Origin of the sequence: Butyrivibrio sp. FCS006 (assembly GCF_000424525.1) — a bacterium.
Taxonomy (GTDB): domain Bacteria; phylum Bacillota; class Clostridia; order Lachnospirales; family Lachnospiraceae; genus Butyrivibrio.
This window is the reverse complement of the sequence record NZ_KE384204.1, coordinates 693,730-751,400: the sequence shown is the minus strand read 5'-3', so window position 1 is coordinate 751,400 and position 57,671 is coordinate 693,730. Positions and strand designations below refer to the sequence as shown.

43 protein-coding genes (1 of these 43 running past the window's edge) are annotated in these 57,671 nt (G+C 44.5%); 4 read left to right on the top strand and 39 right to left on the bottom strand.

Features of this window, described 5'->3' with window-relative positions:
• The 12 genes from G633_RS0114600 to G633_RS0114545 form a co-directional block, all read right to left on the bottom strand.
• Positions 1-1,197, bottom strand: partial view of a hypothetical protein gene (locus G633_RS0114600; RefSeq protein WP_155828911.1) — the 5' portion only. The gene continues 612 nt to the left of window position 1, outside the view; the window shows 1,197 of its 1,809 coding nt (coding positions 1-1,197); the start codon lies at positions 1,195-1,197; its stop codon lies off the left edge, out of view.
• Positions 1,198-1,205: 8 nt separating this feature from the next.
• Positions 1,206-3,857 carry an alanine--tRNA ligase gene (gene alaS / locus G633_RS0114595; RefSeq protein WP_022770459.1) on the bottom strand — a complete coding sequence of 884 codons (2,652 nt, stop codon included), beginning with the start codon at positions 3,855-3,857 and terminating at the stop codon, positions 1,206-1,208.
• Positions 3,858-3,867: 10 nt separating this feature from the next.
• On the bottom strand, positions 3,868-5,277 hold the full coding sequence (locus G633_RS0114590) for a glycine--tRNA ligase (RefSeq protein WP_022766909.1): 1,410 nt from the start codon (positions 5,275-5,277) through the stop codon (positions 3,868-3,870).
• Between the two features lie 29 nt (positions 5,278-5,306).
• Positions 5,307-5,909, bottom strand: coding sequence for a hypothetical protein (locus G633_RS0114585; protein WP_022770457.1), 603 nt, complete (start codon positions 5,907-5,909; stop codon positions 5,307-5,309).
• Positions 5,910-5,972: 63 nt separating this feature from the next.
• Positions 5,973-6,632 carry a DNA repair protein RecO gene (gene recO / locus G633_RS0114580; protein WP_022770456.1) on the bottom strand — a complete coding sequence of 220 codons (660 nt, stop codon included), beginning with the start codon at positions 6,630-6,632 and terminating at the stop codon, positions 5,973-5,975.
• 9 nt (positions 6,633-6,641) lie between these two features.
• Positions 6,642-7,709, bottom strand: coding sequence for a GTPase Era (gene era, locus G633_RS20325; RefSeq protein ID WP_026520363.1), 1,068 nt, complete (start codon positions 7,707-7,709; stop codon positions 6,642-6,644).
• A complete protein-coding gene (locus G633_RS18650; RefSeq protein WP_051200253.1) occupies positions 7,696-8,724 on the bottom strand; it encodes a DUF4349 domain-containing protein in 1,029 nt (342 codons plus the stop codon). Before G633_RS18650 ends, era begins: the two co-directional genes overlap by 14 nt.
• A 43-nt stretch (positions 8,725-8,767) precedes the next feature.
• Complete coding sequence (locus tag G633_RS0114565) at positions 8,768-11,698, bottom strand: insulinase family protein (RefSeq protein WP_026520362.1); 2,931 nt, start codon at positions 11,696-11,698, stop codon at positions 8,768-8,770.
• An 18-nt stretch (positions 11,699-11,716) separates the two neighbouring features.
• The gene (locus tag G633_RS0114560) at positions 11,717-13,420 is read right to left on the bottom strand and encodes a hypothetical protein (protein WP_026520361.1); all 1,704 of its coding nucleotides are present in this window, start codon (positions 13,418-13,420) and stop codon (positions 11,717-11,719) included.
• A 29-nt stretch (positions 13,421-13,449) separates the two neighbouring features.
• Positions 13,450-14,187, bottom strand: coding sequence for a YebC/PmpR family DNA-binding transcriptional regulator (locus G633_RS0114555; protein ID WP_022770449.1), 738 nt, complete (start codon positions 14,185-14,187; stop codon positions 13,450-13,452).
• Between the two features lie 29 nt (positions 14,188-14,216).
• On the bottom strand, positions 14,217-15,578 hold the full coding sequence (locus G633_RS0114550; protein WP_035771453.1) for a hemolysin family protein: 1,362 nt from the start codon (positions 15,576-15,578) through the stop codon (positions 14,217-14,219).
• A 66-nt stretch (positions 15,579-15,644) separates the two neighbouring features.
• The gene (locus G633_RS0114545; RefSeq protein WP_051200251.1) at positions 15,645-16,739 is read right to left on the bottom strand and encodes a ribose-phosphate pyrophosphokinase; all 1,095 of its coding nucleotides are present in this window, start codon (positions 16,737-16,739) and stop codon (positions 15,645-15,647) included.
• A 202-nt stretch (positions 16,740-16,941) separates the two neighbouring features.
• Here G633_RS0114545 and G633_RS19505 point away from each other — a divergent pair, with 202 nt between their 5' ends.
• Positions 16,942-17,991: a hypothetical protein gene (locus G633_RS19505; protein ID WP_051200249.1), complete on the top strand. Its 1,050-nt coding sequence runs from the start codon at positions 16,942-16,944 to the stop codon at positions 17,989-17,991.
• 23 nt (positions 17,992-18,014) lie between these two features.
• On the opposite strand, the gene alr is transcribed toward G633_RS19505, so the two are convergent.
• The 5 genes from alr to G633_RS0114515 form a co-directional block, all read right to left on the bottom strand.
• On the bottom strand, positions 18,015-19,184 hold the full coding sequence (alr, locus tag G633_RS0114535; protein ID WP_026520358.1) for an alanine racemase: 1,170 nt from the start codon (positions 19,182-19,184) through the stop codon (positions 18,015-18,017).
• Positions 19,185-19,215: 31 nt separating this feature from the next.
• Positions 19,216-20,784, bottom strand: a complete 1,569-nt coding sequence (locus tag G633_RS0114530; protein ID WP_081664796.1) for an NAD(P)H-hydrate dehydratase — start codon at positions 20,782-20,784, stop codon at positions 19,216-19,218.
• Between the two features lie 65 nt (positions 20,785-20,849).
• On the bottom strand, positions 20,850-21,515 hold the full coding sequence (locus tag G633_RS0114525) for a hypothetical protein (protein ID WP_022770438.1): 666 nt from the start codon (positions 21,513-21,515) through the stop codon (positions 20,850-20,852).
• 12 nt (positions 21,516-21,527) lie between these two features.
• Complete coding sequence (locus tag G633_RS0114520) at positions 21,528-22,172, bottom strand: redox-sensing transcriptional repressor Rex (protein WP_022770437.1); 645 nt, start codon at positions 22,170-22,172, stop codon at positions 21,528-21,530.
• A 150-nt stretch (positions 22,173-22,322) separates the two neighbouring features.
• Entirely contained in the window at positions 22,323-24,044 is a 1,722-nt protein-coding gene (locus G633_RS0114515) for a methyl-accepting chemotaxis protein (RefSeq protein WP_035771451.1), read from the bottom strand.
• Between the two features lie 225 nt (positions 24,045-24,269).
• Between G633_RS0114515 and G633_RS0114510 the strand changes: the two genes are divergently transcribed.
• On the top strand, positions 24,270-24,917 hold the full coding sequence (locus G633_RS0114510) for a trimeric intracellular cation channel family protein (RefSeq protein WP_026520355.1): 648 nt from the start codon (positions 24,270-24,272) through the stop codon (positions 24,915-24,917).
• 878 nt (positions 24,918-25,795) lie between these two features.
• On the opposite strand, the gene hslO is transcribed toward G633_RS0114510, so the two are convergent.
• From hslO to G633_RS0114445, 11 genes are all read right to left on the bottom strand, one after another.
• Positions 25,796-26,677 (bottom strand): Hsp33 family molecular chaperone HslO, encoded by an 882-nt coding sequence (hslO, locus tag G633_RS0114495; RefSeq protein WP_035771617.1) that lies wholly within the window; start codon positions 26,675-26,677, stop codon positions 25,796-25,798.
• Positions 26,678-26,712: 35 nt separating this feature from the next.
• On the bottom strand, positions 26,713-27,612 hold the full coding sequence (gene aguB / locus G633_RS0114490; RefSeq protein WP_026520352.1) for an N-carbamoylputrescine amidase: 900 nt from the start codon (positions 27,610-27,612) through the stop codon (positions 26,713-26,715).
• Positions 27,609-28,781, bottom strand: a complete 1,173-nt coding sequence (gene aguA, locus G633_RS0114485; protein WP_026520351.1) for an agmatine deiminase — start codon at positions 28,779-28,781, stop codon at positions 27,609-27,611. The genes aguB and aguA overlap by 4 nt, the downstream gene beginning before the upstream one ends.
• A gap of 30 nt (positions 28,782-28,811) precedes the next feature.
• Positions 28,812-30,170, bottom strand: coding sequence for a carboxynorspermidine decarboxylase (locus tag G633_RS20170; RefSeq protein ID WP_026520350.1), 1,359 nt, complete (start codon positions 30,168-30,170; stop codon positions 28,812-28,814).
• 35 nt (positions 30,171-30,205) lie between these two features.
• Positions 30,206-31,468, bottom strand: coding sequence for a saccharopine dehydrogenase family protein (locus G633_RS0114475; protein WP_026520349.1), 1,263 nt, complete (start codon positions 31,466-31,468; stop codon positions 30,206-30,208).
• Positions 31,465-32,328 (bottom strand): polyamine aminopropyltransferase, encoded by an 864-nt coding sequence (gene speE, locus G633_RS0114470; RefSeq protein ID WP_026520348.1) that lies wholly within the window; start codon positions 32,326-32,328, stop codon positions 31,465-31,467. The genes G633_RS0114475 and speE overlap by 4 nt, the downstream gene beginning before the upstream one ends.
• 24 nt (positions 32,329-32,352) lie before the next feature.
• The gene (locus tag G633_RS0114465; RefSeq protein WP_022770910.1) at positions 32,353-33,801 is read right to left on the bottom strand and encodes an aminotransferase class I/II-fold pyridoxal phosphate-dependent enzyme; all 1,449 of its coding nucleotides are present in this window, start codon (positions 33,799-33,801) and stop codon (positions 32,353-32,355) included.
• Positions 33,802-33,959: 158 nt separating this feature from the next.
• Positions 33,960-35,264 (bottom strand): GGDEF domain-containing protein, encoded by a 1,305-nt coding sequence (locus G633_RS0114460; protein WP_022770909.1) that lies wholly within the window; start codon positions 35,262-35,264, stop codon positions 33,960-33,962.
• A gap of 388 nt (positions 35,265-35,652) precedes the next feature.
• Complete coding sequence (groL, locus tag G633_RS0114455) at positions 35,653-37,278, bottom strand: chaperonin GroEL (RefSeq protein ID WP_026520347.1); 1,626 nt, start codon at positions 37,276-37,278, stop codon at positions 35,653-35,655.
• A gap of 42 nt (positions 37,279-37,320) precedes the next feature.
• Positions 37,321-37,605 carry a co-chaperone GroES gene (locus tag G633_RS0114450; RefSeq protein ID WP_022766927.1) on the bottom strand — a complete coding sequence of 95 codons (285 nt, stop codon included), beginning with the start codon at positions 37,603-37,605 and terminating at the stop codon, positions 37,321-37,323.
• Positions 37,606-37,727: 122 nt separating this feature from the next.
• Positions 37,728-39,050 (bottom strand): MATE family efflux transporter, encoded by a 1,323-nt coding sequence (locus G633_RS0114445; protein ID WP_026520346.1) that lies wholly within the window; start codon positions 39,048-39,050, stop codon positions 37,728-37,730.
• Positions 39,051-39,275: 225 nt separating this feature from the next.
• Here G633_RS0114445 and G633_RS0114440 point away from each other — a divergent pair, with 225 nt between their 5' ends.
• Complete coding sequence (locus G633_RS0114440; protein WP_022769072.1) at positions 39,276-39,674, top strand: hypothetical protein; 399 nt, start codon at positions 39,276-39,278, stop codon at positions 39,672-39,674.
• Between the two features lie 22 nt (positions 39,675-39,696).
• Here the strand turns inward: G633_RS0114440 and G633_RS18640 are convergent, their stop codons facing one another.
• Genes G633_RS18640 through G633_RS0114425 form a run of 3 tightly spaced genes read right to left on the bottom strand, consistent with a single transcriptional unit; the run spans position 39,697 to position 41,959 of the window.
• On the bottom strand, positions 39,697-40,599 hold the full coding sequence (locus tag G633_RS18640) for a metallophosphoesterase family protein (RefSeq protein WP_022769071.1): 903 nt from the start codon (positions 40,597-40,599) through the stop codon (positions 39,697-39,699).
• On the bottom strand, positions 40,599-41,516 hold the full coding sequence (locus G633_RS0114430; RefSeq protein ID WP_022769069.1) for an SPFH domain-containing protein: 918 nt from the start codon (positions 41,514-41,516) through the stop codon (positions 40,599-40,601). The genes G633_RS18640 and G633_RS0114430 overlap by 1 nt, the downstream gene beginning before the upstream one ends.
• Positions 41,516-41,959 (bottom strand): NfeD family protein, encoded by a 444-nt coding sequence (locus G633_RS0114425; RefSeq protein ID WP_022769068.1) that lies wholly within the window; start codon positions 41,957-41,959, stop codon positions 41,516-41,518. The genes G633_RS0114430 and G633_RS0114425 overlap by 1 nt, the downstream gene beginning before the upstream one ends.
• 172 nt (positions 41,960-42,131) lie before the next feature.
• Here G633_RS0114425 and G633_RS0114420 point away from each other — a divergent pair, with 172 nt between their 5' ends.
• Positions 42,132-43,589 carry a GGDEF domain-containing protein gene (locus G633_RS0114420; protein WP_026520345.1) on the top strand — a complete coding sequence of 486 codons (1,458 nt, stop codon included), beginning with the start codon at positions 42,132-42,134 and terminating at the stop codon, positions 43,587-43,589.
• Positions 43,590-43,649: 60 nt separating this feature from the next.
• Here the strand turns inward: G633_RS0114420 and G633_RS0114415 are convergent, their stop codons facing one another.
• The 8 genes from G633_RS0114415 to G633_RS0114380 form a co-directional block, all read right to left on the bottom strand.
• Positions 43,650-44,669 (bottom strand): GGGtGRT protein, encoded by a 1,020-nt coding sequence (locus G633_RS0114415; protein ID WP_022765394.1) that lies wholly within the window; start codon positions 44,667-44,669, stop codon positions 43,650-43,652.
• A gap of 22 nt (positions 44,670-44,691) precedes the next feature.
• Positions 44,692-45,384 (bottom strand): iron-sulfur cluster assembly scaffold protein, encoded by a 693-nt coding sequence (locus G633_RS0114410; RefSeq protein WP_022765395.1) that lies wholly within the window; start codon positions 45,382-45,384, stop codon positions 44,692-44,694.
• Positions 45,385-45,527: 143 nt separating this feature from the next.
• The gene (locus tag G633_RS19500) at positions 45,528-49,019 is read right to left on the bottom strand and encodes an ATP-binding protein (RefSeq protein WP_051200246.1); all 3,492 of its coding nucleotides are present in this window, start codon (positions 49,017-49,019) and stop codon (positions 45,528-45,530) included.
• The gene (locus G633_RS0114400; RefSeq protein WP_026520344.1) at positions 48,997-51,078 is read right to left on the bottom strand and encodes a DNA topoisomerase; all 2,082 of its coding nucleotides are present in this window, start codon (positions 51,076-51,078) and stop codon (positions 48,997-48,999) included. The genes G633_RS19500 and G633_RS0114400 overlap by 23 nt, the downstream gene beginning before the upstream one ends.
• The gene (locus G633_RS0114395; protein ID WP_022769063.1) at positions 51,071-52,447 is read right to left on the bottom strand and encodes an ATP-binding protein; all 1,377 of its coding nucleotides are present in this window, start codon (positions 52,445-52,447) and stop codon (positions 51,071-51,073) included. The genes G633_RS0114400 and G633_RS0114395 overlap by 8 nt, the downstream gene beginning before the upstream one ends.
• Positions 52,448-52,466: 19 nt before the next feature.
• Positions 52,467-53,552, bottom strand: a complete 1,086-nt coding sequence (gene asd, locus G633_RS0114390; RefSeq protein ID WP_026520343.1) for an aspartate-semialdehyde dehydrogenase — start codon at positions 53,550-53,552, stop codon at positions 52,467-52,469.
• A gap of 33 nt (positions 53,553-53,585) precedes the next feature.
• Positions 53,586-54,974 (bottom strand): argininosuccinate lyase, encoded by a 1,389-nt coding sequence (gene argH, locus G633_RS0114385; RefSeq protein WP_026520342.1) that lies wholly within the window; start codon positions 54,972-54,974, stop codon positions 53,586-53,588.
• A gap of 143 nt (positions 54,975-55,117) precedes the next feature.
• Entirely contained in the window at positions 55,118-57,637 is a 2,520-nt protein-coding gene (locus G633_RS0114380) for a FapA family protein (protein ID WP_026520341.1), read from the bottom strand.
• Positions 57,638-57,671 lie beyond the last annotated feature (34 nt).

Sequence of the window (57,671 nt, the reverse complement as noted above, 5' to 3'; positions counted from 1 at the left end):
TCCAACCGGTACAACATACTCCATACCCTGCTGGTCATAGAGGTCTCTGGAGGTAACCATGTTATCCATGATTCCCCAGAAGATATCCTTCTGCTGCTGAGTAGGCTGGAAGTTTGTATAGTTTCCGTCAACAAACTCATCAAAGCTCTCAAGCTTATCAGCTTCTGCCCCGCTAAATCCGCAAAGGTTATACAGAACATAGGAATAATATGCCTTCTGCTTATCCTCTTCCTCGTCAACAGGTCTTGGATAGGTCAGCTTCATCTGATATATTTTTTCGTTTTCTATCCTGCAAAGATCATAAACGCGTTCAGCCTCAGCTCCGCCATCGGCGTAAGCCGTAATGATCACAATGGCATTATCCTTTTCCTTTGAGATCTGACTCTTTTCCACAACAGGTGAAAAGAGCTTGTCTTTCTCGGAACTTATGACCTTCTCCATCATGGCGTCCATGTCTTTTTTGTAATTAAGTCCGTTTTCATAGACGCTAAAAACAGCTGTTGAACCATCCGATCCGGAGAACGTGATGCTTCTTATGATCTTGCCAAAGTCACCATCTTCCTGATTATTCACCATCTTCACATCATTGTAGATATCTGATGGATAGTTAAAAGAAAATCCGGTGATCTCCGAGTCATATCTCTTGTACTTGGTATAGTCAAGCACCTGAGAGTTTTCATAATTGGCACGGTTAGATTTGTACAGGCCAAATTCTTCCATGAGTTGCTGTGGTGAAACCACAGTGCTCTCTTCTGTTGCTGCATCAGGCCCTTCTACTATAACTGCCTGAGACGGTTCATCATTTCCAAGGTCAACTTTGGGCTGTCTGTACAAAAGAGCCAGTCCTATGCCAAGGCACACGACAACGAACAGCACTGTTCCGGAGATAACAAGCCGCAACTGGAGTTTCCTGCTTGATGCTCCTTCATACTGCCCTTCGTTTTCTTCGCCTTTCAGGACATTGTCTATGGGGCCTTCATCAAGGAGTCTGTCCATTTCACCCTCAACTTTCGAAAGCTTATGAAACAGCTCCTCGTACTGTGTCCCCGACATGTCATTGTAGCGATTCTCAGAAGCAAACTTCTCACCGATTTTTTCGATGATGTGCTTTTTCTGAGTCTCGAGCTCTTTTAATTCTTCTTCAAAGGCGTCTTCATTTTGAGTCTTAATTTGTAGTAAATCGAATAGCCCCATCATTTTCCTTTTTATCCTATCTGCTCACCAAGGATCTTTTCTGCCTCAGCTATGGCATCTGCGATACCTGCAGGGTTCTTGCCGCCGGCCTGAGCCATGTTCGGACGACCACCGCCGCCTCCGCCTACCTTAGGCGCAATTGCCTTAACGAGGTTACCTGCATGAGCACCCTTTGCCATTGCTCCGTCAGTAGCCATGGTTACAAGGTTTACCTTGCCATCAAGCTCAGAGATAAGAACTACTACGCCCTCACCGAGCTTAGTCTTCATCTGGTCTCCCAAGTCTCTAAGGCCGTTCATGTCAACACCCTTAACAGATGTAGCAAGGAGCTTAACTCCCTTTACTTCCTTGACCTGGTCGCCCACATCTCCGAGAGCTGCCTGAGCTTCCTTACTCTTTAAGGACTCGTTCTCGCTCTTAAGAGCCTTGAGCTCCTCCTGGAGCTTCTTTATATGGTCATTTATATCGGCAGGTGTTGTCTTAAGTGCCTTAGCTGCCTCTTCAAGCTTATTCTCAACATCTCTGTAGTAATTTCTTGCATTGCTTCCTGTGAGAGCTTCGATACGACGAACTCCTGCTGCAACGCCGCTCTCTGAAACAATCTTGAAGATACCTACATGACTTGTATTTGATACGTGAGTACCACCGCAGAGCTCTATGGAGAAATCTCCCATCTTGACTACGCGGACTCTCTCGCCGTACTTCTCACCAAACAAAGCCATAGCTCCTGTCTTCTTGGCTTCTTCCATTGTCATTTCTTCTGTGACAACAGGAAGAGCTGCTGCGATCTTCTCGTTTACAAGATCCTCAACCTTTTTGATCTCCTCAGCCGTCATAGCCTGATGGTGTGAGAAGTCGAATCTTGTCTTGTCAGGATCCTGGTAAGAACCGGCCTGCTCAACGTGATCACCGAGTACTTCCTGAAGTGCCTTCTGAAGAAGGTGAGTAGCACTGTGGTTTCTGCAGGTCTTAGCTCTGTTCTCTGCATCTACGCAGAGCTTAACAGCATCGCCAACCTTAAAGGAGCCTTCTGTAACCTCTCCTACGTGAGCTGTCCTTCCGCCTGCTACATGAATGGTGTCTGTTACTGTGAACTTAGCGCCGTTTGCGCCCTCGATCACACCGATATCTCCAACCTGTCCACCCATTGTTCCGTAGAAAGGTGTAACGTCTGTAATGATGCTGCCCTTTGATCCGGCTGTGAGCTCATCTGAAAGCTCCTCATCAGCCATGGCAACGATCTTGCCGTCAGCTGTAATAGATGTATATCCAACAAACTCGCTCTTAACTGACTCATTAAGAGAATCGAATACTCCGGCGCCGGTAGTGAGGTTAGCTGAGAAGTTCTGATTATCTCTTGCCTTCTGCTTCTGCTCTTCCATAGCCTTAGCAAAGCCGTCCTCATCTACAGTAAAGCCCTCTTCTTCAGCAAGCTCTACAGTGAGCTCTACAGGGAATCCGAAGGTATCATAGAGGAAGAATGCATCTTTTCCGTCTACTGTCTTCTTTCCTTCTGATGAAGTCTTATCAAGGATCTTCTTAAACTCTTTCATTCCGTTCTCAAGAGTTGACTCGAAACGATCAATTTCTCTTCCGAGCTCTCTTAATACGAACTCTCTGTATTTAACAAGGTTAGGATAGCTCTCTGAGTACTCATCAAGGTAAATTGTTGCTACTCCGAGGATCTGCTCCTTCTTAAGTCCCAGGGCTCTTGCGTGTCTTACAGCACGACGGATAAGTCTTCTTAAGATGTAGCCTGCTCCTGTGTTTGAAGGAAGAAGCTTAGCCTCATCACCGATGAGCATTACTGCTGTTCTTGTGTGATCAGCAAGGATTCTCATGGATCTTGTTGACTTCTCGTCAGCTTCATAAGCGATTCCGCTCTCTTTTGCAATGTATGCGATAACAGGAGCGTGAAGATCGATCTTATAAACATCATCAACACCGTTGAGGAATGCAAGGATTCTCTCAAGTCCCCATCCTGTATCTACGTTCTTCTGTGAAAGAGGTGTAAGGGAACCGTCGTGATGCTTCTCATACTGCATAAATACGTCGTTACCGATCTCTGTGTACTTACCGCAGTGGCATCCGGGTCCGCAATCAGGTCCGCAATCCGGGATGTCTTTTACATAGAACATCTCAGAGTCGGGGCCACATGGACCGTATTCAAGTCCCCACCAGTTATCCTCAGCGGGAAGATAGAATATATTCTCAGGCTTAAATCCTGATTCGATACGGTATTTAGCACCCTCTTCATCTCTTGGAGCATTCTCATCGCCTGCAAATACTGTTGCAGCAAGGTGATCTCTGTCGAATCCAAAGAGCTCTGTAAGAAGCTCATAGCTCCACTGGCAACGTTCTTTCTTGAAGTAGTCACCAAGTGACCAGCTTCCCATCATCTCGAAGAAGGTTCCGTGGCTCTTATCACCAACGGAATCAATATCATTGGTACGAACACATCCCTGAACGTTGCAAAGTCTTGTTCCCATGGGATGCTTCTTACCTAAAAGATAAGGCATAAGTGGCTGCATTCCTGCAACGTTGAACATAACACCTGTGGAACCGTCTGATACCAGTGATACGGCTCCGCAATCAACGTGGCCCCTCTTGATGTAGAAGTCCTTCCAAGCCTTTCTAAGCTCATTAGCAGTAAACTGTTTCATAAATCCTCCATTAAAAATCAAACTTATCAGCAAAGAAGCTCTCAAGCTCATCAATGGCAATACGCTCCTGCTCCATTGAATCCCTGAATCTTACTGTTACCTTGCCGTCTGTCTCTGAATCAAAATCATATGTAATGCAGAAAGGTGTTCCGATCTCATCCTGTCTGCGATATCTCTTACCGATGTTTCCTCTGTCGTCAAACTCGCAGTTGTACTTCTTTGAAAGCTGAGCATAGATCTTCTCTGCGCCCTCGTTAAGCTTCTTGGAAAGTGGAAGGATACCGATCTTAACAGGTGCGATCGCAGGATGGAAACGAAGAACTGTTCTCATATCAGGCTTATCTTCTGTTCCGAGGTTCTCCTCATCGTATGCTTCGCAAAGGAATGCAAGAGCTACACGGTCTGCACCAAGTGAAGGCTCAACAACATAAGGGATGTACTTCTCATTTGTCTCATCATCGAAGTAATCCATAGACTGGCCTGATGTCTCCTGGTGACGTGTAAGGTCGTAATCTGTTCTTGAAGCAATGCCCCAGAGCTCGCCCCACTCTGTGAATGGGAATGCATACTCGATATCTGTTGTGTGATCTGAGTAGAATGAAAGCTCCTCAGGATCATGGTCACGAAGACGAAGGTTCTCTTTCTTGATTCCGAGAGAAAGAAGCCACTCATAGCAGAACTTTCTCCAGTACTCAAACCACTCTGTCTGTGTTCCGGGCTTGCAGAAGAACTCAAGCTCCATCTGCTCGAACTCTCTTGTACGGAAAGTGAAGTTACCGGGAGTGATCTCGTTACGGAAACTCTTACCTACCTGGCAGATTCCGAAAGGTACCTTCTTACGTGATGAACGCTGTACGTTCTTGAAGTTTACAAAAATTCCCTGGGCAGTCTCGGGACGAAGATACACTGTATCCTTGGCATCCTCTGTTACACCCTGGAATGTCTTGAACATAAGGTTGAACTCTCTGATGCTGGTGAAGTCATGCTTGCCACATGATGGGCATGGAACGTTGTGATCGTTTATGAACTTCTCCATCTCCTCGTGAGACCATCCGTCTACTGATGTCTCAAGAGTAATATTATTCTCTGCAGCAAAGTCCTCAATGATCTTATCTGCTCTGAATCTCTCGTGGCACTCCTTACAATCCATAAGAGGATCTGAGAAACCGCCAAGATGTCCTGAAGCAACCCATGTCTGAGGGTTCATAAGGATCGCACAGTCTACGCCTACGTTGTATGGGCTCTCCTGTACGAACTTCTGCCACCATGCCTTCTTAACGTTGTTCTTGAACTCTACGCCGAGATTACCGTAGTCCCAAGTGTTCGCCAGTCCGCCATAGATCTCAGATCCGGGATAAATAAAGCCTCTTCCCTTTGCCAGAGCAACAATCTTGTCCATTGTCTTTGCTGATTTTTCCATGTTTAAATATTCCTCTCTGTAAATGTTTCTTATTTTGAAAGAAGGAGCTGTGCGTACTCTGCAGTTACCGCATGAAGCTCTGCTTCCTTTTTACCAAGGCTGTTGACTCCCTTTGACATGTATTCGATGTTATAAGGGGTCTTAATGTTTGTCTTGTCACTGGTTATTATTATGTGTCTGTCAGGATTCTGATCGATTATAGAAGGATCTATCTTGTCACCCTTATCATCCACAAGGTTTAAATTAAGCTCATACCCTGCGCTTCTGGCATCTGCCACAGTGCCGTAGAACATATCCACCTGATTATAATAGGAATAGTCCTGGGCGCTCTCAAACTGCATTGTAAGCTTAACAACGCCTTCCTCCTCAAGCACCTGAGCATCTGAAAGCGTGATCCTTGGGTTTTCATACTCTGAATTGTAATCTGAAATTTCTTCTTCTGCCATATTTTTAAGTTCTTCAAGGCTGTAGTAATCCTTGTCGAAGGTATCGTATAAAACGCTCTCTACCTTACCTTCCTTGTCCACCGATACTGTGGATACCCCCGCAGTCTCTTTTCCGCAGGCGCATAGTCCCAATATGGTAAAAGATATTACGGCAGCTGCCGTAAGTTTTTTCTTTATAATAACCACCTTTTCACCTCACAAACAAAGTAATTATATCCAAATCATTTTTCTTTTTCAATAGCGCCTTCATTACAGGGCATCGTCAAAGGTGGCGAGCATTTCCATGCTTTTTAGTGTCCTGTCGATAAACTTACTTCTGTAAAGGGATGTTACCCTGCAAAGTTCATAGAGTACTTCGTCGCTTACATTAAAGGTATAGAGCTTCTCAAGCTGCGAAGACTCTATATGTGAAAGAGCATATCTCGTGGATTCCTGTATCTCCATATTTGCCGGAACTCCGGGATACTCACCTTCTATCTGAAGGCTCTTTAGCTCATAAATGCACCTTACCAGCTTATTGGGAATTGAGTCCTTTTGCAGAGCTTTCAGGGAAATGTACAAAAGATTTAGCAGTTCCCTGTCCTCAATATTCTCTTTTGAATAGTACGAAGCCAGTTCAAGGAAAAAGGTGCCGTAACAGGCACCTTCAAGATCCCCCCTAAATCCTTCAAAGTAGTTCTCTATATCCGCCTCTACAATATTGTAGGAACTTTTGCCCACAAAGAGCTTGAAAGTTCCGAAACAAAATGGCTCAACTGTGCCTGAGAGCCGCCCGTTTGGCTTTCTTGCGCTTCTTGCAAAGGCTGTGATCTTGCCCCTCTCGGCGGTGAATATAGTTGCTACCCAGTCATAATCCCCACTGGGACTATGCTTTAGTACTATTCCTCTGACGGTAATGATATCTTCCATCAAAAGCTCCTATTTAAAATCCTTTGGATTGTAACCAAAATTCTTCATCTGCTGCGTATCATCGCGCCAGTCTCTTCTTACCTTAACAAAGAGCTGGAGATTAACCTGACATCCAACCAGTTCCTCGATATCTTTTCTGGCTGCGCTGCCGATTCTTTTTAGCATAGCGCCGCCCTTTCCGATGACGATTCCCTTGTGGGAGTCTCTCTCGCAGATGACCGTTGCCTCAATGTCCATGATACCCTCAGGATCATAAACCTCTTCCTCGGCATTCATATCATCCAGGGAAAAGACAACCTGGCCATCCGGAAGGTCTTCATCCATAGCTGCCTGCATCTGTTTCTCAAGAGCGCTCTTTTTTGGCGGATGCTGATGTCTCTTTTTCTTAGGTTTCTCTGCCTTTTTCTCCCTCATCCTCATGGTCTCAATTGTTACAGCAATTCCGTGAGGTACCTCGTCCTGAAGAAGACGAAGAGCCTTTTCTCTTATGATCTCCGCTACGATCTGTCTCTCAGGCTGATCTGTAATGGTGTCCTCATCATAAAGAGCAGGTCCGTAGGGAAGGAATTCCTTGATTGTAGCAAGCACGCCATCTACATTCTGGCCCTTAAGGGCTGCAACCTTCACCACTCTGGCAAAGTCCATTTCCTTGGTATAAGCATCTTCGAACTTCTGAAGGTTCTCCGCCGATACGGTATCAATCTTGTTGATGACCAGTATTATGGGCTTTTTGGACTTCTTAAGCTCCTCGATAATGGACTTCTCCACTTCACCTATATAGGTGCTGGGCTCAACGAGCCAGAGAATAAGGTCCACCTCTTCCAGCGTACTCTTTGCCACCTTAGTCATGTACTCGCCAAGTTTATTCTTGGTGTCGTGGATTCCCGGGGTGTCAAGGAATATCATCTGTGCCTCGTCATCTGTAAAAACAGTCATGATCCTGTTTCTGGTGGTCTGAGGCTTGTTGGAGGTTATGGCGATCTTCTGCCCGATGAGGTGGTTCATCAGTGTCGACTTACCTACATTGGGACGCCCTATTAAAGTTACAAAACCTGTTTTAAAATTACTTATTTCCATCGTTTCCTTTTTCGGGCTCTTTAGCCTGCTGAGGTGCCTGGTTACTTGCTACCGGAGCTGCGTTCTGCGCAGCTGCCTGATACATCATCTGCATCTTCTTAGCCTTTTTCTTCTTGCTTCCCACAACAATTGCTCTGATAATGAGCACAATAATTACTACAACTATGACAAATACTATAAGTCCGGGGATGTGTGATACAAACCATACAAGGAAGTCAACAATGGCTTCGCCCACATCAGAGAGATTCTCCATAAAGCCCTTGCCCATTCTGCTGAAGGCACTCTCTTTCTCCACAGGAGTGAACTTAACAACCTCTTCAATGTTAAGGTATACCGTGCTGTAATCAACAAGATTGTCGTAGCTTCTGATCTGAGATTCTATGCTCTCAAGTTCATATCTTACATCAGCAAGCTTATCCTCTACTGTTATGAGGTCTTCAACTGTCTCAGCAGATTCCAGAATCTCTAAAAGTCTCTTCTCCTCTGTTCTTAAGGAGTTTCTCTTACTCTCGATATCAACATAAGTAAGAGTAATGTCATCTACATTGACAGATTTTCTTGTGATGTTTGTGTTTCCTTCTACAGAATCCACAAAGGAGTCAAGATTTACAGCAGGAACTCTTGCAGTAATGCTGGCACTTCTGGATGAACGTCCGGAATAGGTGGTTCCGTTGTAGATATTGCTGGACTCGATATATCCGCCAAGTCCGGTAACTTTCTGTTCTATAAGGGATACTGTCTGATCAAGGTCCTCAGTCTCGGTATCGAGATTAACGGTCTTAATCAGCTTTCTGCTGGTGTCATTGACCTGCGTCTGGCCATCTGTTCCTGCAGAAGTATCTGCCATTTCCATAGCTGCAGCAGGCTCTTCATATACGCCATAGTCAGCAGCTGTCTCAGTCGCTGCATACTTGGCATATCCTGATGAGTCGCTTGATGATCCGCAGGCTGTGAGCATAACTCCCATGAAAAGAGCCACGGCCGTTCCAAATACTCTGACACTTCTCTTTTTCATAATCTCCTCCTTTTGGCGCCATGGGCGTCCTGATACGATAGATTTACTTTCCAACCAGCTGCTGAACTGAGTTAAATAGCTCTTTACTCTCCTCGATCTTCTCAGCTGATCCGATAACACACAGGCACTCGTCGGACATGAATGCATCAACATACTCCGCAAGGCCTCTGATGCTCTCCTTAGTAGTTCCAAGAAGCTCATCTCTGTTCTTCTGGATGTTCTCCATCTTGGCATTGCAAAGGTACGCTGTAAGACCATATGCTCCCTTTGCTGAAGGTGTCTTGGGTGTATCAAGGTCTGATATTGCACCGATTATATACTGAAGGATTGTTCTATCATCAGACTCAAAGCTTCTTAAGTACTCAGAAGCCCCTTCAAATACGTCTATACTGTTCTGAAGGTTAGGGTCTCTGTAGGTAACAAAAGCACAATCGCCGTTCTTGGCAAAACTGCTCATGCATCCGTAAGCTCCGCCCAGAATTCTTATATTCTTCCAGAGGTAATCGTAGCCCATCATTACCTTGAGAACACGAAGGGATCCGTTGTACTTAAGGCCGCTCTTTGCAAAGTTACCGGCTCTGCATACGTACTGAACCTGTCCGGCAGTCTTAAAGCCCTCGTTCTTCTTCTCGGGTACAAGCTTGAGTTCACCCTTTGTAACGTCATCTGTATAAAGAGCTTTCGCAAACTCTTTTGCCTGCTCCTCTATACCCTCGTATTCCTTCTCAGTACCTGTTATATCCACCAGAAGATTCTCAGGTCTGAATATCAGGCGGCAGAGATGCTGGAATTTCTCAATGATCTCTTTTGCCCCATCCTCGGTCTCAAGAGCCTTGTTCATCCTCTCAAGATGTCTGAAATAACCGATTCCGCTGACATTGTCAGAAACCATTGCAGCAGGCGATACATAGCTCATAGCTCTGAGCGCTGCACTCTGGTGGCCTGCAGATGCAAGGTCGGTCTGGAGCCTTGCATACTGCTCTCCAAAGATCTCGCGAAGTCTCTTTACGTCATCAAATTTGGTGGCAGTCATGATCTCTTTTACCAGATCAAAGGCATAACTAAGATTATCGTGAAGAACCTTGACGCTGATTTCAAACTCTGTCCTGAACTTCTTAACATCATCAGAATCCGTGTAAGTGCTGATGGATCCGCTGATTCCACCGGTCCTGATGTTGATCTCATTGTAGAGATCTCCGTATGCATAGTGTTCGGTATTCAGCATTCCAAGCGCTTTCTTAAGAGATGAAGCGTAAGGAAGGAGCTCTTTATCAACAGTGCTCATGTCGAACACAAAGTTTATGTATGCAATGCCACTTGTGAACACGTTATGGAAAAGAACCTTTGTATCCCCTGCACTTCTGAGCTCATATATGAACTTGTCGGCTTCCTTCTTCATGTCAGCCAGAGTAAGAAGCGGAATCTTAGCGAGGTCCTCAGGATCATCGGGTGTATCCTGATATTCCTTAAGCTCTTTGGTCTCCTGAACGATCTTCTTTATCTCATCCTCGGAGAGAGAATCCTTGTACTTCTGAAGCTTGTTCTTAAGCTCCTCGTCTTTTTTCTCAGTAAGGCCTTTTTCGGGGCGCAGAACTACTACGCTCTTGTGATTGTTATTAAGGAAATACTTCTCAACAAGCTCCTCAAAGTATCTGCCATCCACTTCCTTCTTAAGCTCAGCGAAGGTTTCTCCGGCCTCTACATTTATCCAGGGTTTCTCATCGTCGTAGAGCCAGCTGTCCATAACCTGAAGGCCGTACAAAAGACCCTTTGGAAATCTTCCGAAATCTGCCTCGCGGTACTTAAACTCATCGTAGGAAAGACCTGCAAGAAGAGACTTCTTGTCAATTCCCTTCTCTACCTGCTCTTTAAGTAGTGACTGAATGGTATCCACAAAGTCATCCAGCTGTGATTCATCAGCATTCTTGGCAACGATAGAGAAAATTGGCTGCCTTATGCCGTTGTCGTACTCGCTGTAGACATCCTGTCCGATGCCCTTTTCAATAAGAGCTTTCTTGATTGGAGCTCCGGGAGCTGAACAAAGCGCATAGTCAAGAATATCAAAAGCAACGTAGAGCTTTTTATCCAGTGGTGATCCAACGCTGAAGTTATAGGAAAGATAAGTGTTCTTTGCTATTTCATCATCAGGAAGGATTGGATAAGGCTTAACTACCTTAACCGGCTTATCAAACGCCTTCTGAACGCCAACCTCAGAGTCGACCTCTATGCGGTCAAACTTGGAGAGGTAGTTCTTGTCGATATAATCAAGCTTCTCAGCCATATCCATGTTTCCAAACATATAAATATAGCTGTTTGAAGGATGATAGTATTTCCTGTGAAAGTCCAGATACTCCTCGTAGGTAAGCTCAGGAATAACGTCCGGATCTCCACCTGACTCTATACCGTAGGTAGTATCAGGGTAAAGAGAGTTCTGGATCTCTCTTGAGAGCATGTCATCAGCAGATGAGAACGCTCCCTTCATCTCGTTGTAAACAACACCATTGATGGTAAGGTCTGATGTCTCATCCTCCATCTCGTAGTGCCAGCCTTCCTGCTTAAATATCTTGTCAGTACTGTATATATTCGGATAAAAAACTGCATCCAGATAAACGTGCATCAGATTCTGGAAGTCAGCATCATTGCAGCTGGCTATCGGATACACGGTCTTATCGGGATAAGTCATTGCATTCAGAAATGTATTAAGCGAGCCCTTAACCAGCTCTACAAAAGGATCCTTAACCGGGAACTCCTTAGAACCGCAGAGCACGGTATGCTCAATAATGTGAGCCACACCTGTTGAGTTCTTGGGTGGTGTCCTAAAGCCGATTGAAAACACCTTGTTCTCATCGTCATTGGACAAAAGAGCTACTCTCGCACCTGATTTCTTGTGTCTTAACAAATAGCTTTCAGAATTCAGGTCATCACTCCTTCTCTTTTCAATAATTTCATACGAAGATAAATCTTCAATTCTCATTTATGTACCTTTCTATCTTTAAATATCGAAGTCATCACCGGGCTTAAGCTCGATGTCAAAGTCATCTTTTCTTGGCTTTTTGTCTGTAACAGGCGCTGATTTCCGCTCAGTTTCTCTCTTCTCTGCTGCTTTTCTTTCTTTTTCCTTGAGTTTCTCGTTAACCTGTCTTGCTGTCTCTGCAAGGCTGATGGTTCCTGTAAATTCAGGCATCTTCATGCGAGGTGTGAGGTCGACGTCTTCATCATCCTCTGGAAGCACCATTCCCTCGGGAACAAAGTGTCCGTGAGGCTCTTCCTCTTCGGGTTCATCTTCGAACTCGTAGTCAGGTTCTGTAACTTTCTGCGCACCCTGAGCAGCTTCAGGTGACTCTGATGCAGTCTCATCTGCACCTTCTTCAGTTGCATCTTCTGCAAGTTCCCTGATTTCCTCAGCCTCTTTTTCTTCTACAGTCTCTTTTACCGATTCCTCAACGTATTCCGCCTCTTCCTCGTCTGCAGGAAGTGCGATAAGTGACGCAACACATCCTAAGATGAATGCATAGTAAACGGTAACGAAGACCTGTGTATTCATCCTTGTTGCTCCCATAAAAGGAACAGAAACAAAGATAAAGAGAATTGACCACAGCCAGGGTGAAATCTTCTCAACAGTCCTGTTCTTCCAAAAGCCCACAATTACTCCGCTCATAACGATAAGTGTTACGAGATATATGATCTTGTAATCAGTGTAAGCCCAGAACATATCAAAAGTGTTGAGGTTGTGGAAGTAATATGATGCCCAGTTTGCAAAGCGTACATCGGCCATCATAAATCCCTGCTCCTGGATAAACATGCCGATGAAGGTCAGCACGGCTGCTGCAACCACAATGATAAGCCTTACGACTTCCTCTTTTACCTTAGTGCCATAGATAAACAGTACTGCAAATAAAAACGGTATGATCATGATTATGGTTCCGGCATCCATATAGGACATAAAGCCCACAACGATACCAACCAGAATGTACCAGAGTATCCATGCCTTGGAAGTATATTTTTTCTTAAAAGAGCCTTCCAAAAACAGAGCCACAAACAAAAGCTCTATGCCAAACATAGCCATGAACAATGGGCCTGTAGAAAGCTCTGGGCCTGTAAATGCAGGCGTGAACACCGGCATAAAGCCGACATAAGCAGTAAAGACAAGAGCTGCTGCGTATCCAAGAAGCTTCTGCACTGTGAAAAAGCCGCAGATCATAAATATTGTGAAACATACAATCTGGAAAAAGAACGGAACCGTTATGATGTTACCGGTAAAGAACAGTATTCCTTTTAGTATCGTTGAATATACGATTGATAACAGATCGTACTCTGCTACAGGTGTTCCGCCAACCATGGCGTTCTCATACAGGCTCATCTTGCCCGTGATCTCTTTTGACGTATTTCCCAGCAGTTCAATCCTGTACCAGACAGCTCCTATGAGTATAAGCGCAATGGTTATCTGATACCCAATCTTAAAGGGCAGCTTGGATGGCCATAGATTGGCCTTCATGCTGTCACTGCATCTGCCTGCAAATATCACGATCACTGACATGAGCAGAATACTAAGTACTGCAAAGACTATGGAATAGATCAGTTTATTCTCATTGGGAAAAAGACCTAAAAAGAAACCGCTACTTGCCACCATTGCAAATTCAAATATAAGAAATATAACCCAGATGCCTACCGCCGGCCATGCACGTCTCAGTTTCATTTTAAGTCCCCCAATATTAAAGTTTTGTTTTATTCTTCAGGCTCATCCCAGTTGTGATATACTGCCTGAACATCGTCATCCTCGTCAAGAAGATCAAGGATTCTCTGAAGATACTTAACGTTCTCAGGATCTGTTACAGCAACATAGTTCTGAGGGATCATTGTAACCTCAGCAGATGCTGTCTCGATGTTCTCCTTGTTAAGTGCCTCAACTACAGCCTGGAAATTATCAGGAGTTGTAAGGATCTCGTAGCTGTCCTCTTCCTCGTTGAAATCATCAGCGCCTGCATCAAGAACGAGCATCATAAGATCATCTGATGATACCTTGCACTCTTCCTTGTCGATGAGGATCTGTCCCTTGTTATCAAACATGTAAGATACACATCCGGGTGTTCCAACATTGCCGTTCCCCTTTGAAAATGCTGCCTTAACGTTGGATGCAGTTCTGTTCTGGTTGTCTGTAAGTGCCTCTACGATGATAGCTGTTCCGCCGGGGCCGTATCCTTCGTAAGTGATGTTCTTATAATCAACGTTGCCTTCAGCGCCGGATGCCTTCTTGATTCCACGATCGATTGTGTCGTTAGGCATGTTGTTGGCCTTAGCCTTGGCGATAACCTGAGCAAGCTTAAAGTTGTTGGCAGGATCAGGGCCGCCTTCCTTAACTGCTACAGCAATTTCTCTTCCGATAATGGTAAAGATCTTACCTTTTGCTGCATCATTCTTTTCTTTTTTGTGCTTGATGTTTGCAAATTTTGAATGTCCTGACATAAAAACTTCCTTTCGTATTACTTGTTAATCTATTTTGCTATTTCTGATTCTTTTTCTTCTTCAGCAGGCGCTTCTTCCGGCAATTTGGTCAGAAGAACGCTTGTAACCATGTGATTCTGAACTGAAAGAATCTTGAAATTATAGCCATCTACTGTTACATCAAAGTCCTCATCGCTCTCAGGTATCCTGTCGAGCTTGGATATGATGTATCCGTTGAGGGTTTCAAACTCACTCTCTCCAAAAGAGATCTTGAATTTCTTCTCAAGTACCTCAAGAGGGGTCTTGCCATCTACCGTAAACTCTCCTGCGTTCTTGGTAGGTCTTACGTAGTTCTCCTCTTCGTCATACTCATCCATGATATTTCCTACAATTTCCTCAAGGATATCCTCCATGGAAACAAGACCTGCTGTCTGTCCGTACTCATCGATGACAATTACCATCTGAGTCTTGGAAGACTGCATGCTGTGGAACAAAGAATCAATGTTCCTTGTCTCGGGAACAAACTTGGGCTGCCTTAGAAGTCCTTTTATCTTCCTGATGGGAAGATCAGAGTCCGTGCTGTCAGCAAGCTTTTTCATGGCATCTCTGATGTGCATGATTCCTATTATGTGGTCAATATCATCAAGATAGACAGGGAATCTTGAGTTGTTGGTGTCCATCATGAAGTCTACCGCTTCCTTAAGGGAGCTATTGGCATCAATGGCTACCATGGCATTTCTGTTGGTCATGATATCCTGAGCTTCCTTGTCGGAGAACTCGAAGATATTGGAGATCATGTCTGCCTCAGATTCCTGAATAACGCCCTGCTCCTGACCTTCTGTTACCATGGACTTGATCTCTTCCTCGGTAACATCTACGAGCTTGTCATCTCCTCTTATACCAAACAGGTAGAGCACTCCGCTTGATATGATATCTGATAACACAACCAGCGGATAAAGGATCACTCTGAAAACGCTTGTTGGATAATAACAGCCGTAAGCCCATTTCTCAGGTTTTCTCGCAGCGAGCCTTCTTGGGATTATTACTCCAAAGCTCATGATCAGAACCGCCACCAGAATACCTGTAAGAATGGTGACAAGTGCGCATGTTACCATACTCTGAGAAAATGCAAAGGTCCTGGCAAAAAAGCTGCTGAGATTAAGAACACATAAAACTCCCAGAACCATATTTATGATAATGGTAAGAAGCTGCATCGCTTCTATATGACGAGTCTCGTTCTCAAGGAGCTTAAGGAGCTTACTGCTAACGCTGTCCTTGTTCTCAAGGCTCTTTTTCTCAATCTCGTCCTTGCTGACATGGTCAAGTGCCATGCCAAAGCCCTGTATCAGAAAATCAATTATGAGAATGACAAAAAAGGCGATAATACTGTCTGAAGAGGGGCCACCCTCCATAATAATTCCTCCTGCTAAATAGGTTTGCAAAATAAGTCAAATTACACTATACCACATTTTTGCATATTATGCCTTATTCTTTTTATAGTTTTCTATAGTTTCTTTGATTCTTTCCGCCGGTTTTACGATGGCACGCAGGCTGTCGCCCTTATTCATGGTGTCTATAATAGCTGCAATATATGTTCCCATTTTCACGCTGCAGTAATATGGTTTCTTCAAAAGCTCTGGTTTCTGATAAATAAGATCCGTGGTAAACATGCGGTCAAAGACACCTTCCTCGTATGCTTTGTCAAACTTATCAAAGCCCCTTGAGAACAGACCAAAGGTTGAGAAAATAAATACTCTTTTTGCTCCTTTATCCTTAAGCTGCCTGGAAACATCCATCATGCTTCCGCCGGAATCTATCATGTCATCTACAATTACCACGTCCATACCTGATACATCTCCGCCACAGAAATCATGCGCAACGATCGGGTTCTGACCGTTAACTATAGTAGAATAGTCTCTTCTTTTGTAGAACATTCCGATATTCACGCCAAAGATGGACGCAAGAAATACTACTCTCTCGGTTGCTCCCTCGTCCGGTGCAACAAACATCAGATGTTCCTTGTCGATGATAATATCATCGTATTCCGTAAGAAGAGCCTGTGAAAACTGAAGAGCAGGCGAGATGTTTTCAATTCCCTTAAGAGGAACTACATTCTGCATCCTGGGATCATGTGCATCAAACGTCACAACATCATGAACTCCCATCGCCTCAAGTTCCTTGAGCATAACAGCACAGTCCAGTGACTCACGCATGGTCTTTCTGTGCTGACGGCTCTCATATAGGAAAGGCATTATAACGCTTATCCTGTAAGCCTTACCGTTACATGCTGCTATTATCCTCTTAAGATCCTGATAGTGATCGTCAGGAGACATCCTGTTTGGCTCTCCGTCCATATTATAAGTAAGGGAATTATTGCAGACATCAACAATTATGTAGATATCCTTATCCCTGACAGATTCTCTTATTATTCCCTTTGCCTCTCCGCTGTTAAATCTCGGGCACTCACAACCGATCAGAAAGTCCTCGCCTCGCCATTTCTTTAATGTTTCATTGACCTTCTCTCCTATGTCTGCTGCTGATTCAAGGGCTATTATTCCAAGCTTTTGTGTCATTGTTATCCTCCGATGTTTCTATTCGTTTCTGTAGTCTTAATTATATGAGAAAAGCTGTATCTACGTAAAGTGAGTCAGTGGGGACGTTTCAGTTTGACTCATTTTGCTTCACAAAATGAGTCAAACTGAAACGTCCCCACTGACTCACTTGTGAACATGACACATTTTTCTTATAATTGAGAAAGTATTGATTGGAGGCAAAATGGTTTCATTTCTTACAATGATCATCAACGCAGTTACTACTGCGATTTTATATGCTTTAAAGGCGTTCTTTTCGCTTATCTCATGGTTTCTTAAGAGCATGCTTAAAGCTGTTAAGCTCTTTTTCGCAGCCCTTCCCGTCACCTGCATTGTCTTTTTCCTGCTATTTATTGTGAATATATTCATGCTCTTTGGTGGCTTCAACAGTATTGTGGGTAACATTCCCGAGGGCGGCGAGATTGCTCAGCAGGCAACACCAATGCTGGACAGAGGTAGGCACGTCACTACCGCAATCTTCGCAGAGCTCTTCCGCTGGTGGATGTTCAATGTCCACTCCTATAAGGGAAAGGCTGCTTATATTGCACTGCTGCTTTTGACCATTCTCATGTTCCTTCCTGTAGTATGCGTGCTACTACTCATCTCGGTTTTTGCTTCTTACGGAAATGTCCTGTTTATCGGAATGGTAGTTGATGCTGTACTCTATGTTCTTATGGCATTATTTGGAAAGAACTTCCTTGCCCAGTTCATGGGCAGGTATTACCGCCTCTTCCCGGAAGCCGGAAGAAAGCACGAGGAGCGCAAGTACGACAAGATGATGAAGCGCAGAAATAAAGAGCTTGAAGAGGAAGAACGCAGTCGAAGACGCGATAAGCGCGCTGAGTTCTATGAAAATGAGGATTACGAAGACGATTATTATGATGATCGCCGCGGCAGATACGATGATGATGAAGACTTCTACGGTGATGAAGATTATGAAGACGGGGAAGACTTCTATGAAGATGAGGATGAGGACGAAGACTTCTACGAAGACGAAGATTATGAAGACGAGGACTTTGAGGACGACTACGACGATCCCAGACAGGAGCGCTATCGCGAGCCTGTAGCCTCTTCCACCTTCGACTTCTTTGCCGGATGTACCAGCCGTGAAAGCGTAGATAAGAAGTACAAATCACTTGTAAAGTTATATCACCCCGACAATATGGACGGCGATACAGCTGCCCTCCAGGAGATCAACGCCCAATATGCTGATGCAAAAAAAAGATTCCAGTAAGTTCATTACCGGAATCTTTTATTTTATTCATATATCCTTGGTACTCTCTTGTTGATATCGCAGGTAAGCTCGTAGTTGAAGCGTCCGCTCATATCACCGAGGAGTTCAGCTGAAATGGTCTCGCCTGACTTCTTGTCCGTTCCGAGAAGTACAACCTCATCTCCCTCTCGTACATCCGGAATATCCGTGACATCAACCATGAACTGATCCATGCATACTCTGCCAAGGATCGGAGCGCGATGTCCGTCAATCAGCACGTATCCCTTGTTTGAAAGACTTCTTGGATATCCATCGCCGTATCCCACAGGAATCGTAGCAATCCTGGTGTTATCTTTATCCGTCACAAAGGTTCCACCGTAGCTTACAGGAGTTCCCTTGGGAACGTCTTTAACCATAACAACATGGCTGATAAGCTCCATTGCGGGCTTAAGATCTATGATATCCTTGGGTACCTCGTCAGAAGGCCACATTCCGTACATTGTAACTCCGGCTCTTACCATATCCATTGAAGACTCCGGAATAGCAATTATGCTGGCTGAGTTTGCGCAGTGCTTGATAGGGATACGATATCCGCACTCCTCTTCGAAGGCCGCAAGGAAGCTCTTAAATACCTCTTCCCTCTCTCTTGCGTTTGTAAGATCCTCTTCATCAGCCCTTGCAAAGTGAGTAAACACGCCTTCAATATGCAGGTTTTCCAAAAGTCTTACATCTCTTGCAAAAGACACTCCGTCTTCATCAGGCGTTATTCCAATCCTGCTCATTCCTGTATCTACTGCAAGATGTATAGGAGCCGGCTCCTTCAAAACACCCTCAGCCATGAGTTTCTTGGCACACTCATCAAGCTCTTTTGCCATATCCATCCTGAAAACTGCAGGTCTGATACCTTCTGTAAGCATCCTCTCATAGGCGTAAGGGAAAGTATAACCAAGGATCAGAATAGGCTTTTTAAGTCCGGCATCGCGAAGCTCAAAGGCTTCCTCAGCTGTTGCTGTAGCATAGCCCCAGATATAATCCTTGTTCTCGAGGAACTTGCCTATCTCCACCGAGCCATGCCCGTAAGCATCAGTCTTGATGACTGCCATCATCTTAGTCCCTTCGGGGATATTTCTCTTCATAGCCTCAAGGTTATGTTCAATTGCGCCAAGGCTGATCCTTGCAGCCACACGTGAATATTCATCGTTACTTGTGATCATTTTAAGTACATCCTTTTGAATGTTTAAATATTTATCGCAGCACTTCCGGGAGCGAAGCTGCTATATCCGAAGCAACCACCGAGTGCTTCCCTATCTCTTTTGCTGCCACATCTCCTGCCCGTCCATGAATGTATGCACCTGCTATTGCAGTCTCAAATCCATCCATATCGTATGAGAGGAGCGCTCCGAGAATTCCGGCCAGTACATCTCCGCTTCCGGCTGTTGCCATTCCGTCATTCCCACTCACATTAATATATATCTTTTTTGAGCCCATGTCAGCCACAACACTTCTGGCGTCCTTGCAGATAACGGTGCAGTGCAGCTTTTTGGCAAGTTCAAACGGATACTGGGTAATATGCTCCTTGCAGTCCCTTATATCGCTTCCAAACAGCCTTGCAAATTCGCCCATATGAGGTGTTATGACAAGTCTTTTCCCGTCTCTTCCAAAGTTTGCAGCAAGCTTAAAGAGCTGCTCATCCTCTGCAATAAGGTTCAGGGCATCGGCATCCATAATAAGACTCTTGTCATAAAAGGTAAGAACATCTGTAAGAAGCTCGCATCCCTTTCCTTCCGTTCCAATTCCCGGGCCTATGACCGCCTGCGTTGACCACTTCATGGCCGTCATAAGCTTATCTCCCACAGGTTCAAAGTCATCGTAGGTATCAAGTATCGCTTCAGGTAAAAGAGCTTTTACCGCCTCTGCATTCTCCGTAGCCGTGAACACTCTGACCATCCCTGCTCCGGCCTTAAGGCATGCTCCTGCACACAAAATGCACGCTCCACTGATGTCCTTGGAACCTGCGATGATCAGCACCTTCCCGTAAGTGCCCTTGTTTCCTGAAGGATCCCTTTCCGGTAAAAGAGCTTTCGCACTGCCGTCGTAATAGATGGCTCCCGGCTCCTTTGAAAGAAAGCTATCTTCAGTAATACCGACATCCTTAACAAAAATCTTCCCTGCATATTCGCATCCGGGATACATGATATGCCCGATCTTGGCCTGATTAAAGGTCACTGTGGCATCGGCCCTGACTGCTGCTCCGCAGATGTGACCGTCATCAGCGCTTATTCCCGAGGCAATATCAATAGAAACCAGGAACAGATCTGTATCTCTTTGTCTCTTACAACTGTTTATATAATTGACAGCATCCAGATATTCTCCGGTAACTGGCCTTGAGAGACCTATACCAAATAAACCATCTACAATGATATCAAAATCCGCTTCGGATTTGTTGCAGCTTATGTTGGAAAAAGTGTCCTTATGGATTCCATAGTTTTCTGCAATTTCCAGCTGCTTTAATAGAAGCTCCGAGCACTTAGTCGGATCTCCCACAACACATAGGCTTACCTGATAGCCTCTTTGCTTGAGGAGCCTTGCAACGCACACTCCGTCTCCGCCATTGTTGCCGACTCCGGCCATGACCAGCGCCCTATATGTTCTTTTGGCTTCTCTTGTGCTTCTCCACTCATCAACAACATCTGCAACTGCTAATGAAGCCCTCTCCATCAGCACTTCCGTAGCCACCCCAAAATGTTCCGACGTATTCCTGTCGTAAATCCTCATTTCCTGACTATTTACAGCAAAATTAAAACCATTCACCATACCAATACCCCCACTTAAACGAAAGCCCCGGTCTGAAAAGCCAGACCGGGACGTATTATTTCCAATCACTCTACATATTCATCCTCGTTCCCTTCAAGAGGTCGTCTTATAGGATGTCTGCGGTTTGGATCATATTTCATATCAAAGAGGTCGATAACTTCCGGCCCGAAGATCTGATGCATGTAGGAATAGAGATTGTAGTTCTCCATTTCTGCTTCCTGCAGATGGATGACATTTTTCTTGAGTTCTACTCGCACCTTGGATATCCACTCATCAAGGCCCTTGATATACTCGGTGTTGGTGTGTAGCGTATCGTAACAAGCCTTCATGGTCTCTATCATGAGCTTGTAATCCACATCATAAATCTGCCTTGAAAGGTCCAGAAGCTCGTCGTTGTGACTATCAAGCTTCTCATTACATTCATTGATAAGTCTGGTTCTCTCGGAGATTTCTTTTTCTATCGCTGCATTGTTGCCACCTGATTTGTTGGCCTTGTCGCGAAGGGGCACAATCTCTGAAAGAAGCGTCTTTTTTAGCTTCTTGATCTTCTTGGTCTCTGTGCGTATCTTGCCGTCCCTGTCGACCAATGCATTAAGTTCATCGGAAAGACTCTCTATCTCCGGAGTCATCTCAGTCTGGGTGAAAAGCTGGTGCCACTTGTCATCAAGTGTCAGAATAGGGATACTCTTGCCCTCCAGCGCAGACATATAGACATTATCATCTCTTGCCATCAGATTCTCTCACTAATGTTTTAATGATTTTTCATACCTATCTATATTATACGATAATTTCATCAAACTGTCAGATAAATGTACATTTTCTACCTGAATATTGTTAGGAACTTCAAGGTCAACATGTGCAAAGTTCCATATAGCCTTGATTCCGCAGTTTGCCAGTCTGTGTGCCATAGGTACAGCCTGCTCCTTGGGAATTGTAAGAACAGCTATTTCTATTTTGTTGTCTCTGACAAAATCTTCTACTTCGTCAACAGGTCTTACCTCAACGTCACGGATCTTGGTTCCGTAGAGCTCAGGATTGCAATCAAAAGCTCCCTTGAATACAAAGCCTCTTCTTGTGAAATTGGTATAACCTGCAAGGGCCTTGCCAAGGTGTCCTGCACCGATGATAACCAGGCTGTGCTGCTTATCAAGGCCGAGGATCTTGCCGATCTCGTCGTAGAGATATTGTACGTTGTAGCCATATCCCTGCTGGCCAAAGCCGCCAAAGTTGTTGAAATCCTGTCTGATCTGTGAAGCTGTGACCTTCATGATATCGGAAAGCTCCTGAGAAGAAATCCTCTCAACGCCTCTCTCCTTAAGGTCTCCAAGATATCTAAAATATCTGGGCAGTCTGCTTATGACCGCCTGAGAAATCTCTTTTTCTGCCATGTCATTCTCCAAAAATATTGCTTTGTTTGTTAATTATCCTACAAATTGATTATATCTATACGTTAAATATATGTCAATTCCGTAAAATCGTTAAAAAATCCCCTGACCATGCGCTTTTGCGGTCAGGGGATCGTAAATTTTATTTATATTTTATGGTTTGAAATAGCTGATCGTATCGGACATGTTAGTAGCCAGTTCCTGCAGCTTTCCTGCAGACTCTGTAATGATAGCAAATGTAGCGTTGAGTTCCTGCATTGAAGCATTGGTCTCTTCTGTCGAAGCTGCGTTTTCTTCTGATATAGCCGACAGATCGGAAATGATCTCAACAAGCTTGTCCTTGGCTGAATTGAGCTTATCGATGTGGGCTGCAATGTTGTCGGTACTCTCAGATACGTTATCAACGTTTTCAGCCATGCTCTGCATGTTGACTTTGGTATCATCAAGCTGTGTTTCCTGCTGCTCGAAGCTTGCATTAAGTCTCTGCATTACCTCTACAGACTGCTCGGAATCAGCAACAAGCTTTTCAACGATCTTTTTGATCTCTTCTGCGGAATTACTACTCTGCACAGCAAGCTGGCCGATCTCTGTAGCAACAACCGCAAAGCCTTTTCCTGCATCTCCCGCTCTTGCTGCCTCAATACTTGCATTGAGTGAAAGGAGGTTGGTCTGTGATGCGATCTCTGTGATAGCCTCTGAGAACTTCGAGATCTCTTTTGCAGATTCATTGGTCGAATCAATGGTTGCACCGATATCACGAACCGATGACTGTACTTCGCTGCTCTGAACAATTAGCTTATTAAGAGCTTCCATTGCTGCTTCGCAGGAGGTCTTCATTTCGTTTGCATAGCTGTTAAGCTGTTGTACGTTCTCTGATACGTCTTCAATGTCTTTTCCGATATCCTGTGTATTACCGGCTGCTGTTTCTACGCTCTCTGCCTGGTTTACAGCGCCCTTTGAAATATCATCCACAGCCTGGGATACCTGTCCGGATGCTGCAGATGCCTGACTCGCTGATTCTGACAGCTCACTTCCGGATCTCTTAAGTTCCTCAGACATCTCCATTGTTGATCTGATTACTTCGCCAAGTTTCTCTGATAGAGTCTGTGCTCCGTCTGCAAGAAGACCAATTTCATCATTTCTATCAAGTGATGTCTTATCAATTGAAAGCTTAAGTTCACCCTTGGACAGATTGCCAAGCTCCTCGGCGATTGCTCTCATCTTACCTGAAGACTTATTAGCAACAAGGATACCTACTATCGAAACGCCTATAGCAATTAACAGGGATAATATAACCATCTGTATTGTAATTCCCCTGATCTTGGCGTCAACTGAATCGCTCTCTCTGCCGGAGTAAACCATTCCTACGATGGTTCCGTCATCATTCTTCAGTGGCATATAGTAGCTAAAATAGCTCCCTGTAGCACCTGCAGGCACCATCTTGGCGTAATAGGTCTGACCATTTGTCAGAACAGTACTTGCTACTTTATCAGAAATATTATAGCCTACAGCCTTGGCACCACTGGAATCCTTAAGAGTAGTGATGACTCTCTCTTTTCCATAGAAAAGAGAATACTCAACTCCTGTACTGGCCTTGAGCTCATCCATGATCTCTTCGTATTCTGCCATGACATTTTCGCCACCTTTTGTCAGAACACCGTCAGTATATTCCCATTCACCGTCCCATACGTTGCTCATCTCACTGTTAAGCTGTTCTACGGCAAGAAGAAGTTCTTCCTGAACCATCTCATCATAGGTATTGTTGATCGATACAGCGCTTATGATTACAAGCACAATCGATACTCCGACAATAGCAGCAACTGCTGCAATGATGAGTTTTTGAACAAGCTTACCTTTTCTTTCTCTGGCTTCCATAATGTGCCTCCTTAGGAAAAGACATAATACTACTGATATAACATAATAATTATACAAAATATCGCATTATAATTGTCAGAATCTTTTCTTAAATTTTGATAAATTAAGCACGTATAGCCGATTATCGCATTAGTGCACAAATAAGCCGAATCAAGTTTACATTTGACCGAAAATCATATATGATTTTAAGGCTGATTAAATTATATCAATAAGCAGGAAACTCAAATGAATTCACTAATAATGGTTATAATCGAAAATGTCGGACTAATAGCCTTTGCTATTTCGGGAGCTGTCGTTGCAGCCAAGAAAGATATGGATCTGTTCGGCATTAACCTGATGGCTCTTGTAACTGCCACAGGCGGCGGACTTATCCGTGACATCATAATAGACAGGATTCCACCGGTGATGTTTGTAAATCCGTCGCTGACGATAATCACTCTTATCACGGCTAATATAGCATTTGTGATCATGTATCTCAAAAAGCCCATGCCCAAAGGCATAACTCCGGTATATGACAAGCTCCTGTTCTGGCTTGATACTCTCGGCCTTGCAGCCTTTACCGTAGATGGTGCATTTGCCGGAATCTACTCGGATTATTCAGACAATCTCTTTCTCGTTGCATTCCTGGGAGTAATAACAGGAATCGGAGGCGGGCTTATCAGAGATGTCCTCGCCGACAAAGTGCCATATGTTCTGGTCAAGCACGTATACGCCATCGCTTGCATCGCAGGTGCGGCTGTAACCGTAGTTTTGTGGAAGTTTACAGGAAGTGAACTTATCAGCTCACTCTTCGGTTTCTCAACCATAGTACTGCTCCGCTTCCTCGCTATGCATTTCGAATGGAATCTTCCAACAGTACATTTGCATGAATAATGGTCCCTGAAGTCAAAGGGACGGTTCTGAAGTCAAAGGGACGGTTCTTTTGACTTAATCAATTCTAGAATTATATAGCCGGATTTATAATCTGCCGCCCCCAGTTTTCGGGGATTGTAGCATGAAATGCCAAAACGTCAAGAACAAAGCAAGTGGGCAAAAAGCGCCCATTCTTGACGCTTTGGCATTTCATGCATTTAGGTCACTAAGGGGGCCGGCAGATTTGGACGTTCCCGAGAGGGATGCGCGCCGAGGCAGGGAGAACCCCTTGTGCAAATATTTTCTTAGAGTATGGGCGGCCAATTACTGTCCCAGAGGAGAAATTTCAAAAATTCAGTAATAGAAAATGAGTGATTCATGGGGTACTACTGTCCCTGAACAAAAACTCATTATATACCGTAATAGAAAACGGTGTGGTCCTTGGAGGGCTACTGTCCCTAGGCAAAAACTCATTATATACCGTAATAGAAAGCGGTGTGGTCCTTGGAGGGCTACTGTCCCTAAGCAAAAACTCATTATATACCGTAATGGAAATCGGTGTGGTCCTTGGAGGGCTACTGTCCCTAAGCAAAAACTTCTAAAAGACCGTAGCAAAGCATGGTTAGAAGCATCAGCTGCTCATAGATCCGGAGCCCGAGGTAATAAACCAGCCACCCTGCCCCTGGCAGGGCTTGTCCTTGATACTTATAAATCAGGATGCTAAACTGGGACGACCGATGGTGATACTAATCAGCTGCTCATGAGTCCATCACCGTCGGTGAAAAAAGACAGCATACTGATTTTTAAGTGTCAAGGATGGCGTCCATTGCTACAGATTGAAATCGATATCACAAAAAAATGAGCCCCTGACTCCGTCCCCAGGGCTCATTATTTGATGATCACTTCTTCCTGATCTTGGCCATCTCTTTAACTTTCTTAAGCTCATCTACGCTGAACATATATGACTTATTGCAGAAATGGCACTTAAGCTCCACTTCCTTGCCTTCATCGATCATTTCCTGGATTTCTTTTTCGCCGATGAGCATCAGTGCTCTCTCTACTCTGTCTTTATCACAGTTGCAGTAGAAATTGAGGTCTACTCTGTCGGTTATTTCTACATCAAATCCATCAAGTACGATATTCAGAAGCTCCTCAGGTGTCTTGCCGGCTTTTAAGATATCCGTAACGGATGTAAACTTCTGAAGATTCTCCTCAAGATGGGATATGGTAGCCTCATCGGCAAAAGGAAGGAGCTGGATAATGAAACCTCCTGCAGCGATAACAGAGAGATTCTCCCTCTCAACCAGAACTCCAAGTCCGACTGAAGAAGGTGTCTGCTCTGACTTGGTGAAATAGTAAGTCAGGTCCTCTGCCACCTCTCCTGTATAGAGAGGAACCTGTCCCACATAGGGCTCTTTCATTCCCATATCTCTGATAACGGTAAGTGTGCCCTCACCGATTCCGCCGCCGACATTTAAATGGCCGGATTCATTGGGCTCCATTATGACGTAAGGATTACTTACATATCCCTTTACATTTCCCTTGTTATCAGCTGTTGCCAGAACAGAGCGAAGTGGTCCGTCACCGTCCATCTTGACTGTTATAAGGTCGCTCTCATTGTCCATCATTGTTCCCATCATAACTGTGCCAGTCATAAGTCTTCCAAGGGCTGCAGCTGCGATGGGTGAAAGGCCGTGAGCCTTTCTTCCGTACTCCGCAAGATCCTTTGTTGTTGCGGCGAAAGCCCTTATCTGGGCATTTCCTGCAGTCGCTCTTACCATATAATCTTTATAAGCCAATTCTTTTTCCTCTTTTCTTATCCTGTAATATCACTGTAGCACTCAGGCCTTCTGTCCCTGAACAGTCCCCAGGAGAGTCTGTTTCTGCGTATCTCACTAAAGTCATACTCCGCATAGATGATCTCCTCTTTATCCCTAGAAGCCTTTGCTACGCACTCTCCCGTCTCATCTGTAAGAAAGCTCGTTCCGTAGAAACAAAGAGATGACTTTTGACCGCCATTCTCCTCAGAGGGCTCAACCGTTTCCGTGCCGATCCTGTTAGCAGCAGCCACAGGAATAATGTTTGCCGCCGAATGTCCCTGCATGGTCCTCATCCAGTGGCCTGAGCTGTCAACGTTAAGTATTGGCTCTGAGCCGATTGCTGTGGGATAGAGAATAATGTCCGCTCCCTTAAGCGCAAGGCATCTTGCAGTCTCGGGGAACCACTGGTCCCAGCAGATTCCAACGCCGACTTTTCCGTATCTTGTTTCAAACACTCTAAAGCCTGTATTTCCAGGTGTGAAGTAGAACTTCTCCTGATAATAGTGATCATCCGGAATGTGGGTCTTTCTGTATATTCCAAGGAGCTTTCCGTCTGCATCTATCATGACAACCGAGTTGTAGAGCTCATTCCCATCCTTCTCATAAATGCTGATGGGCATCACGACTTCCAGCTCTCTGCACAGGTCTGAAAAATACTTAACAGCAGGGTTTTCCAAAATCTCCGTAGCATACTCGTAGTAATCGTATCTTCTCTCCTGGCAGAAATACTGCCTCTCAAAGAGCTCAGACAAAAGAATGATCTTCGCACCTTCCTTTGCCGCCTTCTTGGTCAGCTCCCCGGCCTTTTCTATATTTCTCTTAACCAGCTCTGCGTCAGTAAGTGCGCTGTTTCCGCACTCAAACTGCACGCAGGCAACCTTTATCTTCTCACTCATGCCTTTGTTCCTCCTACCGGCACCTGCTGCGTAATGCAGTGGATGTTTCCACCGCCCAGAAGTATAGGCCTTGCATCAATGCCGATGATCTCTTTTTCGGGTAAAAGAGCTTTAAGCGTATCCAAAGCTCTTTTATCGCTTTCTGCGTTCTCATCTCCAAACTGAGGTACTAAAGCTGCGCCGTTTACAAAATAGAAATTGACATAGCTTGCAGCCAGTCTCTCTCCTACTTCACGCATATCCTCGCCCTCTTCAAATTCGTAGTTTGCAAGATCCTCATCTTTAACGAGAACAGGGTTATCCGGAATATAAAGCTTGTGGACCTTGATCTTCCTTCCCTTTGCATCCGTCACGCTCTCAAGGTAGTCAAGATCAGCCTTGGACATCTCATACTGAGGATCGTTCTCATCATCTGTCCAGGCAAGAACCACTTCTCCGGGCCTTATAAAGGCGCAGACATTGTCCACATGCTCATTAGTCTCATCATTGTAGATTCCTCTAGGAAGCCACAAAACCTTCTCTGCACCTAAATACTCTTTTAGTTTATCGTCAATCTGCTCTTTAGACAGCGAAGGATTTCGTCCCTTGCTCAAAAGACAACTCTCAGTCACCATCACTGTTCCCTCGCCGTCACAGTGTATGGATCCCCCTTCAAGTACAAAAGGTGAAGCATCATACCCATCAACTTCCATGGTTTCAAGAAACGAAAGCGCAACCTTATCATCCTTATCCCAGGAGGCGTAAAGGCCGTCCACTTCTCCACCCCAGGCATTAAAGCTCCAATTGACTGCGCGAATGTCTTTCCCGCATCCTGTCACAAATGTAGGTCCTACATCTCTGGCCCAGGCATCATCGCTATCAATCTCAAAAATAAAGCACCTCTCCGAGAGCTCTTTTTCCAGATTCTCATCCCCATGGCAATGAGTTGTTATCAGGTTGTCCATGAAGGCATCCGCCTCTTTTACAAAATCCTTAGAGGCAAGCAGATACAAGTCTTCGCGCTTTAGGATCTCCAAAAAGACCTCTCCAAAGGACTTAAGTGTATCTCTCCGATCCTTTCCCCAGCTTCCCGGGCGCGTCGGATAGATCATGATTGTGCCAAGGTGAGGTGAAAACTCAGCCGGCATAAAAAAGCCATCTTCAATTGGTTTTGACTTAAACTTCTCCAATATGTCTCCTTTTCAAAAAAGGCTCTGTTATCAGAGCCTTGTCTTGAAGTCGTAATAGTTAAAGTTTCTAAGAATCTCCACCTCTCCATCTTCATGCATAAGCGAAATGCTGGGAAGCGCCATTCCGTTGAAGGTGTTGTTCTTAACAAAACTGTAGATTGCCATATCCTCAAAGACGAGCCTGTCTCCGGGCTTCTTCTCATCATTGAAGCTGTAATCTCCGATGATATCCCCGGCAAGACATGTCCTTGATGAAAGCCTGTAGGTATAGTTCATCTCACCCGGCTCTTCAGAATCGCGAAGAGGCGGTCTGTATGGCATCTCCAGTACATCCGGCATATGACAGGCAGCGGATGTATCAAGGATAAGTACCGGCATTCTGTCTGTCTCAACAACATCCAGAACTGTGGTAACAAGGTATCCGGCATTTAATGCTATAGCCTCTCCTGGCTCTAAATAAACGTCAATACCGTACTTGGCCTTGATATAGGACACAAGTCCGATAAGTGCATCAATATCATAATCAGATCTTGTGATGTGGTGACCACCGCCAAGGTTGATCCACTTGATCTTTCCAATGTTTTCATCCGGGGCTGGCGCAGCAGGCTCTGTATTATCGGCATTCTCACCGTAATTTACGTCATACTCCTCCCTGTCGCGGATGCGCATGTTCCTCTCAAACTCTTTGAAAATAAATGTATCGTAGTCGTCAGGAATAAGAGGACTCGGGAAGAACCTTGCAAACTCCCTCTCAACCTTTAAGAATGTATCCTCAAGTGGCTCAAAGCCCTGCTCGCAGAGATTGTGAACATGAAGTCCCTCAACGCCCTTAGGAAGCGCCTCAGGCATGTCATCATTTCTTACTCCAAGTCTTGAACCAGGAGCACAGGGATCATATATCTCATGAGAATCCTCGGTGCTGATCTCAGGATTTATCCTTATGCCAACTGAAACCTTACCCTCTGAAACGGCTTTCTCCCATGTTGGTCTGTGATATTCAAGCTGGCTAAGTGAGTTAAAGACAATGTGATCACACATTTTACAAAGGTCCCTGAGCTCATCCTCTTTAAATGCCGGCTCAAATACGTGGTTTTCAGGCTTTGGGGCATTTACATCAAGAGTTTTTCTGATCTCATCATGAACCAGTCTGTCCGTTGTAGGAACCTTAAACTCCTCATGGGCAAGCCTTGCTTCATATATACCTGAAGCTGTCGTGCCATCCAGATACTGAGCGATCAGCGGATAAGTCTGATATGCCGAATAGGCCTTCTGGGCAAGAAGAATCTTGGCCCCGGACTTATCCCTTACTTCCTTTAGTATCTCAAGATTTTGCTTTAATTTCTTTTCATCCAGCACATAGGATGGTGTCGGAATATCTTCAAATCTCATAAACAGTGCACCTCACAATGAAGTCATGCTCTCGCTTATTCTACCTCTACAGGGTTCTCTTCAACCACCCATGGAAGTCCGAATTCATTCAGCATATCCATGTATGGATCGGGATCAAACTCATCGGTTGTATATACACCGGGCTTCTTCCACTGGCCGGAAAGTACAAGAGCTGTACCGATCATGGCAGGAACACCGGTTGTGTAACTGATGGCCTGGCTTCCAAGCTCTTTGTAGCACTCCTGGTGATCGCATACGTTGTAGATGTAAATAACCTTTTCCTTGCCATCCTTTATTCCGCGGATGATGCATCCGATGTTTGTCTTACCGACTGTTCTGGGCCCTAAGCTTGCAGGATCAGGTAAAAGAGCCTTTAAGAACTGGATAGGAACAATGTCTTTTCCCTCAAACTTAATAGGAGTTGTTGAGAGCATGCCAACATCCTCAAGGCATCTCATGTGATCGAGATAGCTCTGTCCAAAGGTCATGAAGAAACGGATCCTCTTGATCTCAGGGAAATTCCTTCCGAGAGCCTCGATCTCCTCGTGGTGAAGAAGATACATATCCTTCTGGCCAACCTCAGGGAAGTTGTACTCTCTCTTTATCTCCATGGGCTTTGTCTCAACCCAGTGTCCATCCTCCCAGTAGCTGCCGTTGGCGCTCACTTCACGAAGGTTGATCTCAGGATTAAAGTTTGTAGCAAAAGCATAGCCGTGATCTCCGCCGTTGCAGTCAAGGATATCAACGGTATGGATCTCATCGAAATAATGCTTCTTGGCATAAGAAACAAAAACGCTGGTTACGCCCGGATCAAATCCTGTTCCGAGAAGGCCTGTGATCCCTGCCTCCTTGAACTTGTCCATATATGCCCACTGATAGCTGTAATCAAAGTAAGCTGTAAAGCCCTTCTCCTTGCATCTCTTCTCATATGCTGCGCGCCATACGGGCTCGTCAGTGTCCTCAGGCTCGTAGTTTGCTGTATCGATGTAATCAACCTTGCACTCAAGGCAGGCATCCATGATTGTAAGATCCTGATAAGGAAGTGCTACGTTAAGTACCGCATCAGGCTGATACTCCTTAATAAGCTTAACAAGGTCATTTACATCATCAGCATTAACAGTTGCTGTTGTGATCTTAACAGGAGTTCCGTTCTTCTCCAGTTTTTCTTTAAGTGCGTCGCACTTGCTTACTGTGCGGCTTGCAAGGCACATCTCTGTGAAAACCTTGCTGTTCTGTGCGCATTTCTGGATAGCAACCTGTGCTACTCCTCCACATCCGATAACTAAAAGTCTACTCATCTAGACATATCCTCCTCTTCCTGTAATAAATCTTCTACATACTTAGGCAGCATGAACGCTCCCTTATGCAAATGCGTTGTGTAATACCAGGTCTTGATTCCTCTCTCATCCCACCTGTCGGGGTTGAAGTCCTTGAGGGGATGGTACTTCTTGCTGGCAAAGCCAAAGAGCCAGTAACCGGCCGGGCACGTAGGAATATGCGCCTGATAAACCCTGTTTACCGGGAATACTCTGTAGGCCTTCCTGTGCATGGCTCTGCAGCTCTCCTCATCCTCATCGTAGAATGGGCTTCCGTGCTGGTAGACCATGATTCCGTCGTCATGAAGCGCCTTGTAGCAGCTTCCGTAGAACTCTTTTGTAAAAAGACCTGCCTCATGCCCCAAAGGTTCTGTGGCATCATTGATGATCAGGTCGTACATATCCTCGCATTTCCTTAAGTACTTAAGTCCGTCCTGATAAAAGATATGGACTCTGTCATCCTCAAGGCCTACTGCATTGTCCGGGAAGTACTGCTTGCAGACATCCACAAACATTGAATCAGGCTCAACCACATCGATGACCTTAATCTCATCGTAGTGAGTCAACTCTCTGGCAACTCCTCCGTCGCCGCCACCAAGAACCAGAACTCTCTGGACCTTGGGATGAACTGCCATGGGGACGTGCACTATCATCTCATCGTATGTGAACTCGTCCTTCTCTGAGAAAATGATGTTTCCATCTGATGTCAGGAACTTGCCAAACTCCGGCGAGTCAAACACGTCTATTCTCTGGAACTCACTGGTCCCGGAAAAGAGCTGCTTGGCAAGCCTTATACTAATTTTAACATTAGCGGTATGCATATCGCTAAACCAATAATCCATCTCTGCCATAGTCATTCTCCCTTATTACTTTAGTACAAAAAGCTCGGAGATATCCTCACTCTCCGGTCCCTGCATGGAGCATCCCTTCTCCATGGCAGTCTTTATATATTCAAGGATTTCCTCGGTTATCATCTCTCCGGGCGATAAAATCGGGATTCCCGGCGGATAGCACATAACCGATTCTGCGCTTATTCTGCCAACGCACTGATCTATTGGCAGTGACTCTTTTTCTGCATAGAAAGCTTCCTGCGGAGTAGCCTTAACGATAGGTGTGACATATTCTGCTGAGAAGAACTGCTGCTCAGGCTTACTGTATAGTCTTCTGATATCTGCCAAAGCTCCTGCAAGTCTCTCGATATCCTGGATTCTGTCTCCGATCGAGATGTAGGCCATAACATTGGAAAGGTCTCCGAATTCCATCTGGATATCGTACTCATCTCTTAAGAGGTCATAGACCTCGATTCCTGTAAGGCCTATTTTCCTGGTGTTTACAACGAGCTTCGTCTCGTCGAAATCAAAGATGCTTCCGCCATTTTTCAGCTCGTTGCCGTATGCATAATAGCCGCCTATATCATTGATCTCTTCTCTTGCATACTGCGCCATCTTGGTAACCTTCTCGAAGCTGTCATGTCCGTTAAGGGCAAGGTTTCTTCTTGAAATATCAAGACTTCCCAGAAGAAGATAGCTGGCAGATGTAGTCTGAGTAAGGTTAACAATCCTGCTGATGTAGCCAACATTTGCATCAGGTCCGCATAAAAGGATGGAACTCTGTGTAAGGCTCCCTCCTGACTTGTGCATACTGATGGCAGCCATATCTGCTCCTGCAGCCATACCGTTTAGAGGAAGTCCCGGTCCGAAGTAAAGGTGAGTGCCATGTGCCTCATCCACCAGGGCTTTCATGCCATGTCTGTGAGCAAGATCAACGATTGCCTTAAGGTCCGAACAGATTCCGTAGTAGGAAGGATTGTTGATAAGGATAGCTTTCGCATCGGGGTTTTCCTTGACGGCCCTCTCAACGTCAGCTATCTCCATTCCCAGAGGAATCCCCAGGTTCACATCAACCTTAGGATCAATATATACAGGAACTGCTCCGCACAAAATAAGGGCGTTGATCGCACTCTTATGAACGTTTCTGGGCATGATGATCTTCTCTCCCATCTTCACATGGGAAAGAACCATTGCCTGCACGGCACTTGTTGTTCCGTTTACCATCATAAAAGCATGGGCTGCACCAAAGGCATCAGCCATGAGCTCTTCTGCTTCTTTTATAACCGAAACCGGGTGACATAGATTATCAAGCGGTTTCATGGAATTGACGTCAATGCCTACGCATCTCTCTCCCAAAAACCTCACCAGCTCGGCATTTCCTCTGCCCCTCTTATGCCCCGGCACGTCAAAAGGAACTACTCTCTGCTTTCTGAAACGCTCCAGTGCTTCATATATAGGGGCTCTTCTCTGCTGTTCTAAATCCAACTACGCTTCCTCCAACCATTCGCTCTTGTAAACACGCGAAAAGGAGTGGCATGAGATTTCTCTCATGCTACCCCTTGTTATATCTAATTTGACCGCACTTAATCATACTATATAATTGTTTTAAATTAAAGCGTTTTAAACAATTATTCCTTTTTGTATTATTCTTCAGTTACTTTATTTCTTCCGGAATCCTTGGATGAATACATAGCTTTGTCAATTCGCTTAAAAACATCATCAAAGGTGTCCTCAGGCTTAACACGGCTAAGTCCTATTGAACAGGTAAGCTTTCCTACTTCGCCAAAATGAGATTCTTCTACGCTCTTTCGAAGGTCCTCGGCAAATTTATATGCTTCATTTCCTGACATGTTGCGGATCAGGATAACAAATTCCTCTCCACCCCAGCGTCCTACAGAAGCACTCTTTCCCTCTACAGAATTCATCAAAACTGCCGCAAAACTCTTAAGTGCCATATCACCTGCAGAATGACCATATGTATCATTTACCTGCTTGAAGAAGTCAAGGTCCAGCATAAGAAGCGCCACATCGGATCCACCCTTTTTAAACAGATCAATGGCATTGCTGATTTCTGTTTCGATACCGCCCCTGTTAAAGAGTCCTGTCAAAGGATCCTTAAGAGCAAGGCTCTCATATTTCTTCATAGTGGTCATCAGCTCTTTTACATTCTCGTTGATGTCCTGAACCATGAAGACAAATCTGAACTCATCATCAGATGTCTCGGCTTTAATGAAAACAAGCTTAACCCAGATGAACACACCTTCAAGATTCTTCATCTTGCAGTCAAATGAGGTTGTTCGACCGGTACTCAGATTGGCCTTAAGATATTCGGGATCTGTAATAGTCATAAACTGCTTCTGATCCTCAGGCCATATCATATTTACGGTCATAAGTCTCCACTGGGAGTACTTGATGGTGGCATTAACAGTATCATCAGATATCTCGGTAACACAGATACTGCTGGTGGTATCCCTTATAAGATCCACATACATTGAGAACAGATAGGTACTCTGAATAGTATTTACTTTACTTGATGTAGCGTGTTCCTCAACGTTTTCCCCATCATTGAGCTCATCCATGGCAAATATATACTGCCCTGTACCATCTATCGGATAAACATTCATCTGAACATGGTGAGGGGTATCGTCTCCATCTACAAATACCTTGGTTCTTCTGCTGTATTTACCCTTAAACTCCCGGTAATATGAGATGAACGCCTTGTAATCATCGTTTATTTCTTCATTGGAATTTTCCAGATGGAACCAGATCTTCTGGATCAGATCCTCGTAGATGCCTGTTTCACCAAGAAGCTCAGCAAATACCCCTTTTCTTGTGATGCTTCTGTAGGTGTTAAGCTTTGAATCGACAATTACGATCGCATCGACTGTCTCGTCAAGGATGCTTAACAGGTCTTCCTTAGTGTAGTCCTCAATTGCTTTGTTTATCATGCTTATACCCCGCCAGATCAGCTCATTATGAGCTGTTTTTACCCTTTAATATTATACAGCAAAGAAAAGCAAATTAGACGAAAAAGAAGTAGCAAATTTTTGAAGCATTTTTTTTACATTTTGGGGGATGAGCCCTCTACTGTGTTGACTTAGTATGATCCCACTACGTTGTTGAATCAGATCATACAACAAAATTGCGTTGCAATTTCGTTGTCGTACGTTGTCGCCAAATATCCTCCTGCGAACATGAATAAAAATCGCCTAAGCGATTCTTTCAAAAAGAAAGACACATGGTCTTCCAAGCGAGCTTGAGACCATGTGTCTTTCTTTTTGAAACCACTGCGTGGTTCTTATTCATATTCTTGTAGGATGCTTGGCTCGTTATCGCTTACATCCCCATACCCATTCCTGCGCCGCCTGCTGGCATAGGAGGAACCGGCTCCTTGATTGTAGCTACAGCTGCCTCAGTTGTAAGGAAGCTTGAAGCTACTGATGTAGCGTTCTGAAGAGCTGAACGTGTAACCTTAGCAGGATCGATGATTCCGTCCTTAACCATGTCTACGTACTGCTCTGAGTATGCGTTAAATCCGATTCCGGCCTTAGACTCTTTTACCTTGTTAACGATAACTGATCCGTCGAGACCGGCATTAGCTGCGATGTGGAAAAGAGGTGCCTCAAGAGCCTTAAGAACAACCTTAGCTCCTGTCTTCTCATCTCCCTCGAGCTTGTCAGCAAGCTTTTCAACTTCCTTGGAAGCGTGGATGTATGCTGATCCACCACCGAAGATGATACCCTCTTCAACAGCTGCTCTTGTAGCGTTGAGAGCGTCTTCCATTCTGTACTTAGCTTCTTTCATCTCTGTCTCAGTAGCAGCACCTACTCTGATAACTGCAACACCGCCTGCGAGCTTAGCAAGTCTCTCCTGGAGCTTCTCTCTATCGAAGTCTGATGTTGTATCCTCAATCTGCTTCTTGATCTGAGCTACTCTTGCCTGGATCTCTTTCTTAGCTCCAAGACCATCAACGATTGTTGTCTTCTCCTTCTCAACCTTGATGCTCTTAGCTCTTCCAAGATCATCCATTGTTGTATCCTTGAGCTCAAGACCAAGATCTGAAGAAATAACCTTACCGCCTGTAAGAATAGCGATATCCTCAAGCATAGCCTTTCTTCTGTCGCCGTATCCGGGAGCCTTAACAGCTACTACATTGAATGTACCACGGAGCTTGTTAACGATAAGTGTTGTAAGAGCCTCACCATCAACATCCTCAGCGATGATAAGGAGCTTGCTTCCTGTCTTAACAATCTGCTCAAGAAGAGGAAGGATATCCTGGATGTTTGAGATTTTCTTGTCTGTGATAAGGATGAATGGATCCTCTAATGTAGCTTCCATCTTATCCATATCTGTTGCCATGTATGCTGAAATGTATCCTCTGTCGAACTGCATTCCTTCTACAAGGTCAAGCTCTGTCTGCATGGTCTTGGACTCTTCGATTGTGATAACACCGTCGTTTGAAACCTTCTCCATAGCATCAGCGATCATCTGTCCTACTTCATCATCTCCTGATGAAACAGCAGCAACTCTCATGATCTGCTCTTTGCCCTTAACCTTGGTTGCCATCTTGCCGATAGCCTCTACTGCTGCGTCAGTAGCCTTCTTCATACCTTTTCTGAGAACGATTGGGTTAGCTCCTGCGGCCAGGTTCTTAACACCCTCGTTGATCATAGCCTGTGCAAGAACTGTAGCTGTTGTTGTACCATCACCTGCTACATCGTTTGTCTTTGTAGCAACTTCCTTTACAAGCTGAGCTCCCATGTTCTCGTAAGAATCCTCAAGCTCGATCTCTTTTGCAATAGTAACACCATCGTTTGTAATTGTAGGTGCACCGTATGACTTATCAAGAACTACGTTTCTTCCTTTTGGTCCAAGTGTTACTCTGACTGTATCAGCAAGCTTATTAACGCCTTCTACCATAGCTGTGCGGGCGTCAGCGCCGTACTTAATTGTCTTTGCCATTTTTATTGCCTCCGATTTTTTCTTTTTCTTACTTCGTAGAAATTATTTAATGATCGCAAGAATATCATTCTGCTTAACAATGATGTATGTTACATCATCAAGCTTAACTTCTGTTCCTGAGTACTTTGAATAGATGACATTGTCACCCTTCTTAACTTCCATCTTAACTTCCTTGCCATCAACAACTCCGCCGGGTCCTACTGCTATAACCTCAGCCTGCTGTGGTTTCTCTTTCTCAGCGCCGGGAAGAACGATTCCTGACTTTGTAGTCTCTTCTGCCTCAAGCTGCTTTAATACAACTCTGTCTGCAAGTGGTACTAACTTCATTACAAAACGCCTCCTTTATGTAATCTTATGAATTTACTTTTTATTTGTTAGCACTCTGGTTCATTGAGTGCTAACCTCCAAGAACATATATTAGCACCTTTTATCATGTCATTCAAGTATATTTATGATTTTTCTTGTCTCATCCAGTTTGCCCTGAAATAGTAGATGATGAATATGATCGTACTGGTGCACCAGGTAAGGGGATAAGCCCAGAAGATAACATTGATTACAGGTATGAGCCTTACTGTGATCGTGATATATGTTATTCTCAAAAGACACCAGCTTGAGAGCATTACGATCATGGGAACGGTAGTCTTGCCTGCTCCTCTGTAAACTCCCGCCAGGGCATGGCTTGTTGCCAGAAGGAAATAGAAAAGACTCTCGGTCCTTGCCTGCGCAGCTCCGATAGCAAGTACCTCCGGATCCTGTGAGAACATTCTTAGAAGCACAGGTGCAAGAACAAATGTTATTACACCGATGATCTCTGCAGCGCCTGCGCTGATAAAGGCACCTATCTTGGAACCTTTTGTGACTCTCTCATACAATCCCGCTCCGAGATTCTGACTTACAAACGTGGTCAATGCCATAGTCATACATACAATCGGTAAAAAGACAAATCCTTCGAGCTTAAAGTAACTGCCGCAACCTGCCATTGCATCTGCTCCGAAAGCATTGATGTTAGACTGTACGACAACATTACCTATAGCGATAACACTGTTCTGAATTCCTGTGGGGAAGCCCAGAGCCAGTTCCTTTTTGATAATCTGCGGATCTATCACAAGCTTTGATATGGTTATTCTGTGAGGCCCATCCACGCGCGTCAGCTTAGAGAAGGCAAGGCCTGCACTGATAAACTGAGCAATAACCGTTGCAGCTGCTGCTCCGCCGATTCCAAAGCTAAAAAATCTAACAAATAAAATATCAAGGACCGTATTGACGATCGTGCTGACCATAAGATAATACAGAGGTCTTTTCGAATCACCCACTGCCTGGAAAACGCCGCAGCAGGCATTGTACATAACATTTCCGAGTCCGCCGAGGAAATATATCTTAAAATACAGCGTTGAGCTGGGCAAAACATCTAAAGGAGTACCCATCCATCCAAGGATCACCGGGGTAAAGAAAAAGCCCACAACCGTAAGTGTGATTCCCATCAGAACTGCAAATTTAATGCCTGTATGTACAGCCACAGAGACCTTGTCATAGTCCCTTGCACCATAGCTCTTTCCTATTATTACGCTGCTTCCCATAAAGAGGCCGTTGATAAATCCGACCATAAGAAATATAAGGCTTCCTGTCGTACTAACAGCAGCAAGAGCCTCTTTTCCAACGAACTGTCCTACAACAACCGAGTCAACAACATTGTAGAGCTGCTGCAAAAGTTGCCCAAAGAACAGCGGTATTGCAAAGCTTATCAGCTTCTTTGTAATAGAACCTTCAGTCATTTAAAATCCACCTAAATCTTTAATAGCCTATTAACTATACCACCAATAAAAGTATTTATCGAATAAATCGATATTACAATAAATTTATAATTTTTTAATAACAGGTAAATTGCATTTACAAAGGACCTACTGCATAATAATCATAAGTAATTGTATGCTTTGCCCCGCCATGGATGGCGCGGCGTTTGCCGGATTGGCAGACACTTACTCAAGGAGGTGATAAAAGTGAGCACAAACTTCTTTTCAAGTTTAAACGGCAAGTTTGATCTCAACAGCAGCATGAGCAGCCTTTATGGCGATTATAATCAGATAAAGAGCGGCGCTTATGGCTCTCTTATGAAGTCATATGTCAAGAAAGTCGGAAACAAATCTGCGCTGAAGGCCTATCAGGAGACAGGTTCCACCACCACAGCTGCTGACTCTTCATCAAGTACAACTACAGCAAGTACAAAAAAGACTTCGACTTCCAAGTCAAACTTTTTGGACAGCCATTTCAGCAATATCAAGAACTCAGGAACCTACACTAAGTCAGAGCTCCTTGCAAAGCTTAAAAATGAAGAGAGCAAGACACAGGCAACTGCTTCCGAAGCAGCAGCCGGAACCAATGTAGACACAACAATTTAATGTAAACATAAAGAGGAGACCTTTAAGTCTCCTCTTCTTTTTTGGGTATTTCCTTACCCTTAAGATCGATATTGTTTTCTTTAAGAGCTATAGCCCAGTATTTCTCAGGAATATTGGGCCATTTTACTGTTCCTCTCTCCTGCTCACAGAGCCTCATGGCTCTTAACAGCACCGTCTGGTTAAGGTCCACTCCGGTCCTGATGGTGTGCATGGTAACAGCTGCCCAGGCGGGGGCTATCTCCCTAAGTCCCGATTCCTTAAACTCCCTGAGGATCTCTTTCCTGTTGTAGTCCAGCTGAATATACTCCTCTTCCCAGGCCTTACCGTTACCGTGGAGAATGCAAAACTGTGTCTTGCCTCCGTAATACCACGGTATACCTATTGATCCGGGATTGACGGCCTTCTTGCCTCTGTACATATAGGTTCCCTGAATATGGTTGTGCCCGTGCAGAAGAACTCCCGACTTCAGGTGAGAAAGTACCTTCTTGGTATTTCTCTTTTCCCTGAACAAAAGCTCACTGGTATTGGTAGGCGAGCCGTGGCAGAATTCAAATCCCGGCATTCCCTTCACCTGATACATCCCATAATTGGGGAGAGACTCAAAGAAATCAAAGTCCTTGCCCGTGAGATTCTCATATGTGTAAAGAAGGGAACCACTGGCAGAGCCTTTTCTCCAGTTTCCGGCCCCGGAATTTTTGTAGTTTAAAAGATATTCCTCCCGATTTCCACGGATAATATATGTGTTAAAGTACTGCTTCAGCACATATATCAGTTCCATGGTCTTCTGGGGGTACGGGCAGTCAGTAACAAAGTCACCCAAAAGAACAAAATTGGTTATTCCTTTGCCCATGGCATAATCTATACATGCCTGAAAAGCTGTATGATTGCCGTGTATGTCACTAAATACCGCGAAATCATTTGCCATTACTTAACTATCTCTTTTAATGATTCTGCAAGACCTGCGATGCCCTGGATATTTGACGGAACAATGATCTTGGTTGCCTGTCCGTTTGAAGCCTTCTCAAAGGCCTCAAGGCTCTTAAGTGTAAGAACTGACTCATCAGCTCCTGCCTCTTTCAGCATTGTGATACCTTCAGCGTTAGCCTTCTGAATGCTCTTGATAGCCTCAGCCTGGCCTTCAGCCTCACGGATTCTCTTCTCTCTCTCAGCCTCAGCTCTAAGGATTGTAGCCTGCTTGTCAGCCTCAGCCTGAAGGATCTTACTCTGCTTCTCACCTTCTGCAACAGTGATCTGTGACTGCTTCTCACCTTCTGCAAAGAGGATCTTTTCTCTCTTTTCACGCTCAGCCTTCATCTGCTTCTCCATGGCATCTCTGATCTGCTCAGGAGGATTGATGTTCTTGAGCTCTACTCTTGTGATCTTGATTCCCCAGGGATCGGTTGCGATATCCAGTGCATCCTGCATCTGGGCATTGATCTGATCTCTTGAAGTAAGAGTTTCATCAAGTGTAAGTGAACCAATTACGTTACGAAGTGTTGTAGCTGTAAGGTTCTCAATAGCTCCGATAGGATTTCTTACGCCGTATGCATAAGCCTTTGGATCTGAAATTCTGAAGAATACGATTGAGTCAATCTGCATTGTAACGTTATCCTGTGTGATAACGGGCTGAGGTGGGAAGTCACAGTACTGTTCCTTTAAATCCACCTGTCTTGCTACTCTGTCGATAAAAGGAATCTTGAAGTGAAGACCAACGTCCCAGGTCTCCTTGTATGCACCAAGCTCCTCAACGACGTAGGAATGAGCCTGTGGTACGATCTTGATATTGGTAGCTAACAAAATGATTACGAGTACAACGAAAATTGCAATTATTGCGGCTGTCATTATAAGCCCTCCCTTTCAACAATAAGTTTTGCTCCTCTGACTTCTACAACCCTGACCTCTTCTCCTGCCTTTATTGTGATATTATCGACGCTTGAAGCTGCCATCCAGGTTGAGCCGTCCATATCTACTTTACCTGTGCCATGAAGATTGTCAATGTCGGTCTTGGCAATGAGTTTTCTGCCGATGATAGCATCTATATTGGTCTTCTTGAGCCTGTTGTTAAAATGTGCTGCTGCAATAGGTCTTACAAGAACCAGGACTACCACTGATACCACAAGAAAAGCTGCCACCTGAAGCCAAAGAGGTGCTCCGATAAGAGCCAGCAAAAGAGCTATCACTGCCCCTGCTGCAAACCAGATGGTAACAAGTCCCATGGTCATAAGTTCGATTACTGACATTACAACTGTGATGATCAACCAGATAATCGGTAATGAGACATCCATACACTCTCCTCCTTTTAGTAGATTATACTTCACTTTGCCCTTTGGCGGAAGTAGCTTATTGTTAATAGTCTTTTTACAAAAATATTGTCCTGTTATCTAATCTTTCCGCGCATTTTATGATAATATATAATAGTACAATTATTAACGTCATGCCGTTTGTATGGAGGCCAAAATGTCAAGTCAGATGTACAATATCTTCAAAAGCAGCTTAAACACATTCACAATGCCGGCAACCGTCATGTCTGTAAGAAAGAATCCTGACGGAACCTGCGGTGAAATAAGGTTTTTTGCCATCAATGAGATCTTTAAAAAGAGTTCCTACGACCTCTTTTCAAAAATGGAAGGTGGGTCATCTGTCAGCTATGAGGAATTTGATAAGCATATCGAGGGTCAGCTCTACACCTCTCATATTCCGAAAGAGCCCAAGTTTGAGGCCATAGTATTTGACGCAGCCTGGAATGGTAAGCATATCAACACCTATGTTGATACCACCAAGATGTACGGCTACTGGACCGAAGATATCCTCTTCCCTGTTGTTGCTCCCGGCTGTGAAGACGAGGAGGAGCCTGACGTTAAGTACTGTCAGTTCATGTACACCTTGAACAGAGAGATGGATACAGGCAAGTTTGCTTCTGTTTCTCCTGACATTTCCAGCTTCGTCATCAAGTCCTGTCTTGAGCTTCGTAACGAAAATGACTTCTCAGACAGCATAAATACTGTTATTAAAGATCTTCGTGAATATACTGATTCCTATGCTGCAGCAATTCTCACAGTCCTTAGTGATCAGCAGAAATTTGATGTTATAAGTGAATCTGTCAGAAATGACGAGATCTGCATAAAAGACATCTTCACACATTTCCCGTATGAAATAGTTGATAGCTGGGAAAAGCTCTGCAGAGAGACCGACAGCATAATCATCAAAGATGAAGCCGATATGGCTCACTACGAAAAGCTTGCCGGGCCATGGGTTAAGACCCTTAGAGAGAACGATGTTAAGAGCCTTTGCCTCTTCCCTCTCACCCACAACGGTGTGATCACAGGTTATCTCTATATCACAAACTTTGATGTATCGAATATGGAGAGGATCAAACAGACCATTGAGCTTGTATCCTTCTTCCTGACTGCGGAAGTTGCAAACCACACCTTCCTCGAGAGACTTGAGTATCTCAGTAACGTTGATATGCTAACCGGCGTATTTAACCGTAACTGCATGAACGTCAATGTAGATGAGCTGGCGATCAAACTTGAGATCTTCCCTCAGCCCTTCAATGTTGCCTTCTGTGACCTCAACGGTCTTAAGAGCATTAATGATAACGGCGGACATGATCAGGGTGATAAGCTCCTTGTATATGCAGCTGATGTGTTAAAAGAGATATTCCCTGACGATAAGATCTACAGAGCAGGTGGTGATGAGTTTACTATCATCTCCTTTGACAGCAAGCCACAGTTTGAAGAAAAGATCAGGATCCTGCGGGAGCGGGCATCTGATCCCGAATGGCTCTACTTTGCAATAGGCTACTATCACGACGAATCAGACGGACAGCTAAGACTCGCCATGAGATATGCAGATGAGGAAATGTATAAAGACAAGGATAAGTTCTACGAAAAATATCCTGATAAGAGAAGATAAAAAACACGCCCCGGAAATAATCCGGGGCGTTAATTTTTTTATTAAGTTCGGCTCTCGAAATTAAAACTTACCAGCCTTAGCAGCCTCTTCGATAGAAACAGCTGTTGAAACAGTCATACCAACCATAGGGTTGTTACCTGCGCCGATAAGACCCATCATCTCAACGTGAGCAGGAACTGATGAAGAACCTGCGAACTGAGCATCTGAGTGCATACGTCCCATAGTATCTGTCATACCATAAGAAGCTGGGCCTGCAGCCATGTTATCAGGGTGAAGTGTACGTCCTGTACCACCGCCTGAAGCAACTGAGAAGTACTTCTTACCAGCCTCAGTACGCTCCTTCTTGTAAGTACCTGCAACAGGATGCTGGAATCTTGTAGGATTGGTTGAGTTACCTGTGATAGATACATCAACGTTCTCCTTCCACATGATAGCAACACCTTCCTGTACATCGTTAGCGCCGTAGCAGTTAACCTTTGCACGAGGTGAATTTGCATCCTTTGAGTAGCACTTTCTGAATACTTCCTTAACCTCACCTGTGTAGTAGTCATACTCTGTCTCTACATATGTGAAGCCGTTGATACGTGAAATGATCTGAGCAGCGTCTTTTCCAAGACCGTTAAGGATAACTCTAAGAGGTTTCTGACGAACCTTGTTAGCCTTCTCTGCGATACCGATAGCACCCTCAGCTGCTGCGAATGACTCGTGACCGGCAAGGAATGCGAAACACTCTGTATCCTCTTCAAGAAGCATCTTACCAAGGTTACCATGTCCAAGACCTACCTTACGGCGGTCAGCAACTGATCCGGGAATGCAGAAAGCCTGAAGTCCGATACCGATTGCTGCAGCTGCATCAGCAGCCTTGCGGCAGTTCTTCTTGATTGCGATAGCTGCACCTACTGTGTAAGCCCACTTTGCGTTCTCAAAGCAGATAGGTTGAATGCCCTCGATGAGGCTGTACACGTCAATGCCAGCTGCCATTGTAATCTCTTTACATTCTTCGATGGAAGAAATCCCATACTCCTTAAGGCAAGCCAGGATCTGGGGCTCTCTTCTTTCATATGATTCAAATAAAGCCATTATTATTATTCCTCCTTACCTATTATTCATGTCTGGGATCGATGCATCTAACTGCATCGTTTACACGACCATACTGTCCCTTAGCCTTCTCAAGAGCTGTGTTAGCATCATCACCGGCCTTGATGAAGTCCATCATCTTACCAAAGTTAACATACTTGTATCCGATAATCTCATCGTTCTCATCAAGAGCGATATCTGTGATATATCCGTCTGTAAGCTCGAGGTAACGAGGTCCCTTCTCAAGTGTTCCGTAAGTTGTACCAACCATTGAACGGTTACCCTTACCAAGATCCTCAAGACCTGCACCGATCTGAAGTCCGTCCTCAGAGAATGCAGACTGTGTTCTTCCGTAAACGATCTGAAGGAAGAGCTCTCTCATAGCTGTGTTGATAGCATCACAAACAAGGTCTGTGTTAAGAGCCTCGAGAACTGTAAGTCCTGGAAGGATCTCAGAAGCCATAGCTGCTGAATGTGTCATTCCGGAACATCCGATAGTCTCAACAAGAGCCTCCTGAATGATTCCATCCTTAACATTTAAGGAAAGCTTGCAGCAACCCTGCTGTGGAGCACACCAGCCAATACCATGTGTATAGCCTGAAATGTCCTTTATTTCTTTTGACTTAACCCACTTTGCCTCTTCCGGAATGGGAGCTGCGCCATGGTGTACCCCTTGTGTTACAGGGCACATGTTTTTTACCTCTGTTGAGTAAATCATGTGAAAATCTCCTTTCGTATTGTAAAGTAATTTGCATTACTCACTCACGTTTTGTACACTTTTAAGCCGTGCCAATACATATTTTTGCATAATTCGCGGTACTTTTCAACAGATATGATAGAAATTTAACATTTATTTTACTCTCAGATGAATTTGTACACATCGTCGTAGTCGTAGGCTGAAATAACCTCAATAATATTCTCTACCCTATCTCTCTCATCTTCGGGAACAGCGGAGTTTTTCAAAAGCTCTCCGATGCTCTCCACTTCTTTGTAATGGCCGTTATCAAGGTGAGACCTAAGGCTCACATAGATACTTTTAAGTTCATTTCTATCCAGAACTCTTCTTCCGTCTTCGCTTACAGGCTTCTCATCGGGAACAACTATCCTATTGGTAAGATCTCTGTAGAGAAGCATCAGGTCACTCAGACCGTCAAACAAAGTCTCCTCATCACCGACTCTTCCTGCCTTTTCAAGCTTCTCAGCAAGGTCGGCGAGCTCGGAAGCACCGATGATCCTTGAAGAACTCTTTATACCGTGAACCATGGTAGTCAGATTCAGGATATCTCTCTTTTCCCAGTAGGATTCAATATCAGCAATGGTCTGAGGTGCTGAGTCTTTGTAGGTGCGAAGGGTCTCAAGATATGAGGACTTATCTCCGCAGTGCTTTATTCCTATAAATACGTTAAGTCCCTCAAGCTCATAGAGCGCCATTGGTATCTCATCCGTCTTCTGAGGAACATTTCCTTCTTTGGATACAGGACAGATCTTGTCATTTGGAAGGTACTTGATGATCATATTCTCCAAAGCTAACGGATTTATAGGCTTAGCCAGATAATCATCAAATCCCGCAGAGATATAAACCTCTCTCATTCCGGCAATTGCATTGGCTGTAAGGCATACGATCGGTGTCTCAATATTGGGATTGTCCTTCATGGCCTTTAATTCCTTAAGGGCTTCGATGCCGTCCTTATGAGGCATCATGTGATCAAGGAAGATAAGGTCATACTTCTTTCTTGATGCTCTCTCAATGCACTCATCGGCACTGATTGCTTCATCAATACGAAGCTTGGTGTGCTTTAAGAGGTTCTTAAATACTGTAAGGTTAACCGGAGTATCGTCAACCACAAGAACGTTTGCATCAGGAGCCGTAAACTTCTCCTTATATTTGCTTCGCTCTACGATTGACTTTCTGAAGGCTGCTTCGAAATCACCGACAGCATCCCATTTAAGTACTTCCTGCTTAAGAGTAAAGCTAAATGACGAGCCCTCTCCGTACACACTTTCAACTTCAAGAGTTGACCCCATGAGGTTAAGGAGCTTCTGAGTTATGGTGATTCCAAGACCTGTTCCCTCTACTCCCTGATTCTTCTTTTTATCAAGTCTCTCAAAAGCTTCGAAGATCTTATTGATCTCCTCTTCCTTAATGCCTATTCCGGTGTCTTTTACGCTGAAGTTTAAAAGAACACTCTTGTCATCGCCGGGCATCCTTGCAAAGCCAAGGCCTATGGTCACACTTCCCTCTTTAGTGTACTTAACCGCATTGGTAATAAGGTTTGTGACAGCCTGTTTGATCCTAATCTCATCACCCCTTAGGTAATTCGGAAGGCCACTGTCTATATTAAGCTCCAGCAAAAGACCTTTTTCCTCCGTCATGGCCTTTGCAATGTTTACAAGGTCATTGAGCACGGAAGAAATCTCGTACTCGATGGGTACGATTTCCATTTTGCCGGCTTCTATCTTGGTGAAATCAAGAATATCGTTGATAATTCCAAGAAGCGTCTTACCTGAGGATAAGATGTGTCCTGAATACTCAAGAATATTCTCATCCTTACTCTCCCTTAGGATCATCTCATTCATGCTAAGGATGGAGTTCATCGGAGTTCTTATATCATGTGACATGGATGAGAGGAAAACATCCTTGGCCTTGTTGGCTTCTTCTGCCTCTCTTACAGCTATACCAAGCTGGATATTCTTTTTCTGAAGCTCTTTTGCATCTGCTTCTCTCTCTGATGCTCTCCTCTTGTTGGAGATTACCTCTTTTATGAGGGAAGCAACAATTATTGAAGAGATCACAAAAACGATCAGGACCGCAAACCACATGTTATCAAGTATTGAGTCCTTCAGGCCATACTTGTAGAGGTCTCCGGAATATCTAAGTGCCATATCCTGGATCTGGTCGTTTCCTACTACATTGAGTCCCCTGTTTAAAAGCTTTAAAAGTCCCTCATGTCCCAGATGAACGCCAAAGCATCTCTCATCCACTTTGCTCTGCTGCTTAACCGAGAGTTCTCTGTACTTGCGGTTCTTAAGGATATTGTTGACGCGCATACCGTTTAAGGTTGTGCATCCGGCCTTGCCCTCAATAACCGCATCCAAGGCTTCTTCTATGGAGTCATAGAATGTAACCTGCGCATTGGGGAAATTGCTCTTAACAAAGTAATACTGCATGCTGTTGTTCTTGTTAAGTGCAAAAGTAGAGAGCTTGGACTCTGTGTATTCTCCCGAATAAACGATGGCTGTGGTTGAAGCTATAACCGGATTAGTCTGGTAGATGTTGTTTTCCTCAGAAAAATAGAATCCTCCGCCAACAGGGAATGCTGTTTCAATCTGATGCTCTCCGATAGCGGTGATCATATCATCATAGCTGTCATAACCGATATACTCAACAGAAAGTGTGCTTATTCCAAGTTCCCTGAGCATCTCAGGTATAAGGTCTTTTACCAGACCTGTGACATTTCCCTCTTTATCGGTATCAGAATATGGAATATAGTTGTTCAGATAACCCACTCTCAAGGTGTCATGCTCAGAAAGCCACCTCTTTTCAGCACCCGAAAAGCTCCTGCTGGTGATGCTGGATGGATAATACTTGATATTAAGACCGTTTATGTAGTTAGGCTCTTCGATCATGATCTGTTCCTGAGCCTCATTGAGTTCATTAAGCAGGTCCTGTCTGTTTATATTTACACACAGATAGTAATCGGTAGCTCCAAAGGCATACAAAAGCTCTGCATTCTCTCTGTTATAGGTTCCGTTACTCTCAGCAACATAAACATCAAGCTCTTCGTTGTCAAAGGCTGCAACCATCTCATCCGCTGATTTAAAGGTCACAACATCAGCCAGTATGTTGTGAGATTCCAAAAACTCATTAAGAGTCGCAACAATGGCACTTTCCTGAACGCCGATCTTCTTGCCCGACAGAGTTGCAGGAAGATTATTTATGGAATCATCAAAAGCATGCTTAACAAGGTTGTAGGTTTCTCTTCCCATGGAGTTTCTGGGATAACCTATAACGCCCTCTCTCTCCGGTGTGTAAGCAAGGCCTGCCAAAAGGTCTATATCCCCTGCCAAAAGCTTTCTGTAAAGATCTGAAAAGCTTCCGTAGACATACTCATACTCCCATCCTGTATATTCAGCGATCTTCTGGTAGTACTCGTAGGCGTATCCTTTTCTGACCCGGCCTTCTCCGGCTCCTTCCTGGAATATCTCATTCTCGAAATAGCCGACCTTAACCTTCTTTTGCTCATCAGCAGCATAAGCTATGGCAGAAGGCCTAATGGAAGTAAGTATCATACATATTGCAAGTAGAAAAAGGATTGCCGGTCTTCTCTTTTTACTTCTTTTGTGTTCTTCCATTCTTCTTTTCCTTCGTGGTCTTATAAAACGGTGCCACATAATCGAACCTGGATCTTAAGGCATTTCTGTAGTCGTTTTGTTTGACCATATTGGTGCGCTTTGTTACAAAATCGTTGAGCTTATTAAGGTACTCCTGCTCAGAGATGGAGCCGTCTGCAACCCCCGTAAGTCCCTTCTCCCAGCTGGCAGTAAGAGCCGGATTGAGCATGGGCTTCATTGAGCAGAGCACAGTCTCATAGACCATCTCTCCCATCTGCGTAGGAGTTATGATCTGAGTCTTTTTATTGAGGTTTAGATAACCTATATTAAAGAGCTTGGTAAGGATAGCGGCTCTTGTCGCACTGGTTCCGATTCCCGAACCCTTTATCTGAGCACGAAGCTCTTCATCTTCTATGAACTGTCCGGCATTTTCCATGGTGAGGATAATAGTTCCGGAGCTGTATCTCTTGGGCGGAGAAGTCTCTCCCTCCTTGATCTCAAAGGATTCTATGGGGAGCTCATCGCCCTTTTTAATCTTCTTTAGGTATTCAAAAAGTTCTTCATCCGTTACTGTCTGTTCTGTCTCTTCGCCATCCTTAGGAGCATCTTCCTCGCTCTCCTTATTGTCCTTCTTCTTGGAGAAGGAGTAGTCCATTACGTGAAGATAGCCCTTCCCGGTAAGGATCTTGAAATTGGCAAAAAAGTGTTCTCTCTTGCCTTCATTATCAAGGTTTGGCAGAGATAATTCCAGTCCTACTTTCTGATAAGTTGCAGGTGGATAAAAAACTGCAAGAAATCTCCTTACTATTATCTCATAAACAAGGGCAGATGTGGGACTTAATGACGAAATTGCCGAAAATCCCTGTCCGGTTGGAATAATAGCGTAGTGGTCGGTGATTGCCTTGTCATTTACATATCTCGTCTTGGCGATACCCTTATAGGACTCATGCTGAAGTATGGCTCTTGCAAATACCGAGCATGGCTCATAGGCCGTAAGGCCCTTTATGTTCTGATCGATAACCTTAGCAATGGCAGAGGACATAACTCTGGCATCGGTTCTTGGGTAGGTCGTAAGCTTTTTCTCGTAGAGCTCCTGTGCAATGGCCAGAGTCTCATCGGGATTTATCTTAAATAGTCTTGAGCAGTCGTTCTGAAGCTCCGCAAGGTTATATAAAAGCGGAGGATTCTTGACTTCCTTTTTGGTCTCGCATTTTTCAACTGTGGCACTTCTATCCCTCGTGCCAACTTCCCTGATCAACTTCTCTGCACCTTCTTTTGCCTTAAAGCCCTTTTCGCTGTACAGTTCAGGTGATCCGTCAAAGTGAGAATCCTGCGTCACTCTCCACTCGGCATCGCACTTCTTGCCATTTATCATCGCTCCTGCGAGCACTCTGTAGAAGGGAGTCTTAACGAAGTTTCTGATCTCTCTCTCCCTGTCTACGACGATACCAAGAACGCAGGTCATAACTCTGCCGACGCTGATCACGCACTTATCAAGCCCTAAATAGTTCTTGATGGAATACGCGTAGCGCAGTGTCAGAGCTCTTGAGAAGTTGATACCCATAAGGTAATCTTCCTTGGCGCGCAGAAAAGCAGAAGCACCCAGGTTGTCATACTCGCTGTCATCCTTAGCTTCTCTGATTCCTCTTAGAATCTCCTCTTCTGTCTGGGAATCGATCCATACGCGCTTTCTTACCTTGCCCTTGACATTTGCCTGCATGTCAACAAGACGATAGATATATTCACCCTCTCTTCCCGAGTCGGTGCATATATAAATCGTATCCACATCATCTCTATTGAGTAAGCCTTTTACTATGTTGAACTGTTTTGAGACATTCCTTATAACTTCGTATCTATAGTTTTCCGGAATAAACGGAAGTGTGTCAAAAGACCACTTTGCAAATTTCTCATCATAGACCTCAGGATAGCTCATGGTTACCAGATGTCCGACGCACCATGTAACAATAGCATCATCGGACTCCAGGTAACCGTCTCTCCTGGAAAAATTCTTTTTAAGTGCACCGGCAAAAGCCTGTGCCACGCTGTTTTTCTCAGCAATATATACAGATTTATTAGCCATTCGTCAGCTCATCTATCCCTATCAGCCTAAGCTTACTGCCGGGCTTTAGAGACGCATCAACGATCCAGTCATCAAAGCCTGCTGTGGAAAAGAGATAGATAACATCTCCCTCAAGTCTTGCTTTTTTTGCGCAGTATTCAAGCTGATCAAGATCTGCATGGGTTATCTGTTTCTGCCACGAACAAAGCCCTAAGGCAGTATCTCCCATATCACTCTGAGCTATTATGTCAATGGTTCCTTCCTTGCCTATCCACTCGCCCTCATCACCGATCTCAAAGGGGAAAAGACCTCTCTCCTCGAGCCTTAGAATGTACTCACGGCAGACGCTCTTAAAGTGCTCACCGGCATAATTTTGAATTCCTGCAGATATAAATATATCATAAAATTTGTCAGCAGGCATCTGTAATAAACTGCTCTCATTCGGGAATATAAACCTGAAGTAAAAGTCCAGCAGAGGGTCCAAAATCTTATAGACACCCTTCATAACATTTTCTCTTCCGGCATTTCCGAACGAGTATGCCTTATAAGCAAAATCATGATGGATAAGGGTCTTTAGATAAACTGAAATCTTGGCTCTTGAAAAGCCTGTTGCATGATAAATGTCATTGAGCTTATTGGCGCCCTTTGCCATCTCCGAAAGCAGGGTATGATAGACGGATGTCTCTCTTAAGCTGTATTCGGTTAGGCGAAGTGCCTCCCCGTAAAGAAATGATCCCGGATCAAGAATGTTCTTGCACACATTCTCCTTAAAAGAAAGGGAATCATCAAAGTATCTCCAAAGGAGTGTCTGTCCGCCCAAAACAGAGTATGTAAGCACCGCATCCCTGTAGGGCATGTTCTTGAAGTAGCTTCTCATCTCCGAAAACGGAAGGGGCTTTATCTTCCTGAATCCCGCAAGGGATGTGGACAAAGAGCCAAGGCTCTGTACCATGTTGTTCTCAACCCATGACACATCGCTGCTTACAAGAAGAACAAGGATCTGTCTGTACTTGCCGTTCTTCTCAACAAAGCCTACCAGCTCCTTCATAAAGCTATCCGATGATTTGATTATGTACTCGAAATTCTTAATGACGAAGATCACGGGGTTTCTCCCCGCGCTTCCTATAGCAAGATCAAATATCTCTGTGTAGGTGGGATTCTCTGAAAGGCTGCTCTTTGTTTCCATCAGCTCTTTTTCCCAGAGCTTTATCTGCTCCCTGCTCGAGACACTCCTTGCCGTGTAAAAGACACTTCTTCTGTTCTCGATGAATTTAAAGAGCAGCGAGTTCTGCTCCACATTCCTGTGGCCGTAAACCACAAGAATGTTGGAGCGCCCACTGTCGTAGTATCTGTTTAAAAACGCCAGATCGATTTTTCTTATCTCTTCCATAACGTTCACTTTACATGAATTATTTTTTGTTGATATATCCGCTGGCCATAAGAAGCTCTGCACACTCTACTGCACCGCCTGCTGCTCCACGCAGTGTGTTGTGTGAAAGACCTACAAACTTCCAATCGTAGATAGAATCCTCACGAATTCTTCCGATGCTTACTCCCATACCGTTCTCATAGTTAACGTCAAGAGTGATCTGAGGTCTGTTGTCTTCCTGCATATACTGGATAAACTGCTTGGGAGCACTTGGAAGACCAAGCTCCTGAGGAAGTCCCTTAAAGCTCTCAAGCTTCTCGATGAGCTGCTCCTTGGTAGGATTCTTTTTGAATTTAACGAAAGCTGCAGCTGTGTGACCGTAAAGGACAGGGATTCTGATGCACTGGCATGTGATCTTTACATCATCTGCAGGTACAATAACGCCGTTCTCTACCTTACCCCAGATACGAAGAGGCTCTTTCTCTGACTTCTCTTCCTCACCTGAAATGAAAGGAATTACGTTTCCTACCATCTCGGGCCACTCCTCAAAGTTCTTGCCTGCACCTGAAATAGCCTGATAGGTTGTAGCAACTACCTCATAGGGCTCAAACTCCTTCCATGCTGTAAGAGCGGGTGTGTAGCTCTGGATTGAGCAGTTGGGCTTAACTGCGATAAAGCCCTTTGATGTTCCAAGTCTCTTTTTCTGGAACTCGATAACATCCATGTGCTCAGGGTTGATCTCAGGAATGATCATAGGTACGTCAGGAGTCCATCTGTGAGCTGAGTTGTTTGATACTACAGGTGTCTCAGTCTTAGCGTACTCTTCCTCGATAGCCTTGATCTCGTCCTTAGACATGTTTACAGCTGAAAGAACAAAATCAACGTCCTCAGAAACAGCCTTAACATCTGTGACATCCTTGATAACGATGTTCTTTACAGAATCAGGCATGGGTGTTTCCATTTTCCATCTTGAACCAACTGACTCTTCATAGGTCTTGCCGGCGCTGCGAGGGCTTGCTGCAATTGTAGTAACCTCAAACCAAGGGTGATTCTCAATAATTGAGATAAACCTCTGTCCAACCATTCCGGTTCCGCCAAGAACCGCTACTTTTAACTTGTCGCTCATAATAGTTACTCCTCTCATATTCCTTTTTTCTTTTTATTTAAAGCTAAAAGATGACAGAAATTCATCGTTCGCTTCAATTACTTTTTTCATAACATCAGGGCTTGGTGCTCCGACTGTAAGTCTCTTTTCGACACAGGTCTTAAGAGAAATTGCATCAAATATATCCTCATCAAAGAGCTCTGAGAACTCCTTAAGCTCTGAAAGAGACAGATCATCAATTGCACATCCCTTGTCGATGCAGGCAAGAACCAGTCTTCCGATGACCGAATGTGCATCTCTGAATGGCATTCCCTTGTTTACAAGATAGTCTGCCGCATCTGTTGCATTGGTAAAGCCCTTTGTTGCACTCTTTTCCATGTTGTCCTTGTTGAACTTCAGAGTTGCAAGCATATCGGTAAAGAGTGTAAGGCAGTTTCTTACTGTATCCATGGCATCAAAAGCTGCCTCTTTGTCCTCCTGCATATCCTTGTTATAAGCAAGTGGTATTCCCTTCATTGTGGTAAGAAGGCTCATAAGATCGCCGTATACTCTTCCGGTCTTACCTCTTACAAGCTCTGCGATATCAGGGTTCTTTTTCTGTGGCATGATGCTGCTTCCTGTCGAGTAGGCATCATCTATCTCCACAAATCTGTACTCGTTGGAGTTCCAGATGATGATTTCCTCGGAAAGCCTTGATAAGTGCATCATTATTGTTGAAAGAGCTGACATATACTCTATCAGGTAATCCCTGTCCGATACGGAATCCATACTGTTAAGGGTAGGTCCCTCAAAATCAAGAAGCTCTGCAACATAATCCCTGTCCAAAGGATATGTTGTTCCTGCAAGAGCTCCGGCTCCAAGCGGACAGTAGTTCATTCTCTTATAGATATCCTTCATGCGAAGAAGGTCTCTTTTAAACATCTCAAAATATGCACCGAGATGGTGCGCAAGTGTTACGGGCTGTGCCTTCTGAAGATGAGTAAATCCCGGCATATAAGTCTCGAGGTTATCCTTCATGATACTGCTGAGGCACTTAAGTAGCTCTTCCAGAAGATTGGCTGTATTCTCGACCTCACCTCTGCAGTAAAGCCTCATATCAAGAGCCACCTGATCATTACGGCTTCTTCCTGTGTGTACCTTCTTGCCGGCATCGCCAATCCTGTCGATCAGGTTAGCCTCCAAAAAGCTATGGATATCCTCATACTTATCTGTTATCTCAAGTTTACCATCTCTGACATCGGAAAGGATTGCATCAAGTCCGCAAATAATGGCATCTTTCTCCTCTTCCGATATTATTCCCTGCTTGGCAAGCATAGTGGCATGAGCCTTGCTTCCTCTTACGTCCACCTCCAAGAATCTCTGATCGAAGGTAATTGATGCGTTGAAAGTCCACGCCAGTTCATTGATGCTGCCTGTAAATCTTCCACCCCAAAGCTGTGCCATATGTTGCCTCCATTACTGTGATGTGTTAAAGTCTCAAAAATTATAATCCAAACTTAACATACAATCAAGTCCTAAACAATCGCTCTTTTTCACAAAAAATACTGCCACAGTCACCTGCGGCAGTACGTTTTTTACAATCGGCCTTATAAAACTATAATATTTTCTTTCTTGGCATCCGCCTTGAATATCATCTTGTCATAAGTTTTTCTGTCGCTCTCAAGCCTGTAGATAACACCCGAGATGACAAATATGGTATTTGCATAGGCCATCTCAGTGATAACAGCGCTTGCTCCGTTACTCTTGTTTATCTCCTCTTCAAGAGATGCTATCTCAGCCTTCAGCTCTCTTATCCTGGTCTCTTTGGAAGCTACGGCTGCATTTATCTTGACCTTCCACTGCATAAGCTCACGGTTTCCGGCTCCGAGTTCCTTTAGCCTCTCCTTCTCGGTGTTCAAAGTCTCCAGCTGCTCAACTTCTCTGACTATACTCTTCTGAGCATTATTGTATTTTGAAAGGATACCGGAGTTTACACCAAGGTTGATGATGGTTCTGGCTCCTGACTTATTACCCACGGATGCTGCTTCTATTCCGTAAATACAGTTAATGGTTCCGCCGTAGATCATGCCGACTCTTCCGTAGGTCTTTACATAGCCTCTTGCTTCAACCTTACAGTTGATGAAGTAGTTGGCGGAAATATTCTCTCCGCTGATTGTAGCGCCTTCAAAATACTTGGCACATACATCGCCCTTTGCAGTGATTCCGCCTCGAATCGGACAGGTCACTCCGCCCTTTATGACAACTTCTCCGCCGGAAACAACAGTTGAGCTCTCAAGATGTCCACCTACGATCACATCTCCCGTTGCCTCTATCTCACTTCCAGAAAAGACATCTCCGACTACAAAGACTGTACCGTCATACTTGATCTTCTTGTCCGTTATCTTTACTTCCTGAACCACCATGAGCTTGGTTATCTCAACTTTTCCTTCTACCATACGTATAGCTCCGGTATAAGTTGCGACATAACTTATTCTGTCGTTCATGATCATAAAGCCGGTACCTTTGAGGATTGGTATCTCTTTTCCCGGAATTGCCTTTATGTAATTGCCGAATACATCGTATCCGTCAGTTCCCTTGGTGGCTTTGTGGTATTCAGCTATCTTATCTCCAACCTTTACAGGCTGCAGACATTTCATCTTATCAAGGTCACAGGTTCCGTCCTTAAGAAGCTCCGGCTCAAGTTCCTCGGAAGTATCAAAGAAGTACTCGTAGTATCCGTTACGTCCGTTGACAACCTCCATTCCTGCAGCTACTAAAGCTCTTATGACCGGCTTACCTTCACGGCCTATTTTCTTTACCGCTTCCTTGTCTACGCCATAGATAACCTTGGCTTTTTCAAGGAACTTAAAGATAATCTCCTCAGTATATTTTCTGCCATCCATTCTTTCAGGCAAAGTAAGGAAGCACATCATGTTACCCTCCTCAAAGTTGAGGTAGGTGTCACGGTGCTCAAGCATATCATTAACAAAGGCGTCTTCACCGGTTATTCTGCTGGGAGATACAGGTGAAGTTTCAGCTTTCTGATCAATGCTTTCGCCTTTTTTGCCACCTATATTTTCAGCAAGCATACTCTGACGTATGCGGCGCATATCTCTTGCCGTGTACATCAGAGATGAGAACTTGGATACATCAAGGCTCTCCTCAAGACCAAGTCTTATCTCTCTCATCTGATCAGCCTGATATAAAGGCTTGCAATACGGCTTTATGTCTAACTGATGCTCAAGACCGATACGCATCTCATACATCTGTTGCCAGCCGTATGCAACATCTGCATATTGCTTAACATCAACGCCGTTTTCAAGGCCGATCCTGATTTCTCTGATGGTATCGCCTCTCATATCATCAGTGATGTATTTATCGATGGGAAGGCCTTTCTTTATGGCGATTCTCACCTCTTCAAGCTGTTCTGCATCAAATTTCCGGGCGATATATTTTGAGATATCAACCTTGTCCAAATATGCCTTGTGCATCTGATTCAGAATGCCGGCATTGTATCTGTCGATATCCTTCTGTTCAAAAACAAGGCCATCCTCAGCGCTCGTTCTTATGGCTCTCATCTTCAGATATGGCATGGTCACATGGGCATAATGAGATATATCAATACCCGCCTGGAGACCTTTTCTGATCTCTCTCATCTGAAGCGCATCAAAGGCAGGATCCTGATAGAAAATGATGGGAACTTCGCTTCCCTTTGTCAGACCGCGTCTGATCTCACGCATCTGGTCAGCAAAATATACTTTTTTGGCATAGGGAGTAACATCGATTCCGGCGACAAGGCCCTCTCTTATCTGCGAAAGCTGAGTTGTATCAAAGCCCTGCTCTCTGTAAGAAGACATATCTATGCCCTGATACATCTCAAGGCGTATCTCCTCCATGGCACCCCATGAAAGATTTGGATCCATGTATTTGCTTACGTCGAGCTTATCGGACAAGCCTTTTCTTATCTCCGAAAGCTGAAGTGTATTGAAATGAAGGGACTTAAGCTTTTGTACATCGGCTCCCATCTCCTGACAGAGCTTTAATTCATTCTCATAGGAGTTTCCACTAAAGACATCCAGTCCCGAATATGAACTTGAAGCAGTACTTTCGTAACTTAAATTTGCCATAGATACCTCAAGACGGTCCAGTTATCGATACTAC

Excerpts from the sequence above, each read along its gene's own strand:
- G633_RS0114525 (WP_022770438.1), bottom strand. The coding sequence starts at position 21,515 with ATGGCAAGAGATGATAATGTCTATATGTCTGCGCTGGAGGGCAAGAGT.
- G633_RS19505 (WP_051200249.1), top strand. The coding sequence starts at position 16,942 with ATGGTTTCATTTCTTACAATGATCATCAACGCAGTTACTACTGCGATT.
- G633_RS0114380 (WP_026520341.1), bottom strand. The coding sequence starts at position 57,637 with ATGGCAAATTTAAGTTACGAAAGTACTGCTTCAAGTTCATATTCGGGA.
- G633_RS0114545 (WP_051200251.1), bottom strand. The coding sequence starts at position 16,739 with ATGACACAAAAGCTTGGAATAATAGCCCTTGAATCAGCAGCAGACATA.
- G633_RS0114510 (WP_026520355.1), top strand. The coding sequence starts at position 24,270 with ATGAATTCACTAATAATGGTTATAATCGAAAATGTCGGACTAATAGCC.
- recO (WP_022770456.1), bottom strand. The coding sequence starts at position 6,632 with ATGGAAGATATCATTACCGTCAGAGGAATAGTACTAAAGCATAGTCCC.
- G633_RS0114420 (WP_026520345.1), top strand. The coding sequence starts at position 42,132 with ATGTCAAGTCAGATGTACAATATCTTCAAAAGCAGCTTAAACACATTC.
- G633_RS0114590 (WP_022766909.1), bottom strand. The coding sequence starts at position 5,277 with ATGGAAAAATCAGCAAAGACAATGGACAAGATTGTTGCTCTGGCAAAG.
- alaS (WP_022770459.1), bottom strand. The coding sequence starts at position 3,857 with ATGAAACAGTTTACTGCTAATGAGCTTAGAAAGGCTTGGAAGGACTTC.
- G633_RS0114395 (WP_022769063.1), bottom strand. The coding sequence starts at position 52,447 with ATGGAAGAGATAAGAAAAATCGATCTGGCGTTTTTAAACAGATACTAC.
- asd (WP_026520343.1), bottom strand. The coding sequence starts at position 53,552 with ATGAGCGACAAGTTAAAAGTAGCGGTTCTTGGCGGAACCGGAATGGTT.
- G633_RS0114550 (WP_035771453.1), bottom strand. The coding sequence starts at position 15,578 with ATGGAGGGTGGCCCCTCTTCAGACAGTATTATCGCCTTTTTTGTCATT.
- G633_RS19500 (WP_051200246.1), bottom strand. The coding sequence starts at position 49,019 with ATGGAAGAACACAAAAGAAGTAAAAAGAGAAGACCGGCAATCCTTTTT.
- G633_RS0114565 (WP_026520362.1), bottom strand. The coding sequence starts at position 11,698 with ATGAGAATTGAAGATTTATCTTCGTATGAAATTATTGAAAAGAGAAGG.
- G633_RS0114425 (WP_022769068.1), bottom strand. The coding sequence starts at position 41,959 with ATGGATGTCTCATTACCGATTATCTGGTTGATCATCACAGTTGTAATG.
- G633_RS0114415 (WP_022765394.1), bottom strand. The coding sequence starts at position 44,669 with ATGGCTTTATTTGAATCATATGAAAGAAGAGAGCCCCAGATCCTGGCT.
- G633_RS0114445 (WP_026520346.1), bottom strand. The coding sequence starts at position 39,050 with ATGACTGAAGGTTCTATTACAAAGAAGCTGATAAGCTTTGCAATACCG.
- era (WP_026520363.1), bottom strand. The coding sequence starts at position 7,709 with ATGGAAATAAGTAATTTTAAAACAGGTTTTGTAACTTTAATAGGGCGT.
- G633_RS0114555 (WP_022770449.1), bottom strand. The coding sequence starts at position 14,187 with ATGTCAGGACATTCAAAATTTGCAAACATCAAGCACAAAAAAGAAAAG.
- G633_RS0114475 (WP_026520349.1), bottom strand. The coding sequence starts at position 31,468 with ATGAGTAGACTTTTAGTTATCGGATGTGGAGGAGTAGCACAGGTTGCT.
- G633_RS0114400 (WP_026520344.1), bottom strand. The coding sequence starts at position 51,078 with ATGGCTAATAAATCTGTATATATTGCTGAGAAAAACAGCGTGGCACAG.
- hslO (WP_035771617.1), bottom strand. The coding sequence starts at position 26,677 with ATGGTAAGAGCGACTGCAGGAAATGCCCAGATAAGGGCTTTCGCCGCA.
- G633_RS0114530 (WP_081664796.1), bottom strand. The coding sequence starts at position 20,784 with ATGGTGAATGGTTTTAATTTTGCTGTAAATAGTCAGGAAATGAGGATT.
- G633_RS0114430 (WP_022769069.1), bottom strand. The coding sequence starts at position 41,516 with ATGACAGCCGCAATAATTGCAATTTTCGTTGTACTCGTAATCATTTTG.
- G633_RS18650 (WP_051200253.1), bottom strand. The coding sequence starts at position 8,724 with ATGAAAAAGAGAAGTGTCAGAGTATTTGGAACGGCCGTGGCTCTTTTC.
- aguB (WP_026520352.1), bottom strand. The coding sequence starts at position 27,612 with ATGAGTGAGAAGATAAAGGTTGCCTGCGTGCAGTTTGAGTGCGGAAAC.
- argH (WP_026520342.1), bottom strand. The coding sequence starts at position 54,974 with ATGGCACAGCTTTGGGGTGGAAGATTTACAGGCAGCATCAATGAACTG.
- groL (WP_026520347.1), bottom strand. The coding sequence starts at position 37,278 with ATGGCAAAGACAATTAAGTACGGCGCTGACGCCCGCACAGCTATGGTA.
- G633_RS0114410 (WP_022765395.1), bottom strand. The coding sequence starts at position 45,384 with ATGATTTACTCAACAGAGGTAAAAAACATGTGCCCTGTAACACAAGGG.
- G633_RS18640 (WP_022769071.1), bottom strand. The coding sequence starts at position 40,599 with ATGGCAAATGATTTCGCGGTATTTAGTGACATACACGGCAATCATACA.
- G633_RS0114515 (WP_035771451.1), bottom strand. The coding sequence starts at position 24,044 with ATGGAAGCCAGAGAAAGAAAAGGTAAGCTTGTTCAAAAACTCATCATT.
- G633_RS0114560 (WP_026520361.1), bottom strand. The coding sequence starts at position 13,420 with ATGAAACTGAGACGTGCATGGCCGGCGGTAGGCATCTGGGTTATATTT.
- speE (WP_026520348.1), bottom strand. The coding sequence starts at position 32,328 with ATGGATTATTGGTTTAGCGATATGCATACCGCTAATGTTAAAATTAGT.
- G633_RS0114450 (WP_022766927.1), bottom strand. The coding sequence starts at position 37,605 with ATGAAGTTAGTACCACTTGCAGACAGAGTTGTATTAAAGCAGCTTGAG.
- alr (WP_026520358.1), bottom strand. The coding sequence starts at position 19,184 with ATGATCACAAGTAACGATGAATATTCACGTGTGGCTGCAAGGATCAGC.
- G633_RS20170 (WP_026520350.1), bottom strand. The coding sequence starts at position 30,170 with ATGAGATTTGAAGATATTCCGACACCATCCTATGTGCTGGATGAAAAG.
- G633_RS0114460 (WP_022770909.1), bottom strand. The coding sequence starts at position 35,264 with ATGATAAACAAAGCAATTGAGGACTACACTAAGGAAGACCTGTTAAGC.
- G633_RS0114520 (WP_022770437.1), bottom strand. The coding sequence starts at position 22,172 with ATGGCAGAAAAAGAGATTTCTCAGGCGGTCATAAGCAGACTGCCCAGA.